The 57,671-nt window shown below is 40.7% G+C and carries 48 protein-coding genes and 1 tRNA gene (2 of these 49 cut by a window edge); 35 read left to right on the plus strand and 14 right to left on the minus strand.

Annotated elements, in window-relative coordinates; genetic code table 11:
• The 5 genes from J4N24_RS15525 to J4N24_RS15545 form a co-directional block, all read left to right on the plus strand.
• On the plus strand, positions 1-3,072 hold the 3' portion of the coding sequence (locus J4N24_RS15525) for a SusC/RagA family TonB-linked outer membrane protein (protein ID WP_207534612.1). The gene continues 168 nt to the left of window position 1, outside the view; only the last 3,072 of its 3,240 coding nucleotides appear in the window; its start codon lies beyond the left edge, outside the window; the stop codon is at positions 3,070-3,072.
• Between the two features lie 12 nt (positions 3,073-3,084).
• The gene (locus J4N24_RS15530; RefSeq protein ID WP_207534613.1) at positions 3,085-5,007 is read left to right on the plus strand and encodes a RagB/SusD family nutrient uptake outer membrane protein; all 1,923 of its coding nucleotides are present in this window, start codon (positions 3,085-3,087) and stop codon (positions 5,005-5,007) included.
• Positions 5,008-5,030: 23 nt separating this feature from the next.
• Positions 5,031-6,305 (plus strand): DUF5000 domain-containing lipoprotein, encoded by a 1,275-nt coding sequence (locus J4N24_RS15535; RefSeq protein ID WP_242691654.1) that lies wholly within the window; start codon positions 5,031-5,033, stop codon positions 6,303-6,305.
• Positions 6,306-6,326: 21 nt separating this feature from the next.
• Complete coding sequence (locus J4N24_RS15540; RefSeq protein WP_207534614.1) at positions 6,327-7,532, plus strand: DUF4998 domain-containing protein; 1,206 nt, start codon at positions 6,327-6,329, stop codon at positions 7,530-7,532.
• Between the two features lie 70 nt (positions 7,533-7,602).
• Positions 7,603-9,024 carry an alpha-L-fucosidase gene (locus J4N24_RS15545; RefSeq protein WP_207534615.1) on the plus strand — a complete coding sequence of 474 codons (1,422 nt, stop codon included), beginning with the start codon at positions 7,603-7,605 and terminating at the stop codon, positions 9,022-9,024.
• Between the two features lie 82 nt (positions 9,025-9,106).
• Here J4N24_RS15545 and J4N24_RS15550 read toward each other — a convergent pair whose 3' ends face one another.
• On the minus strand, positions 9,107-11,347 hold the full coding sequence (locus J4N24_RS15550) for a GH92 family glycosyl hydrolase (protein ID WP_207534616.1): 2,241 nt from the start codon (positions 11,345-11,347) through the stop codon (positions 9,107-9,109).
• Positions 11,348-11,462: 115 nt separating this feature from the next.
• Here J4N24_RS15550 and J4N24_RS15555 point away from each other — a divergent pair, with 115 nt between their 5' ends.
• The 5 genes from J4N24_RS15555 to rplI all read left to right on the plus strand — a co-directional run bounded on the left by J4N24_RS15555 (position 11,463) and on the right by rplI (position 14,852).
• A complete protein-coding gene (locus J4N24_RS15555; RefSeq protein WP_207534617.1) occupies positions 11,463-12,941 on the plus strand; it encodes a sensor histidine kinase in 1,479 nt (492 codons plus the stop codon).
• Positions 12,931-13,653 (plus strand): response regulator transcription factor, encoded by a 723-nt coding sequence (locus tag J4N24_RS15560; RefSeq protein WP_207534618.1) that lies wholly within the window; start codon positions 12,931-12,933, stop codon positions 13,651-13,653. The genes J4N24_RS15555 and J4N24_RS15560 overlap by 11 nt, the downstream gene beginning before the upstream one ends.
• 110 nt (positions 13,654-13,763) lie before the next feature.
• Positions 13,764-14,129, plus strand: a complete 366-nt coding sequence (gene rpsF, locus J4N24_RS15565; protein ID WP_207424421.1) for a 30S ribosomal protein S6 — start codon at positions 13,764-13,766, stop codon at positions 14,127-14,129.
• The gene (gene rpsR / locus J4N24_RS15570; RefSeq protein WP_207424422.1) at positions 14,129-14,392 is read left to right on the plus strand and encodes a 30S ribosomal protein S18; all 264 of its coding nucleotides are present in this window, start codon (positions 14,129-14,131) and stop codon (positions 14,390-14,392) included. Before rpsF ends, rpsR begins: the two co-directional genes overlap by 1 nt.
• Positions 14,393-14,408: 16 nt before the next feature.
• The gene (gene rplI / locus J4N24_RS15575) at positions 14,409-14,852 is read left to right on the plus strand and encodes a 50S ribosomal protein L9 (protein ID WP_207534619.1); all 444 of its coding nucleotides are present in this window, start codon (positions 14,409-14,411) and stop codon (positions 14,850-14,852) included.
• Positions 14,853-14,876: 24 nt separating this feature from the next.
• Here rplI and J4N24_RS25590 read toward each other — a convergent pair whose 3' ends face one another.
• Positions 14,877-15,023 carry a hypothetical protein gene (locus tag J4N24_RS25590; RefSeq protein ID WP_242691663.1) on the minus strand — a complete coding sequence of 49 codons (147 nt, stop codon included), beginning with the start codon at positions 15,021-15,023 and terminating at the stop codon, positions 14,877-14,879.
• Between J4N24_RS25590 and mtgA the strand changes: the two genes are divergently transcribed.
• Positions 14,986-15,651 carry a monofunctional biosynthetic peptidoglycan transglycosylase gene (mtgA, locus tag J4N24_RS15580; protein ID WP_242691661.1) on the plus strand — a complete coding sequence of 222 codons (666 nt, stop codon included), beginning with the start codon at positions 14,986-14,988 and terminating at the stop codon, positions 15,649-15,651. The two genes, J4N24_RS25590 and mtgA, sit on opposite strands and share 38 nt — an antisense overlap.
• A gap of 34 nt (positions 15,652-15,685) precedes the next feature.
• On the opposite strand, the gene J4N24_RS15585 is transcribed toward mtgA, so the two are convergent.
• Positions 15,686-16,171: an ABC transporter ATPase gene (locus J4N24_RS15585; protein WP_207534621.1), complete on the minus strand. Its 486-nt coding sequence runs from the start codon at positions 16,169-16,171 to the stop codon at positions 15,686-15,688.
• A 100-nt stretch (positions 16,172-16,271) separates the two neighbouring features.
• Here J4N24_RS15585 and J4N24_RS15590 point away from each other — a divergent pair, with 100 nt between their 5' ends.
• A complete protein-coding gene (locus J4N24_RS15590) occupies positions 16,272-16,691 on the plus strand; it encodes a hypothetical protein (protein ID WP_207534622.1) in 420 nt (139 codons plus the stop codon).
• Between the two features lie 340 nt (positions 16,692-17,031).
• Positions 17,032-17,104: transfer RNA gene (locus J4N24_RS15595), tRNA-Phe, on the plus strand.
• Positions 17,105-17,201: 97 nt separating this feature from the next.
• Here the strand turns inward: J4N24_RS15595 and J4N24_RS15600 are convergent.
• Both J4N24_RS15600 and J4N24_RS15605 read right to left on the minus strand, forming a co-directional pair.
• A complete protein-coding gene (locus J4N24_RS15600) occupies positions 17,202-17,609 on the minus strand; it encodes a hypothetical protein (protein WP_207534623.1) in 408 nt (135 codons plus the stop codon).
• A gap of 53 nt (positions 17,610-17,662) precedes the next feature.
• Positions 17,663-18,775 (minus strand): response regulator, encoded by a 1,113-nt coding sequence (locus J4N24_RS15605; RefSeq protein ID WP_207534624.1) that lies wholly within the window; start codon positions 18,773-18,775, stop codon positions 17,663-17,665.
• Positions 18,776-19,025: 250 nt separating this feature from the next.
• On the opposite strand from J4N24_RS15605, the gene J4N24_RS15610 reads away from it, so the two are divergent.
• The 18 genes from J4N24_RS15610 (at position 19,026) to J4N24_RS15695 (ending at position 40,531) form a co-directional block, all read left to right on the plus strand.
• Complete coding sequence (locus J4N24_RS15610; RefSeq protein ID WP_207534625.1) at positions 19,026-19,892, plus strand: universal stress protein; 867 nt, start codon at positions 19,026-19,028, stop codon at positions 19,890-19,892.
• Between the two features lie 123 nt (positions 19,893-20,015).
• Positions 20,016-21,014: a type I glyceraldehyde-3-phosphate dehydrogenase gene (gene gap, locus J4N24_RS15615; RefSeq protein ID WP_207534626.1), complete on the plus strand. Its 999-nt coding sequence runs from the start codon at positions 20,016-20,018 to the stop codon at positions 21,012-21,014.
• A gap of 137 nt (positions 21,015-21,151) precedes the next feature.
• The gene (locus J4N24_RS15620; RefSeq protein WP_242691655.1) at positions 21,152-22,342 is read left to right on the plus strand and encodes a phosphoglycerate kinase; all 1,191 of its coding nucleotides are present in this window, start codon (positions 21,152-21,154) and stop codon (positions 22,340-22,342) included.
• Between the two features lie 276 nt (positions 22,343-22,618).
• On the plus strand, positions 22,619-23,086 hold the full coding sequence (mraZ, locus tag J4N24_RS15625; protein ID WP_207534627.1) for a division/cell wall cluster transcriptional repressor MraZ: 468 nt from the start codon (positions 22,619-22,621) through the stop codon (positions 23,084-23,086).
• Entirely contained in the window at positions 23,079-23,981 is a 903-nt protein-coding gene (rsmH, locus tag J4N24_RS15630) for a 16S rRNA (cytosine(1402)-N(4))-methyltransferase RsmH (protein ID WP_207534628.1), read from the plus strand. The genes mraZ and rsmH overlap by 8 nt, the downstream gene beginning before the upstream one ends.
• A gap of 86 nt (positions 23,982-24,067) precedes the next feature.
• Positions 24,068-24,475, plus strand: a complete 408-nt coding sequence (locus J4N24_RS15635; RefSeq protein ID WP_207534629.1) for an FtsL-like putative cell division protein — start codon at positions 24,068-24,070, stop codon at positions 24,473-24,475.
• Between the two features lie 35 nt (positions 24,476-24,510).
• Complete coding sequence (locus J4N24_RS15640) at positions 24,511-26,634, plus strand: PASTA domain-containing penicillin-binding protein (RefSeq protein WP_207534630.1); 2,124 nt, start codon at positions 24,511-24,513, stop codon at positions 26,632-26,634.
• Positions 26,634-28,094 (plus strand): UDP-N-acetylmuramoyl-L-alanyl-D-glutamate--2,6-diaminopimelate ligase, encoded by a 1,461-nt coding sequence (locus tag J4N24_RS15645; RefSeq protein WP_207534631.1) that lies wholly within the window; start codon positions 26,634-26,636, stop codon positions 28,092-28,094. The genes J4N24_RS15640 and J4N24_RS15645 overlap by 1 nt, the downstream gene beginning before the upstream one ends.
• A complete protein-coding gene (gene mraY, locus J4N24_RS15650; protein WP_207534632.1) occupies positions 28,094-29,335 on the plus strand; it encodes a phospho-N-acetylmuramoyl-pentapeptide-transferase in 1,242 nt (413 codons plus the stop codon). Before J4N24_RS15645 ends, mraY begins: the two co-directional genes overlap by 1 nt.
• A gap of 8 nt (positions 29,336-29,343) precedes the next feature.
• Entirely contained in the window at positions 29,344-30,729 is a 1,386-nt protein-coding gene (gene murD / locus J4N24_RS15655) for a UDP-N-acetylmuramoyl-L-alanine--D-glutamate ligase (RefSeq protein ID WP_242691657.1), read from the plus strand.
• Positions 30,730-30,822: 93 nt separating this feature from the next.
• Positions 30,823-32,019, plus strand: a complete 1,197-nt coding sequence (locus tag J4N24_RS15660) for an FtsW/RodA/SpoVE family cell cycle protein (protein WP_207534633.1) — start codon at positions 30,823-30,825, stop codon at positions 32,017-32,019.
• 86 nt (positions 32,020-32,105) lie between these two features.
• The gene (murG, locus tag J4N24_RS15665) at positions 32,106-33,212 is read left to right on the plus strand and encodes an undecaprenyldiphospho-muramoylpentapeptide beta-N-acetylglucosaminyltransferase (protein ID WP_207534634.1); all 1,107 of its coding nucleotides are present in this window, start codon (positions 32,106-32,108) and stop codon (positions 33,210-33,212) included.
• Positions 33,213-33,303: 91 nt separating this feature from the next.
• Entirely contained in the window at positions 33,304-34,659 is a 1,356-nt protein-coding gene (gene murC / locus J4N24_RS15670) for a UDP-N-acetylmuramate--L-alanine ligase (protein WP_207534635.1), read from the plus strand.
• On the plus strand, positions 34,652-35,527 hold the full coding sequence (locus J4N24_RS15675; protein ID WP_207534636.1) for a cell division protein FtsQ/DivIB: 876 nt from the start codon (positions 34,652-34,654) through the stop codon (positions 35,525-35,527). The genes murC and J4N24_RS15675 overlap by 8 nt, the downstream gene beginning before the upstream one ends.
• A 4-nt stretch (positions 35,528-35,531) precedes the next feature.
• Positions 35,532-36,881 (plus strand): cell division protein FtsA, encoded by a 1,350-nt coding sequence (gene ftsA, locus J4N24_RS15680; RefSeq protein ID WP_207534637.1) that lies wholly within the window; start codon positions 35,532-35,534, stop codon positions 36,879-36,881.
• A 126-nt stretch (positions 36,882-37,007) separates the two neighbouring features.
• The gene (ftsZ, locus tag J4N24_RS15685) at positions 37,008-38,663 is read left to right on the plus strand and encodes a cell division protein FtsZ (protein WP_207534638.1); all 1,656 of its coding nucleotides are present in this window, start codon (positions 37,008-37,010) and stop codon (positions 38,661-38,663) included.
• A 151-nt stretch (positions 38,664-38,814) separates the two neighbouring features.
• On the plus strand, positions 38,815-40,056 hold the full coding sequence (locus J4N24_RS15690; protein WP_207534639.1) for an aminotransferase class I/II-fold pyridoxal phosphate-dependent enzyme: 1,242 nt from the start codon (positions 38,815-38,817) through the stop codon (positions 40,054-40,056).
• Positions 40,057-40,339: 283 nt separating this feature from the next.
• Positions 40,340-40,531: a BF3379 family histone-like protein gene (locus J4N24_RS15695; RefSeq protein ID WP_207424884.1), complete on the plus strand. Its 192-nt coding sequence runs from the start codon at positions 40,340-40,342 to the stop codon at positions 40,529-40,531.
• Positions 40,532-40,609: 78 nt separating this feature from the next.
• Here the strand turns inward: J4N24_RS15695 and dapA are convergent, their stop codons facing one another.
• A complete protein-coding gene (gene dapA / locus J4N24_RS15700; protein ID WP_207534640.1) occupies positions 40,610-41,488 on the minus strand; it encodes a 4-hydroxy-tetrahydrodipicolinate synthase in 879 nt (292 codons plus the stop codon).
• 157 nt (positions 41,489-41,645) lie between these two features.
• The gene (gene ligA / locus J4N24_RS15705; protein ID WP_207534680.1) at positions 41,646-43,658 is read right to left on the minus strand and encodes an NAD-dependent DNA ligase LigA; all 2,013 of its coding nucleotides are present in this window, start codon (positions 43,656-43,658) and stop codon (positions 41,646-41,648) included.
• A 104-nt stretch (positions 43,659-43,762) separates the two neighbouring features.
• Here ligA and J4N24_RS15710 point away from each other — a divergent pair, with 104 nt between their 5' ends.
• Complete coding sequence (locus J4N24_RS15710) at positions 43,763-44,353, plus strand: NanQ anomerase/TabA/YiaL family protein (RefSeq protein WP_207534641.1); 591 nt, start codon at positions 43,763-43,765, stop codon at positions 44,351-44,353.
• A gap of 64 nt (positions 44,354-44,417) precedes the next feature.
• Here J4N24_RS15710 and J4N24_RS15715 read toward each other — a convergent pair whose 3' ends face one another.
• The 4 genes from J4N24_RS15715 to J4N24_RS15730 are packed head-to-tail and all read right to left on the minus strand — an operon-like array spanning position 44,418 to position 47,839.
• Positions 44,418-45,425: an MBL fold metallo-hydrolase gene (locus tag J4N24_RS15715; protein ID WP_207534642.1), complete on the minus strand. Its 1,008-nt coding sequence runs from the start codon at positions 45,423-45,425 to the stop codon at positions 44,418-44,420.
• The gene (locus J4N24_RS15720; RefSeq protein WP_207534643.1) at positions 45,422-46,549 is read right to left on the minus strand and encodes a putative type IX sorting system protein PorV2; all 1,128 of its coding nucleotides are present in this window, start codon (positions 46,547-46,549) and stop codon (positions 45,422-45,424) included. Before J4N24_RS15720 ends, J4N24_RS15715 begins: the two co-directional genes overlap by 4 nt.
• The gene (locus J4N24_RS15725; protein WP_207534644.1) at positions 46,533-47,219 is read right to left on the minus strand and encodes an ACP phosphodiesterase; all 687 of its coding nucleotides are present in this window, start codon (positions 47,217-47,219) and stop codon (positions 46,533-46,535) included. Before J4N24_RS15725 ends, J4N24_RS15720 begins: the two co-directional genes overlap by 17 nt.
• 50 nt (positions 47,220-47,269) lie before the next feature.
• Positions 47,270-47,839, minus strand: a complete 570-nt coding sequence (locus tag J4N24_RS15730) for an NUDIX domain-containing protein (RefSeq protein ID WP_207534645.1) — start codon at positions 47,837-47,839, stop codon at positions 47,270-47,272.
• Positions 47,840-47,920: 81 nt separating this feature from the next.
• Between J4N24_RS15730 and tyrS the strand changes: the two genes are divergently transcribed.
• Positions 47,921-49,207, plus strand: coding sequence for a tyrosine--tRNA ligase (gene tyrS / locus J4N24_RS15735; protein ID WP_207534681.1), 1,287 nt, complete (start codon positions 47,921-47,923; stop codon positions 49,205-49,207).
• A 258-nt stretch (positions 49,208-49,465) separates the two neighbouring features.
• Here the strand turns inward: tyrS and J4N24_RS15740 are convergent, their stop codons facing one another.
• Complete coding sequence (locus tag J4N24_RS15740) at positions 49,466-50,497, minus strand: LuxE/PaaK family acyltransferase (RefSeq protein WP_207534646.1); 1,032 nt, start codon at positions 50,495-50,497, stop codon at positions 49,466-49,468.
• 293 nt (positions 50,498-50,790) lie between these two features.
• Here J4N24_RS15740 and J4N24_RS15745 point away from each other — a divergent pair, with 293 nt between their 5' ends.
• The gene (locus J4N24_RS15745; protein WP_207534647.1) at positions 50,791-53,250 is read left to right on the plus strand and encodes a glycoside hydrolase family 31 protein; all 2,460 of its coding nucleotides are present in this window, start codon (positions 50,791-50,793) and stop codon (positions 53,248-53,250) included.
• 13 nt (positions 53,251-53,263) lie between these two features.
• Positions 53,264-55,261 carry a 1,4-alpha-glucan branching protein GlgB gene (gene glgB / locus J4N24_RS15750; RefSeq protein ID WP_207534648.1) on the plus strand — a complete coding sequence of 666 codons (1,998 nt, stop codon included), beginning with the start codon at positions 53,264-53,266 and terminating at the stop codon, positions 55,259-55,261.
• A gap of 49 nt (positions 55,262-55,310) precedes the next feature.
• On the opposite strand, the gene J4N24_RS15755 is transcribed toward glgB, so the two are convergent.
• On the minus strand, positions 55,311-56,411 hold the full coding sequence (locus J4N24_RS15755; RefSeq protein WP_207534649.1) for an Ldh family oxidoreductase: 1,101 nt from the start codon (positions 56,409-56,411) through the stop codon (positions 55,311-55,313).
• Positions 56,412-56,413: 2 nt separating this feature from the next.
• A protein-coding gene (bshC, locus tag J4N24_RS15760) for a bacillithiol biosynthesis cysteine-adding enzyme BshC (RefSeq protein ID WP_207534650.1) crosses the window boundary here: on the minus strand, positions 56,414-57,671 show its 3' portion. The gene runs 335 nt beyond the window's last position; 1,258 of the gene's 1,593 nt are visible here — the last part of the coding sequence; its start codon lies off the right edge, out of view; it ends in the stop codon at positions 56,414-56,416.

The following is a 57,671-nucleotide window of genomic DNA, read 5'->3' on the forward strand; positions in this document are numbered from 1 at the left end:
CCGGGTGTTAACTTATCTTTTGCCAATGGAAGATCCAGAGGTACGGTTTCAGATCTGAATGGAAAGTTTAAGCTTGTTGCCAGGGAGGGTGATGTTGTTTCTTTAAGCTACATCGGATTTCAAACAACAAGTTTCACTGTAAGTGCTGCAAAACCTTTTGTAGAAATCCTGATGCAACCTGATGCTGCAGGTTTAAAAGAAGTAGTGATCACTGCATTTGGTAAAAAAGAGCGCAAAGAAGCAGTAGTGGGATCTGTGACAACAATTAATCCCGGACAACTAAAAATTCCATCGAGTAATTTAACAAATGCCCTTGCTGGCCAGGTAGCAGGTGTTGTAGCATATCAACGTAGCGGACAACCTGGGTTAGATAATTCCACTTTCTTCATCCGGGGGGTAACTACGTTTGGATATAAGCAGGACCCTCTTATCCTGGTGGATAATATCGAGCTCAGTGCTACTGATATGGCGCGCCTCCAGGTGGACGATATCGCCAGCTTCTCTATTTTAAAGGATGCAAGTGCGACATCTTTATATGGAGCCCGTGGAGCGAATGGGGTCATCCTGATCACAACGAAGGAGGGCGCTGAAGGAAAGGCAAAGGTAAATTTAAGGTACGAGAATTCTATTTCTGCCCCAACTCAGACACTTCAGATTGCGGATCCTATAACATACATGAAGATGTATAATGAAGCAATAGTAACAAGAAGTCCGCTAGCTCAACCGATGTTTTCTCAGAATGACATCTTTAACAGGCAGCAAACCATGGCGAATGCTGCGGGCAGCAACAAGTATATGTATCCTGCGGTAAACTGGCTGGATGAATTATTTAAAGACAGGACAAACAACCAGCGTTTAAACGCCAGTGTTAGTGGTGGAGGAAAGATTGCGAGGTATTTTATCTCATCCAGCTACAATCTGGATAATGGTATTCTGAAAGTAAGTTCTGTAAATGACTTTAATAACAACGTTAAGCTTGAGAACTTTCAGTTACGCTCAAACGTCAATATAAATCTTACTCCTACCACTGAAGCAGTAGTACGGCTTTCAGGAAATTTTGATGAATATAACGGACCCTTAACCTCTGATGGCTCATTTGCCTCGGATCTATATTATAAGGCCCTTCATACAAGTCCCGTTCTCTTTCCTGCTTATTTTCCCGACGATCCTTCAACTGCTCAGGAAACTCATATACTTTTTGGAAACAGAGCGGAAGGCAGTACTGGCACTCAGGTTGCCTATACCAATCCTTATGCAGATATGATGAAAGGGTATCAATCCTTTTCCCGATCAAGGATGTCTGCGCAGCTTGAATTTCACCAAAAGCTCGACTTTTTTACGAAGGGTTTAAGCTTCCGTGGATTATTTAATACCAATCGCTATTCATACTTCGACCTCACCCGACAGTACAAGCCTTTCTTTTACAACGCCATCAATTATGACAGGCTGGCAAATTCCTATTCACTTAACTGGATCAACAATGGTAACGGACAGGCAGCGGAATACCTGAATTATATACCGGGATCTAAGGATATTAATACTGATATCTACCTGCAGGGCATTCTTGATTATAACAGGGATTTGGGCAAGAGTCACAACATAAGCGGAACTCTAATTGCGACCAGGCAACAACGCCTGTATGCAAATGCTGCCGACCCTTTTAATCCCGCCGAGCCAAGCATCCAGTATTCACTTCCTTACCGGAATCTGGGCTTATCAGGAAGGGCGAGTTATTCGTATGCAAGCCGCTACTTTCTTGAATTCAACTTTGGCTACAATGGTTCCGAGCGTTTTGCAGAAAAAAACCGGTTCGGATTTTTTCCTACAATCGGAGGGGCATGGATAATTTCGAAGGAGAATTTCTGGACAGGCATGATAGCAGATGTTTTCAACAGAGTAAAACTGCGGGCAAGTCATGGGCTGGTTGGTAATGATGCAATTGGAGCTCAAAGGTTCTTCTACCTCTCCGAAGTTAAGCTTGATGGGGGTAACCCGGCATGGTTTGGCCAAAATAATGGGACGGTAAGACCGGGAGTAAGCATATCGAATTATCCAAACGAGGATGTAAGCTGGGAGACTTCCAGACAAACTAACCTCGGCTTAGAAATGACGGTATTGAATAGCCTGAATATAATAGCAGAAGTATATAAGCAGCACCGTTATAACATTCTTATGTCAAGGGCTTATACTCCAGCCTCTCTTGGCCTTGAAGCACCGATAAGTGCTAATATTGGTACTGCCGATTCGAAAGGGATAGATCTTTCAGCTGATTATAATAAAAATTTCAGCAATGGTTTTCGCCTGGGAGGACGAGCAAACTTCACTTTTACTCAAAACCGGTACGGAGATTATGAACAGCCCGCCTACGAAGAGCCCTGGAGAATATTATCAGGACAGAAAATAGGAGTGCGGTGGGGTTATATTGCTGAACGCCTTTTTGTGGATGATAAAGAAGCTGCTGCTTCTCCAAGTCAACTATTCGGCGCAGGATCAGTCGGGCCTAAAGGTGGTGATATAAAATACCGCGATATGAATGGTGATGGAAAGATCACAAATGCCGATCAGGTATTCCTTGGACTTCCTTCTACACCTGAGATCGTTTACGGAATGGGGCTTTCGATGGGCTTTAAACAATTTGACCTTTCTGCATTCTTCCAAGGTTTAGGTCGGACTAATTTCTTTATTGATCCATCACAAGTAAGTCCCTTTTTAGAAGACCGGCAGGTGTTACAATCTATTGCCAAGGATTACTGGTCTGAAGATAATCCTAATTTCTATGCGAAGTACCCTCGTCTTGGTACCACCTCAGCTGAGTTAAGCAATAATTTTCAAACCAGCAGCTGGTGGATGAGAGATGGTGCTTTCCTTCGCTTAAAGTCACTAGAAATAGGATATACCCTGCCAAAAAAGCTAGCCAGAAAATTATTCCTTGCGAACTGCCGCCTCTATATGAATGGCCTGAATCTGGCCACGTTTAGCCGGTTCAAAGAATGGGATCCCGAGCTGGCAGCAAACGGCTTCAGTTATCCCGTGCAGAAAGTATACAACTTTGGTATTAACGTCAATCTTTAAGAAGAACCTGATATGAGATTTTCAAAAATAGTATGCACGATCATAGTGTGTTGTGCTGCTTTACTAAATGGTTGTAAAGAGTATTTAGATGTCACACCCGATAATATAGCGACTATAGATTATGCTTTTAGGAACAGGAACGAAGCGGAAAATTATTTGTTCACCTGCTACTCGACATTGCAAAAGTTGAACAATGTTATCGCTAATCCCTCTTTCACAACTTCTGGAGAGATTTATTTTCCAAATGACCTTACTGAACCAACTTTGGGCAGCAGGCAGAACGAAATAGGCTTTCACCTGATAAGAGGTTCGCAAACCACTGATGATCCGGCTTTAAATTACTGGAATGGAACTCAACTTGGAGAACCTTTGTATAAGGCAATCAGACGATGTAATATTTTTCTGGATAATATAAATAAACCAACTGATCTTCCTGAGTTTGAGAGGAACAGGTGGATTGCGGAGGTGAAGTTTTTGAAAGCCTACTACCATTATTATCTCCTGAGAATGTATGGTCCCATCCACCTTATTAAGGAGAACCTTTCTATAAATGCAGAAACCGATGAAGTTCGTTTAAAAAGAGTACCAGTGGATGAGGCCTTCAGCTATATTATAGAGCTTATAAACGAAGCTACGCCGAATTTGCCACCTACTATTCAAGATCAGGCGCGGAGCCTTGGAAGGATCACTCAACTGATAGCCCTTTCGTTGAAGGCTGAGATCCTGACTACCCAGGCTAGCCCCTTTTTTAACGGAAACCCTGACTATGCTAATTTCAGGGATAAAGAAGGAGTTCGACTTTTTCCAGATTACGACGCTAATAAATGGAAATTGGCCATGGAGGCTTGCAATGCCGCTGTAGAAGCTTGTGAGGGACAAAATATGCGTTTGTATGAATTTATTCCACCAGGTAACCTTCCAGCATTGCCTGCAGAATTGAGAAAGGTAATGGATATCCGTCAGAGTGTTACAGAGAACTGGAACATTAATCCCGAAATTATTTGGGCCCTGAATACAACTTTTGATTATCAGGGAATGGCAATGCCTCGAGTAAGTACAGGCATGGTTCAGAATATGGGCGCTGCACCGGGAAATTTTGCCGTTCCGATAGGTGTAGCGGAACTCTTCTATACTAGAAATGGTGTTCCAATAAATGAGGATAAAACTTATGATTACCGGGGGCGGTTCACTATTCTAAATGTACCTGAAGAAGAGAAAAATTATCTGAGGGAGGGCTATGAAACTGTTAAGTTACATACAGGCAGGGAGCCCCGCTTTTATGCAGATCTATCTTTTGATGGCAGCAATTACTTTGGCAACGGTATTACTAATCCGGGTAGCATGGCTTTTGTACAAGCAAGAGGATCGGCCTCTCTGGCAGGACCTAAAGACAATATCCGGGTTAACGTGACGGGTTATTGGCCCACCAAGCTTGTGCACTACCAGTCTGCATTTGGTACTGAGGTCTCTCAGGTACCTTTCCGTCTGCCTTTAATACGTCTTGCAGGTTTGTATCTCCTGTATGCAGAAACGATCAATGAAGTGAACGGACCAACTGCAGATGCTTATAAATATATCGACAAAGTTAGACAGAGAGCCGCCTTAAAAGGAGTTGAGGAGTCTTGGTCCTTGTATTCCAACAATCCTGGAAAAGCAACAACTAAGGACGGATTGAGACAGATAATACAGCAGGAAAGGCGAATTGAACTTTGCTTTGAAGGTGGGATTGGTTGGGATCTTCGCAGATGGAAAACGATGCAACAAGTATTAAGCAAGCCCATTCAGGGATGGAATATTCGCGAATCAGACCCTCTTGGTTATTATAGGCAAAGGACTCTGCTGATTCCCGTTTTTGGCCTTCGGGACTACCTCTGGCCAATAGATTATGATGAATTGATAATTAACCCAAATCTGGTTCAAAACCCGTACTGGTAATAGTATCACTTAATTAAGATCAGATGATGAATACAAATGGAACGATGCTGTTGACCCGCATCCTTAAATACTTGCCTGTTGCTTTTTTTGTTGTACAGGTGTTCTTCCTGCAGTCGTGTAAAGAGAGTGAAGATTTTAATGAGGTTGTTAGCAAGGATCAATCCAAGCCCGGAGTTGTAACTTCTATAAAGGTTAGCAATTACTCGGGCGGGGCCTTGATCAATTACACTCTTCCGAATACTAAAAACCTTCTGTATATAATGGCTGAATATCAGATTAATGATAAGGTGGTTAGAAAATCAGTTTCGAGCTATTATAGCGATACTATAAGAGTAGAAGGTTTTGCAAAAAGTGGAGAGTATGATGTAAAACTTTACTCTGTTTCAAGAGCTAATGTTCAATCCGACCCTGTGATTGTCAAGGTTCATCCGGAAACACCTTCATATCTCGTTTCCTATCCCACGGTAGCTATTCAAACTGATTTTGGTGGGGTTAACGTTACTGCCCGCAATCCACACAAAAAAGCAATTGGAGTGATCGTAATTTCTGATGACAAGGAATCAGGTAAAATGCTTCCTGTTGAACAGTATTACACAGAGGCAGAAAATATAAACTTTAGTGTCAGGGGATTTGATACGCTTCAAAGAAATTTTGGAGTGTATATTACTGATCGCTGGGGTAATGTTTCGGATACACTGGTGCAAAAGATCACGCCATTATATGAAACCCTGCTTCCTAAAGACAGGTTTAGCGAATATCGGCTTCCTAGTGATTCGCAACTGGGAGCAACAGGACTAGGTTGGAATACTACGCGGCTTTGGGATAATAATACGAACGATCCGGGATGGCATACAGAAGCAGGTTTGGGTAAACCACTTCAAATATGCACTTTCGATATGGGAGTTAAAGCAAAGCTAAGCCGGTACAAATTATGGGAGCGCGGCTCCGCCTATGGCAATGACTATTCCTACGGTCATGGAAATCCTAAATCATGGACCCTTTGGGGATCTGCTGTTGCTAATCCCCGGGATACAGAACTACCCGTAAATTCTGTGGTGGGGCAGGTGGTTGGTGACTGGATCAACTTGGGCAACTTTGACTGTCCTCCTCCTCCTTCAGGAAACCCACCGGGACAAACAACTCCACAAGATCTTGCGGCGGTTCAGGCTGGATTTGAGTTTAATTTTCCAATCTCAGCTCCAAAAGTAAGGTATATACGCCTGGCAGTGCGGAGTACCTGGGGTAATACAGACTTTGCCCATGTAACCGAAGTGGCCTTCTTTGGTAATACCAAGTAAAATTCATTAATCAGCATTCCAATGAAAGTAAAAATATATCTATTAGCCGCTTTCCTACTACTATTGTTAGGTATTAGTTGCAGTAAGGATGCCTTAGACTATCAGAATTATTTAAACGATACCGAGAAGGTATATCCTGGTTTCCCGGCCAATATAAAGGCCTTGTCTGGAAATTACCGTGTTAAGCTGGAGTGGAACCCTAGTCCGGATCCTACGGTTGTTAAATACAAAATCTTCTGGAACTCACGGGCAGATTCGATGGAGTTTTCTTCTAACAATCATAATCCTGCGGAAACGGTGTCAGTAATCATTCCAAACCTAACAGAGTATACCTACTCTTTCACCATTTATTCTTATGATTCCGAAGGAAACCGGTCTGTTCCAGTTAACGTTAATAATGTTAAAGTTTATGGAGATAGTTACAAGTCGGGGTTGACAAATCGCTTCCTAAGCACTACTCAACCTTATACGCTTACCGGAAACAGTATTATACTTAACTTCCTTGAGCCTGATACCATCAATACAGGAACGCTTATTAACTATACATTGATTAATGGTACAGAAGCAAGTGCTACCCTGGCGCCTGATCAAAGTTCCATCAGATTGGATAACTATAAGGCAGGAACTAAGATTTATTACCAGTCTGGTTATATTCCGGTGCGTGGCTCAATAGATAATTTCACACCGGCAACCCGGGATTCGATCACAAATATTCTTATTCCTCTTGACAAAAGCACTTTTACTGGTATAAAACTCCCTAATGATGTGGGAACTTATAGCAGTGAAACTAGTTTAAGTAAATTGTGGAATGGTAATACATCGCCTACCGGTTATCCCAATATTTTCCATAGTGATGGAAGTCATCCTTTACCACATCATTTCACCTTTGATCTTGGAAAACCTTATGCAAATCTCTCTCAATTTGAAATAATAGGAAGGGACTGTTGCAATAATCCGACAAAGTTTGAGATCTGGGGGATTGCCGATTTAACAGGCGCAATTACCACTCTGTCTGGAAATGATGAGGGATGGAAACAAGAGTCGCAGCAGAAGGGATGGGTGCTTCTGAAAGAAGTGAGCCGTTCGGATGATGGAATTGGACCTTATAAAGTAGCTCTTGGGCCAAACCTCCCTCCTGTGAGCTACATTAGAATTCGTGTGCTGGAGAACGCAAGTGGAGACCCTAACTATAGTAATATCAGCGAAATAACCTTCTGGCAAAAATAACACGCACAATTCCTTCGGGGATCTCTTCCCCGGGGGAATATTTTAGATAAAATACCTCTTAATACAAATAATGAAAACACACAAAATCAAAAATTATCTGATTGCACAGGCTGCAGTCTTTCTAAGCCTCAGCTCAACACCTTCAACCGCCCTTGCACAAGCCAGTTCTGTTTCTAAAAGGCCATTAACGGAACTCCAGCAAGAATTTGTAGATCTTGGATTTGGCATGTTTATCCACTACAATATCCCTACTTATATGGATGATGACTGGGCCGATCCTGACGCTTCTCCTCAAATCTTTGCTCCAAAAAAGGTGGATACAGACCAGTGGGCAAAAGCAGCAAAAACTGCTAATATGACCTATGGCTGCCTTACTACTAAACACCATAGCGGCTTTGCAATCTGGGATACGAAAACAACTGATTACAATGTAATGAACAGTCCGTACAAACGAGACGTGGTAAAGGATTATGTAAATTCATTCAGGAAGCAGGGTTTGAAGGTGATGCTCTATTATTCTATCCTTGATACGCATCATAAACTACGTCCGGGGCAGATCACTCCCTCGCATATAAAGATGATCAAAGATCAGTTGACCGAACTGTTAAGCAATTATGGTGAGATCTCTGCTATGATCATTGACGGCTGGGATGCGCCATGGTCGCGCATATCTTATGACGACGTACCGTTTGAGGAAATTTACAATCTTATTAAGTCCATTCAGCCTAACTGTCTTGTAATGGATTTGAACGCTGCGAAGTATCCTTCAGAAGCTCTATTCTACACCGATATTAAATCTTATGAGCAAGGGGCAGGGCAGCATATTTCCAATAGGAACAGACTTCCGGCTTTGGCATGTCTTCCCTTACAACAGAACTGGTTCTGGAAAACCTCGTTTCCTACTACTCCGGTAAAGTCGGCGAATGAGATGGTAAATAAAAATGCGATGCCCTATAATCAGATCTATTGTAATTTTATTCTGAACGTAGCACCGAACAGGGAAGGAGGCATTGATGATAATGCTTTAACCGCGCTAAAGGAAATAGGAAGCCTTTATAAGAAGCCTGTCAATGCACCGAAGCTGGAAAAAATTGATGCTCCTATTATTTCTTCTAACATCGCGAAACGCTGTCCGGCTACTGCAAGTTGGAGCAATGATATGGCTATCATGGATTTTGCTACCGATGATAATTTTGGCTCTAGCTGGTTTTCTAACCCTAACGTTAAAAATCCCTGGTTTGAAGTGAACCTGCGTAAAGAAGTTCCGTTCAATATGATTGTTCTATCAAGGGAACACCCGAGCGTAACTACCTATTCATTAGAATACTTCGTAAATAATAAATGGTTTCCTTTGACACAGGTAGAAGACGGTTCTAAGATTAAAGTTCACCGCTTCGACCGGATTTGGGCGGAGAAAGTACGGGTGAAGTTTTTGAACTACAAGGACACTCCTTCGATTGCCGAATTAGGCGTATTTAACGAAAGACGTTAATACAAAATAAGCAAAAAGAAAGGGGTTGCGATGTTGTCGCAACCCCTTTCTTTTTGACTGGAGACCAGTTAATTTCTATTAATTAGCCATTTCCCCATTTTTTATTTGGTTTGCTTCCCATCACAAATTCTAGTGTTCCACCGCTTGTGATCTGCTGATGTGTGATGAATGTTTTAGTATAAGGCTTCCCGTTGAATTTAACGGACTGGACATATACATTGAGAGGAGATGCATTTGAAGTGGTCATGGTAAATTTTCGTCCCCCGCTTAATTGTATCACTGCTTTTTTGAGAATTGGAGACCCAATTTCATAGATCCCATTCGCTGGATTTACAGGATAAAATCCCATGGAGCTAAAAATGTACCAGGCAGACATTTGACCACAATCCTCATTTCCTGAATAACCTGAAGAGGAATTATTGTACAAGGTATTCAGAACTTTAGCTACGTAATTTTGTGTTTTCCAGGGTTCACCAGCGTAGTTATAAAGATAAGCTGCGTGGTGACTTGGCTCATTTCCGTGCGCATACTGGCCTATAAATCCAGATGCGTTACCATTTACTTCTTCGGGAAGCGAATTTAATGTGAAGAACTTGTCGAGCTTTTCTGTAAATGCTTTGTTGCCGCCAACCAGAGAAATTAGTCCTTTTACATCTTGTGGTACATACCAGAAGTATTGCCAGGCATTACCTTCGGTGTAAGGGTTTCCACCGTTGCCGCCATATTGAAGAGGGTTGAATGGACTTAGCCATGTCCCATCACTGTTTTTTGCTCTGAAGAAGCCGGTGGTATTGTCGTAAAGATTGCGATAGCGTTGAGACCTTTCCATGAAATACTTATAATCATCTTCTTTACCGAGCAGCTTGGCAAATTGGGCCACACACCAGTCATCGTAGGCCATCTCCAGCGTAATTGAAACAGATTGGGACTGAATGTTTTCGGGGATGTATTTGTATTTGTCCCAGGAAGAAAAAGGAGAACCCTGATGGTCTGTAACAGAAGAACCTTTTACGGCTGCATATGCCTTATTCAGGTCGAACCCCTTAATCCCCTTTAGTGCCGCATCGACAATTACTGGGATGGCGTGATTTCCTATCATACAGTAATTCTCTTCTCCCCACAACTGCCATATTGGTAAATAGCCGTAGGTATCGAACTGACGGATCATGCTATTGATAAACCCAGCTGTTCTTTCCTCCTGAAGTAAAGTATACAGTGGGTGTGCTGCCCTATAAGTGTCCCAAAGAGAAAAAGTCGAGTAATGAGCTTTATCATCTGCTTTTTTTATACTGAGATCTGTTGCCTGGTACTCTCCGTTAACATCCGCCAGATTATTAGGTTGAATAAATGCGTGATACAGGCCAGTATAATATATTTCTTTTTGTTCCTGCGTACCCTCAACCACTACTTTGGCAAGTTCTTTTTCCCATTTGCGATCCGCTTCCTGAACTATTTCATCAAAATTCCAATTGGGATTTTCCTGTTGTAAATTGATGCGGGCATTTTCAATGCTAACAGGAGAAAGACCCACTTTTACAAGTAAGGGCTTTTGAGAGTTTGGTTTGAAACTGGCAAGGGCTTTTATGTTGGTTCCATTTACAACCGCGGCATCTTTGCGTAGGGTAGAGCCTTCATATAGTTCCATATCGGTAATAGGCTCTGAAAATTCTGCTCTGAAGAAGACTTTTCGTAGTCGCGCCCAACCTGTCAGGATCCTATACCCCTCGATTGTATTATTATTTACTAATCTGATGCTCGATTCAATTATTTTGCACTCCCAGTAGTTTCGCTTTTTGCTTAGGGAATGATCCAGATCGATAAGCAGCTTGGCGGTTTGATTTTGGGGGAAAGTATACCGATGAAAACCAGTGTGCTCAGTAGCTGTTAGCTCTGCATTTACATTATAGTCCTTTAGTTTCACTTGATAATATCCTGCTCTTGCCTGTTCCTGATCATGGGAGAAACTAGATTCATAATGCTTACCCTTGTCGCCTGTTGCCGGCATGAAAAGGATATCAAAAAGATCTGCCACACCAGTTCCACTAAGGTGGGTATGGCTAAACCCTATTATTTTATTATCATTATAATCGTATCCTGATGCCGGCTCTTCTGGATCACGCCTGGTATCAGGACTTAGTTGTACGAATCCAAATGGCAAAGTAGCTCCAGGGAAATTGCTACCGGATAAGCTATTCTTATCAACAGCACCTGTACCAATAAAGGGTTTAACAAACTTTGTAAGGTTTTTCTCCTGGGATCTGGAGGTGAAAGGGGCCGTCAGCATAATTGCAGCTGAAAGAATCCTGACCGTGTATCTATTCATGAATATAAGAGTATTAACTGGTAAAATTATGAGCAGGGCACTTGCAATATTGTTAATAAAGTGCGAATGAATTGTTAATGAAAATATAACGGAGCTATAATAATTCAGTGATTAGATGAAATTACATTATTTTTCAGCTTCACAAGTTTCTATGAACGTCTCGGGAAAGTTCTATACTGCTATTGCTGTTCTCTGTTTTATTGTTTTGCTGTATATACATTATATATTAATATTCAATACCTACGAATTAAAGAATAAGCAGTATAATCTGGAAGAGAAGGTGATTTTGAACGAAGCTTATGGAGGCTCAATTCCTAATGATAAGGTTTATCCTGGGGGCCAGCGCGTCCTGGATAAGTATATTAACCAGAACATTCGCCGGTTCGAATTACTGCATAAAACCCGGCCAACTGCTTTTGATCAATTGGCCCGGCGTGTTTGCGATAGTGTTTTCGCAGAATTAAGAGCGAAAAGCGTAATGGACTCCCTCTTTAGGGAGATCATCAAAAAGTACAATCTTAGTAAAGAACTTAGGTATTTGCTTACTATCGAAAAGCTTTCTGTTACCTTCGATGGTAATAATTACCACACTCTTTATCCTTTTAGTAAGGGAGCACCTAATAACCCTTATAAATATACCTCGGCAGAAGGGGTGATTATTGACGGTAGCCTGGCTGCACCAGATAAGCAGAATGAGGTTTCAACAGTATCTGTAACTACTCCGGAAGCTTACAGCTATCAGATCACTTTCAGTCTTTTTGCCGACTATGACAATAGAACAATGAAGATCATCCGCGATATGAGTCCGACTTTTCTTTTGTCCTTATCATCCATCCTTTTTGTTGTAGGGATTTACTTTTTTACATACAGGAATTGGCAGCGCCAAAAGAAACTTTCGGAGATGAAGACAGACTTTCTGAATAGCATTACTCATGAATTCAATACCCCCTTAAGCACTATTCTTGTTGCAAATAAGAGCCTTCAGAATCCAGAGATCATCGAGAACAGGGATAATGTTTACAACCTTGCCGAAGTTATTCAGAGGCAAGCTACCCGTTTGCAGGCTCTTATTAACCTGGCCCTTGATATAACAGCTATGCCTTCACGTAATCTTCAAAAGGAAATTTATGATTTCAACAGCCTGATATCGGAAATTATCGAAGATTATAAGATAAAATGCCAGAATAAAGTTCAAATCAGTTTTAATAAAGAAATTGCCAGAGAGAATGTCCTTTTGGATCGTTTTCTTTTTACCACCACCCTTTACAATCTTTTTGATAATGCGGTGAAGTATAACAGGGCGCAGAACAAGCAAATCCAAATAGAAACTAAATATGAGGGGGATTTTGTTGTTCTTTCCATAGAAGACAATGGAATTGGTATTCCAACTATGATAAAAAACCAGGTATTTGATAAATTTTACCGGGGAAAGAATGAAATCGGAGCTGGAGGTCTTGGATTAGGCCTCTTTTATGTCCGGCAATCCATAGATGCACATGGATGGTCAATAAAAATTAATAGTGAACACGAAAATGGGAGTAAATTTTCTATTTTTATTCCTAGGATGAGAGAAATAAAGCCAAATGAGGTATAAACTACTATTTGTAGAGGATGAAGCGGATCTTGGCAATGTAACCGCACAATATCTTGGGTTTATGAATTTCGATGTTGTGTGGCGTTCTTCTGCAGAGGAGGCTTTTCAAACGTATCGGGAATCACCCGAAGCGTTTGATCTACTGCTTCTTGACGTTCAATTGCCGGATTTCAGTGGCTTCGACCTTGCTGAGCGCATCATCAGAATTAACAGCAAGCAACCGTTTCTTTTCCTTACAGCAAAGAATGATAAGAAAGATCGTTTACAGGGTTTGAACATTGGCGCTGATGATTACATAATAAAGCCTTTTGATATTGACGAACTTGTTCTTCGTATCCGTAATATCCTGCGCCGGCAATCGAAGACTGAGGAAAAGGGAGGAAATTCCAATTCAGACGAAATTGTGATAGGTGATATTCTATTCCAGAAAAACCTTCTTCAACTAAACTTTACCAACAATCATACTCTTACATTAACGGTAAGAGAGGCCGAGCTTCTGGAATATTTGAGTAAGAACCCGGACCGTGTGCTTAAAAGAGAAGATATTCTTCTGCAATTATGGGGAGATAATGATTATTTTATGGGTAGGAGTCTGGATGTGTTTATCTCCAGGTTACGAAAAGCATTAATCCATTCCGCTACAATAAGTATAGATAATGTTTACGGTATGGGCTTTATTTTTAATACCAGGAAAGGAGATAACGCTCGGTAGCACTTATTGTGGCTCAGATTTTCTCATTATGCGTTTTGATTTTAATTCCTTTATTTCTACATTTGCACTCCCTTTGTTAAAGGGTTAATTAATTGATAAACAAACAGAAAATGCAACAGTACGAAACAGTGATCGTTCTTACCCCGTTGTTATCTGATGAAGCTGCGAAAGAGGTTATTGCCAAATTCCGCGGTGTTTTAACTGATAACGGAGCCGAAATTATCCATGAGGATAATTGGGGTTTGAAAAAACTAGCGTATCCAATCCAAAAGAAAACAACTGGATACTATCACCTAATTGAATTTAAGGCTCCGGGTGAATTAATCAATAAACTGGAGGTTGAATACAAGCGTGATGAGCGTGTGATGCGTTTCTTAACGATTGCTCTTGACAAGCATGCACGTGCTTATAGCGAGAAAAAACGTAGTGGCGCTTTCAATCAGAAAAAACAACAAACTGAGGAGGTAGCTGGATAATGGCAAGAGAACAAATTCAATACGTAACTGCTCCTAAAGTAGAGGACAACCGTAAAAAGTATTGCCGTTTCAAAAAGAACGGTATTAAATATATCGATTACAAAGACGCTAACTTCCTTTTGAAGTTTGTTAACGATCAAGGTAAAGTATTACCACGTCGTTTAACCGGTACTTCTTTGAAGTTTCAGCGTAAGGTGGCTCAGGCGGTTAAGCGTGCTCGTCACATCGGTATTTTACCATATGTTACTGATTCATTAAAATAATTGGAGGTATTACGACATGGAAATTATTTTAAAACAGGATGTTAAAAACCTTGGCGAGAAAGACGACGTAGTTAAAGTAAAGCCAGGTTACGGACGTAACTACTTAATTCCACAAGGATTTGCTACTTTAGCTACTCCTTCTGCAAAGAAAGTACTTGCTGAAAACTTGAAACAAGCTCAATTCAAACAAGAGAAGATTAAAAATGATGCTCTTGCAATTGCAGCTCGTTTAGAGAATGTTAAACTTACTATCGGCGCTAAAGCTGGTGAAAGTGGTAAAATCTTTGGTGCTGTTAACACTATTCAGGTAGCAGATGCATTGAAGAAAGAAGGATTCGATGTTGATCGTCGCCGTATTACTTTCGAAACTGAACCTAAGTTTGTAGGTGAATATATTGCTAACTTAAACTTACATAAAGAAGTTAAAGTTAAAGTTGCTTTTGAAGTTGTAGCTGAATAAGCTTTCTTTCGAAAGAAAATAAAATTAAAGTGCTTCTGGTAATTTATCAGAAGCACTTTTTATTTTTGCCCCGATGCCTCCTGCAAAGAAAAAGTCCCCAAAGAAAAGCTCTACCAGATTCTCCAGATTTCTTTTGATAGCCAAGAAAGTACTTCTATGGTTTTTTATCATTTCTATATCCTGGGTTATACTCTACCGTTTTATTAATCCTCCTGTTACGCTATTAATGCTCCAAAGAGGAATAGGAGGTGTTGTTTCCGGAGATGGGTGGAAACTGGAGAAAGAATGGCGTAGTGCGGATGAATTGTCCAATAATCTTAAGCTTGCCGCTGTAGCTGGTGAAGACGCTAATTTCCTGCATCATTTTGGGTTTGATTTTAAATCAATTCAAAAGGCGTATGCGAAAAATAAAGCAGGAAAGCCAATAAGAGGCGGGAGTACTATTAGTCAGCAAACAGCGAAAAACGTTTTTTTATGGCCTGGTCGCTCTTATATAAGAAAGGCTTTTGAAGCATATTTTACGCTGCTTATCGAGATCTTTTGGAGTAAAGAAAGGATTCTTGAGGTATACTTGAACGTTGCTGAAATGGGAGACGGCATTTATGGTGCCGAGGCTGCAACAAGAGAGTACTATCACAAGTCGTCACACCGATTAACGAAAGGGCAAGCTGCATTGCTTATTGCAGTGCTGCCTAATCCCAGAAAATGGTCGCCCGCTCATCCAACCAAGTATATTTACTATAAGCAGTATTTGATATTGAGAAATATGAGGAGAATTGGTAAGCTTCGATTTGACTAGTCTGTTCTAATCAAATCAAAAGCTTTCCTGTACTTTATCCGACAGGGTTTAGGTTGAAGACTCTTTTATGCCAGCTTTGCTTAAAGGGAGTCTCCCAATTCTCGTCTAATTCTTTCCTGGTCTGGACTAGATTGTTAAATACTATGGTATCCTCAGTTATTTTTCCATCCCGAATTAGTCCTTCAAATTCAATTCTGTTACATGATAATACCTGTTCTTGCTGCTTATAGGCAATGTTAAACCGGTCAAAAAGATTTACCTTATATTCCGCCTCAATCTGCTGCATAAGTTTAACTGATTTATCAATAGAGCAGCCTGTAGCTCCGGCCTGACTTTCATCAACCATTAATATAAGGAAGCGATCAAACCTTATTTCTGCAAATGCTGACAGTTGGTGGCCATGAGCTTGCCATTGACCGGTAAAAGCCGTTAATAATGCTTCTATTTCTGTTTTCTCCGTATCTGTAAAGGGTCGGTCAGACTGATAAATCCATACCCTTGAATTTTCTGAAATTTGCATAATGTAAAGGTACTTAATTCTTAAATTAGTGGAGGTTTAGCTTTTCCAAATCATGTTTTATAATTGTCAAAAAGGACCTATCCTGATTTTGTTTTTTACCATGTGTTTTCTTTTTTCGGCATATTCAGATGATACTATTCCACAGAACTTTAGATGGGCTGAAAGTTACGTTAAGAGTTGTTTTGATGCAACTGCTGGTAATCAAAAGCTAAAGAAATGGGAGCTGTCAATCACGGACAAGGGCTTCTTTAGATTCAGGAAATATTATATAAACGGAAAACAAGAGTATTTTTCATTCAATCTAAAGAGGTTTGATCATCTTACCTACCTGGGGACAGAAGAGTTTGGCCAAATTGTTTTGAGGACAAAGCAGGATGACATTATTGTTCAAACTTATAACGATCCGAAAGGTAATATAGACTCTATGGCACATGAATTAAAAATTCCAGTGATTAATGTGCATGTTGAATTGCTGGATAGTTTAAATATTAACCTGTCTTATTTGATGAAAGAAAACTAGCCTAAAATCATACTTTTATTTAAAAAAGGCCAAGGAATTGTTAATTTATTATTGAATAGATAAGATATATCTCTATTTTTGTTGTGGAAGTTAATGCTCTCATAGATTTAACTTCTGATTAATGATTAATGTGTTAAAATAAGATGGCTCGTTTCTCCCAAGGCAACGAGCCATACTTATTTTAAGCCCTTCCTTAACGGATAGATCAGGTCCAAGCTTACCTGTCCTATTATTGTAATTCAAACCTCATATAATAGAAGGTTGAAGAGTGGTTTTAAGTTTTTTTTAAAAAAGTTTTTTTAAATCAAAAAAGAACTTACATTTGCAGCCCCAACGGGATGGTATCATAGCTCAGTTGGTAGAGCAAAGGACTGAAAATCCTTGTGTCGCTGGTTCGATTCCAGCTGATACCACAAAAAGGTTTCTTCTAATAGAAGAGACCTTTTTTTATGCTTAAATTCTTCAGTCAATTATTCTTGTAGGTAGGCTTGCTTGAAATTAATAAGGTTATTATGGGTTTATCTTTGCAAAGATCACACCCGCTACTACAGACTGCACAAAGCCGTACAAAAACCAGCTCGCTACCATTGTTATAGTAATGTCTAAGGAGCTAAATGTGATCCACATTACTGGCAGTAAGGCAACGAGAGCATAGATAAGTCCAAATTCAATACCTCTGAGAAGAAAATGTCCGCTGAATAAACTTTTAAACCTTTCCCAAAACCAGGAAAGTGCAAAGCTGATGATAAAAGCGTGCAGATAAAAAAGAATATCTCTGCTTCCATCTGAGTTGAAAAGAGGATTATTATAGAGTAGAAAGAATTCGGGAAAGAATCTAATGGCAAGATACAGTCCGCCGTAACTAATAATGAATAAACTAACACCAGCTATTAGCCCAGAATACAGTATCTTTTTCATCTATCGTTAGCCCTTTACAACCATGCAGGCATAAGCGAAATTAATGATTTTAACTAAGGTTGGGGATGATCTGTATTTTTTTGAATGGTGACCTCCGTCATTTTTATTTCAGAGCCTGGGAAGTTTCTTAATCGTTCCTCATCTAAAATTATAATGCGCCCCTCTTGTATATCAATTAGTTTGTCGGCTTTGAATTCCTTTAGCATCCTAATCAATGATTCGTGGGCGGATCCAATAATGTGTGCCAGATCTTCCCTTGAGATCTCTATAGAGGAATATCCGCTCCGGGTGTTGCTAAACTTTTCGGCCACTTCAATGATTCCGTTTGCTATTCTTTTGCGTAAGGGATCGTAAGCCATCTTAATAAGTCTTTCTTCCTTCCGTGTTAATTCATGAGACATAATCTCCAGGAACTGTCTGGCTGTATGGGTGTCGTGGTTTAGTATTTCCAGAAAGTCTGTTTTCGGAATGAGGATCAGTTCGGCCTCTTCAATCACCTGTGCATTCTCAGTATAAAGGATCTGTTCGAGAATTTGCCTGTGTCCTAGAAAATCACCCTCTCCATAAATATTTGTAATTAACTCTTTACCTTCATGAAGTCTGTACTCCTTCAGCTTTCCCGATAGTACATAAAATACTGTCGAGGGTTTCTGGCCTACGCTATATAAAATATGTCTCTTTTTGTACCGGTATGATTCTTTATATCTGTTTTTAAGATCGATCGTGTTTGCCGGATCTGCCGGCTTTTGCTGCTCCTCAGTGGGATTGGGAGGTGTCGCAAAGGTTTTGCGAAGTTCTTCTGATTTTTTCAGGCGCAAATCGATGGTCTGGAGAAGTTCAATTTCTTTAAGGGGTTTAATAAGGTAGTCATCTGCACCCATTCCCATTCCCTTTCTCAGATCTTCAGACTCGTTTTTACCGCTTAGGAAAATAAAAGGAGTAAGTTTTGTCTGCGGATGCCTGCTCAGGATATTAAGTACACCGTAGCCGTCGATGCCCGGCATTATTACATCACATAAGATCAAGTCGGGTATTTCAAGTAGCGCTTTTTCGATTCCGCTTCTTCCATTAGCTGCTGTAATCGGAATGAATTCGCAAAGGGTAAGCATTTCAGCGAGGCTATCTCTTAAAGATTCGTCGTCATCGATTAACAAAATCTTTTTCATGTTCATTTGTGTAAAAGCGGATAACAGGAAAACGCAACATTAAGGGAGGATTGCAAGCGCTATCTTAACATTCATTTAATAATACAAAAGTGTAATGATGGCGGTCTTAATAAAATGAGGAGGGTCATATTTTGGAATTTGTTATTTTCTCATTAGAGAAGTAGTATAATCAGAGTCAAAAGTATTAGTGATGAAGATCATTGAGCCGTGTGAACTTTTGAGGCAATTTTATAAAAAAATAGAACCCGGTATGAAGAATATCTTAGTGTTGACTGATTTCTCTGAGAAATCAAAACATGCTGCAGAGGTTGCCTGGACAATAGCTAAACAAGTCAGAGCCGACTTGCTTCTTTACAATGTGTGTTACATTCCTGACTCCAAAGCGGTATTGGCGGGCCCCAATAGACTATATTACGATAACTATACTATATACAATGATGCAACAAGAATAAATCTTCAGGTTATGGCTGATAGACTAGTGCAAAGATTGTTTGTTGCTGGAGAAGAGTTTAATCCTTCCGTAAGATGTACTCATGATATTGGGCTCTTAAAGGATAACATTAAAGCTATTCAGGAAAGAGAGGATATTTGGATGATTGTAATGGGGGATAAGAGTGATGAGGGAATTATTCATCAACTGGTTTATAGCAGTGATAGTAATGAAGTGGTGAATAAGGCAAAGTGCCCCGTGTTGCTAGTTCCGGAAAAATTCACTTTCCGGTCTCTTAAGAAGATCGCGTTCACTACAGATGTTTTTTCCAATGTGGATTTTCGCGCTTTAATTTTTGTGGCCGAACTTGCAAGACCTTTCAGGGCAGAGATTTCGGTTACTCATATTAATTTAAATGAGCTTGGTGAAAATTCCGACTCGATTCATTATAAATCTGTGAAGAGAGCGAAAGATGATATAAATTATGAAAGAATAAGTTATAAAGAGATCTTGGCAGATGAGGTGCCTAAGACCTTGGTGCAATATGCTTATAATATTCATGCGGATATTATTACTCTGGTTCATAAACGTTATCCATTTTTTGAAGATCTGTTTCACATTAGTACAACCAAACGGATGATGAACTATCATCTTCTGCCAATGTTGATCTTCCCTGCGGCTTTTTAGGATTTGAACAAGCGGCCGGTCTTAGAATAACCCATGTGCAAGCTAATTCTAAATGCTAACTTTGGCCGAACAAATATAAAGGCCTCAGGTTCGGAGGAATAATAGAGCATAGCATTAGAAAGAATGAGAATTGCAATAAATGGTTTTGGAAGGATTGGTAGAACGGTATTAAGAACTTTACTTGCCACTCAAACAGGCGAGGTGGTTGCTATAAACGATTTAACAGATGCAGTTACATTAGCACACCTGGTAAAGTACGACTCAGTTCACGGAGGTTTTAAAGGAACAGTTGAAGCTGGTGATAAGGAAATTGTGATTAATGGGAAGCGAATTCCGGTATTTGCAGAAATTGACCCCGTTAATCTTCCATGGGGAGCCCTGGAGGTAGATGTGGTTATCGAGTCGACCGGGAAGTTTACCTCCGAGGAAAAAGCATCTCTTCATTTACAGGCAGGGGCCAGGCAAGTGGTAGTTTCGGCCCCGTCAGGGACAAGAGGTGTACCTACAGTGGTTCTTGGTGTAAATGATCATGAAATTGATTTTAGGGCGCCTTTGCTTTCGAATGCGTCTTGCACAACAAATAATATAGCTCCAATGATCAAGGTCCTGGAGGATAATTGGGGAATTGTGAATGGTTATATTACAACAGTCCACTCCATGACAGGAGATCAAAACCTTCACGATGCACCTCATAAAGATCTACGACGAGCCAGAGCGGCATCATCTTCAATTATACCTACTACAACCGGAGCAGCAAAGGCTATCACTAATATATTCCCCCATTTGGAAGGCAAGTTGGGAGGTGCAGGGATAAGGGTTCCTGTCTTAAATGGTTCACTGACGGATTTTACTTGTATCCTTAAGATGCAGCCTACTGTGGAAGAAATCAACGAAGCATTTCGTGAAGCAGCAGAAGGATATCTGAAAGGAGTGATGTTTTATACAGAAGATCCAATCGTATCAGTTGATATATTGGATAATTCTCACTCCTGCATTTTTGACTCTAAGCTTACTTCAGTAGTAGGTGGATTAACTAAGGTGGTAGGTTGGTACGATAATGAATATGGTTATTCAAGTCGCCTCGCAGACCTTATCCGGAAGATTGAGGAGGCAAAGGTCTGAAGGTTTGATAAGTGCTTAGTGTTTAAAATACACTTTTGTTTTTAATTAAAATCGTGTAGTTTTACCGCCCTTGGAAAGCGGTATTCAAAATGATAAGTGAATTTCTAATAACCCCATAATAAACAAATTTAATTCTGATGAAGACAATCGATAATTTGAATTTTGCAGGTAAAAAGGCGTTAATCCGAGTTGATTTTAACGTTCCTCTTGATAAAGAATTTAACATCACTGATGATAATCGTATTCAGGGTGCCTTACCAACTATTAAAAAGATCTTAAATGATGGTGGGGCTGTGATCCTTATGTCGCATCTTGGAAGACCGAAAGAAGGTCCTACAGAGAAATATTCTTTAAAGCACCTGGTAAATCATTTATCGAAAGTTTTAGGGAAAGATGTACAGTTTGCAGATGACTGTGTTGGTGAGCAAGCAATAGAAAAGGCAGCAGCTCTTCAAACTGGGGATGTTTTACTACTTGAAAATCTTCGTTTTTACAAAGAAGAAGAAAAAGGGGATGAAGCCTTCGCTGAAAAACTAAGCAAGTTAGGGGACGTTTATGTGAACGACGCTTTTGGAACTGCTCACCGTGCTCATGCCTCAACTGCTATTATTGCTAAATTTTTTCCTGACGCAAAGTATTTTGGCTATTTGATGGCTGGCGAGTTAGCTAATGCAGAGAAGGTTTTGAATAATGCAGAAAGGCCCTTTACTGCTATTATGGGTGGTGCTAAGGTTTCTGATAAGATATTGTTAATTGAGCGTTTGTTGGAGAAGGTAGATAATCTTTTGATTGGTGGAGGTATGGCTTACACTTTTGCAAAGGCACAAGGTGGAAACATCGGTAAATCTTTGGTAGAAGATGATAAGTTAGAGTTAGCTCTTAGCTTGATTGAAAAAGCGAAATCAAAAGGTGTAAACCTGGTATTGCCTACTGATTCTATTATTGCAGATAACTTTGCGGCTGATGCTAACAGTGATGTGGCAAGTAATGATGATATCAAAGAGGGTTGGATGGGATTAGATATTGGTCCGGATTCTGTAAAAGTTTACAAAGATGTAGTAGCGAATTCAAAAACGATACTTTGGAATGGACCAATGGGGGTATTTGAAATGGAGAAGTTTGAAGCAGGAACAAAAGCTGTTGCAGAGGCTGTTGTAGAAGCGACCGAAAAAGGAGCATTCTCCTTAATCGGTGGAGGTGACTCTGCGGCTGCTGTTGCAAAATTTGGTTTTGAGGAAAAGGTGAGTTACGTTTCTACTGGAGGCGGCGCTCTTCTAGAATACATGGAGGGTAAAGAACTTCCCGGTGTTGCTGCGATTAATGCATAGAAATACATAGAAAGAATCCTTCTGGATTTCTTATATTTTTCCTTGAAGTGGGAAAATGTGGTCGAGTTCCTCCACATTCTCCCACTTTTTCTTTTTTATGTCCCCTCCGTTCCTATGCTCTCCCAGCCCTTTTTATTGTACTTTCTTAGAATTTTGCCGCTGCAATTTTAAGGGAGAGTGGGAGAAAATTCTTGTTGAAAACTTTTTTGTGGAGCAAAGTGGTAAAAAGTGGTAAAAGCTTTTTACTTTTACTCTGTTAAATAGTCTACAACCCATATGTCTCATTTCTTAGGAGAATTTGAATGCAAACTTGACGCTAAAGGCAGAATAATGCTGCCTTCAGGTCTGCGCAGGCAAATGCCCGAAGCGGAGAAGGAAGGGTTGGTGATTAACAGAGGATTTGAAAAGCACCTGGTAGTATATACCCGCAAAGAGTGGGATACAATAATGGAGGATCTTAGCAAGCTAAATCAGTACGAAAAGAAGACGAGAGAGTTTATTCGCTACTTTACTCGCGGAGCAACAGAGTTAACTCTGGATGCCGCAGGCAGGGTATTGTTACCTAAATCGTTGCTTGATTACGCTGAAATAGGATCGGATGTGGTGTTATCTTCGCAATTCAATAAAATTGAAGTTTGGGCTAAGGATGCATATGACGCTCAGATGGATGATGAGCCTGAAAACTTTGCGAATCTGGCAGAGGAAGTAATGGGTGGCCTTGGAAGGAGGGGTGGGAATGAGTAATTATCACGTCCCTGTAATGTTGAGAGAGTGTATCGAGTCGCTCGATATAAAGTCTGATGGGATTTATGTTGATGTGACATTTGGCGGGGGAGGTCATTCCAGAGAGATATTAAAAAATCTTGGTGGGGAAGGCCGATTGTTGGCTTTTGACCAGGATGTAGATGCGCAAAGAAATATTCCGCAAGATGATCGGTTAACCTTTATAGATCAGAACTTCCGCTATCTGAAAAATTATTGCCGCCTTCACAAGGCTTTGCCGGTGGATGGTATTCTGGCTGATCTCGGTGTTTCATCGCATCAGTTTGATCAGCCGGAGCGGGGTTTTTCTACTCGTTTTGATGCAGACTTAGATATGAGGATGGATCAAGGCGGGAGTTTAAATGCTAAGGAGGTTGTTAATACTTATTCTGAAGAAGACCTGCATCGCATCTTTGGAATGTATGGAGAGATTCAGAATGCGAAGTCGCTAGCAAGAGTGATTGTGACATCAAGGTTGAATAAACCTATTGATACTATCGCTGGGTTGAAAGAGGTAATAAAGAAGCTTATTCCTAAAGGGAAAGAACATAAATATTTAGCTCAGGTGTTTCAGGCTTTACGGATAGAGGTAAATCAGGAGCTCGAAGCTTTGCAAGAGTTTTTGGCTCAGTCCATTGAAGTATTGAAGCCCGGGGGAAGGCTGGTGATCATGTCCTATCACTCGCTGGAGGATAGGTTGGTGAAGAATTTCATAGCAAAGGGGAAGTTTAAAGGTGAGGTTGAAAAGGATTTCTTTGGAAATGAAATTAAGCCTTTGGAAGCTGTGACCAGAAAGGCGATTGTGGCCTCACCTGAGGAGATTTCAGAAAATAACAGGGCGAGAAGTGCGAAATTGAGGGTGGCTGTTAAGCTTTAATTATTGGCGTGTTGAAGCTTACGAATATAGATTGGCTTTAATATGACGAGGAAAGCTTTTGCAGTATTAAATTTTGAATTTTTAAAATGACAAATCGTTTCAGAGCTGAATTAGAAGAAGAAGAGTTTGAGCCGGAGGTGCAGCCTGAGGAGAAGGAAGTCAAGGCTGAGTTGCCAAAAAACTTTTTCACAGCCTTGTTAACTGAAGGTGTGGTGACAAAAGAGGCAGCTACCGAGATGCTCCCGTTTATAGTTTTTCTGGCCATGTTAGGGATGTTTTACATAGCGAACAGGCACTTTGCTGAAAGGAATATAAGAGCCATTGATAAGCTAAATAAGGAAGTAAAGGAATTGAGCTGGGATTACAAGACGTTGAAAGCAGATTTGATGCTCAAAAGTACACAGACGGAGGTGGCTAAGTTAGTGGACACATTGGGATTGCACGAGCCGGTAGAGCCACCTAAAAAAGTAATTATAAAAGAAAACGAATATTAATATTCAGTTTGAATCAGTTGTATTAGCAAATACTTATGAATATCAGGACCGACATATTGCTACGTGTGTACATCGCCTTTGGGTTGATCGTGCTTCTCGCGTTTGCTGTGTTGTTCAAGTTGTTTCATCTTCAGCTTGTTGAGGGGAGTAAGTGGAAGGCAATGGCTGATAGCCTTTCGACAAAGTATGTTAATGTTGAGGCTGTAAGAGGGAACATTTATTCTGTAGACGGAAGCCTTCTCGCTACTTCTGTTCCTGAATATGAACTAAGAATGGACATGTTAGCTGCAGGAATTGAGAAGGATGAAGTATTTTACGAGAAGGTGGATTCTTTGGCCGAAAAGTTATCGAGCTATTTTGGAGATAAAAGCCAAAGATATTACTCTCGAATGCTGCGCGAGGGCAGAAGGGATAAGGCCAGGTATATGCTTATCAAAAGGAATGTTACGCATCAGGAGTTAAATGTGATACGGACCTTTCCGGTGTTTAATTTGGGGAGGTATAAAGGCGGGCTTATTACTATTCAAAAAAATAAAAGGATCTTGCCATTTAGGACTCTCGCTGCCAGGACAATAGGGTACAAGAATGAAAATGTCCAGCCGGTGGGCCTTGAAGGGGCGTACTCCAGCTATATTGATGGCGAAAGTGGCAGGCAATTAATGCAACGTATTGCAGGAGGGGTTTGGATGCCTGTTAATAAGGAAGTGGAGATCGCACCCAAAGATGGTGCAGATATAATTTCAACTATTGATATTAATATGCAGGACGTGGCGCAGAATGCGCTGAGAAAGCAGTTGATCAAGAGCGATGCGGATCATGGATGTGTAGTGTTGATGGAAGTAGCCACAGGGGAAGTTAGGGCAATAGCTAATTTCACCAAGGTGACTGAGGGGCAGTATGAAGAAAAGTTCAATTATGCGATTGCTCAAAGTGCAGAGCCGGGGTCTACTTTTAAGCTTGCTTCCTATTTAAGCTTACTGGAGGATCATAAAGTAGACACGAGTACGCGGGTAGATTGTGGAGGGGGATTGTTTAAGGTTTACAATCACCGGAACAAGCTGGTTAAGACTGTGAAGGACTCACACCTTGGTCTTAAGGTAGTTTCGGTAAAAAGGGCTTTTGAAGAATCATCAAATGCTGCTATCGCTAAGCTGATCTACACCCATTATAAAAATGAACCTGAACGCTTTACTGATCGGTTGCGTGAGTTGCATTTGCACGAGAAAGCTGGTTTGGAAATTCCGGGGGAGGGTATTCCCTACATTAAGACTCCGGAAAGTAAAGCTTGGTATAAGGGTTTAAGTTTAGCGCAGATGGCTTACGGGTATGAGTCTAAAATGACTCCTTTGCAGATGCTCACCTTCTATAATGCAATTGCAAATAATGGGAAAATGGTGGCTCCAAAGTTTGTGCGTGAGATCAAAAGATTGGGTAAACCTGTTGAGGTTTTTGAAATAAAGGTGATTGATGAAAAGATCTGTTCTGAGGAGACTTTATCGAAACTGAGAGGGATGCTTGAAGGTGTAGTTGAAGAGGGTTCAGGAAAGACAACAGTTAAAAGCGCATTATACAAGGCTGCTGGTAAAACAGGTACAGCTCAAATTGCAGACGGTGCGAGAGGTTATCGAGGTAAGCGCTCTTATCAAGCTTCCTTTTGCGGGTATTTCCCGGCCGACAAGCCAAAGTACGCTATGATTGTTGTTATTACGAATCCTCAGGGAGCCTATTATGGAGCTTTGGTAAGTGGACCTGTTTTTCGGGAAGTTGCTGATAAAATTTATTCTCAGGATGTAGAGATGTATAATCCGGTGAATAAAGTTAAGTATGTGGGGAACACTACGCCACCGCCAACGAAAGCCGGGAGTAATGTTGCTGTTAAAAAAGTCTATAGGGCCTTAGGTGTAAAATCGTACCTGGCTGCTAATAATGATATTGCTACTGAGATCGATACTAATAATAGTGTCGATTTAAAAGAAGTGAAAGTTAGACCAAGAGTGGTTCCTGATGTAACAGGGATGGGTCTGAAGGATGCTATGTTCCTACTAACCAGTTCCGGGCTTAGGGCTGTGGTAAAGGGAAGTGGTAAAGTTGTTAAACAATCCATTGTGCCAGGTGTACGTACTGTTGCAGGATATCCTGTAATGATTGAACTACAATAATGAAAGAATTAAGAGAACTACTGGAAGGCGTTAAGGTACTTGAGCAAAAAGGCTCGGGTAGCACCGGTGTGGATTCTGTTTGCTTCGATTCAAGGCAGGCAGTAGCAGGTTCATTATTTGTTGCTGTTCGAGGTACCGTAACTGATGGTCACCATTATATTGACAAAGCAGTTGTCTTGGGTACTTCAATTATAGTTTGTGAAGAAATTCCTGCCAACGCCAAGAGTGATATAATTTTCATCAGAGTAGAAAACTCTGCAGTGGCTTTAGGAAAAATTGCAGCAAACTTTTACGATAACCCTTCTACTGATCTGAGACTTGTAGGGGTAACAGGGACAAATGGAAAGACTACAGTTGCCACACTTCTTTACAAGTTATTTGAAGAACTAGGCTATAAGACGGGACTGATATCTACTGTTCAGAATCATATTCACACTGCAGTAGTTCCTTCTACTCATACTACACCAGATCCAATTGCACTAAATAAGCTTTTGGCCGAGATGGTTGCTACCGGTTGTGATTATTGCTTCATGGAGGTTAGCTCTCATGCAGTTGCACAGCATCGTATCGAGGGACTCAGTTTTACCGGAGGTGTTTTCACCAATATTACCCACGATCACCTGGATTTTCATAAAACTTTTGACGCTTATATAAAGGCTAAAAAGGCATTTTTTGATGGCTTGCCAAAGACAGCCTTCGCACTTACAAATGCTGATGACAAAAATGGTAAAGTAATGCTCCAGAATACGAAGGCTCACGAAAAGACCTACGGATTAAAGGGGCTGGCCGACTTTAAAGGAAAGATCATCGAAAATCAGTTCTCGGGATTGCTTCTGGAGGTTAATCACCAGGAAGTTTGGTTTAGGCTGGTGGGAAGCTTTAATGCCTATAACCTGTTAGCAGTTTACGGAACTGCTATGCTTCTTGAGCAGGACGGTACAAAAGTCCTTACCATATTAAGTCGTTTGTCGGGAGCTGAAGGAAGATTTGACTACATAACTTCTCCAGATGGAGTAATAGGAATTATAGATTATGCGCATACTCCGGATGCTGTGCAGAACGTACTTAGTACCATTCAAAACATCCGTAAGGGAACCGAACAGGTAATTACTATTATAGGTTGTGGCGGAGACCGGGATAGAACAAAACGACCGGTGATGGCTCAGGTAGCATCGGAATGGAGCGATAAGGTTATCCTAACATCTGACAATCCACGTTCTGAGGAGCCAGAAGCAATTCTGGAAGAAATGGAAGCAGGACTTACCCTGACCAACAGAAAGAAGGTTTTGACTATAGCAGACCGCAGGGAAGCAATCCGTACCGCTTGCCATTTGGCTAAAGCAGGGGATATTATTCTATTAGCGGGTAAAGGACATGAGAAATATCAGGAAATTAAAGGGGTAAAGTATCCTTTTGACGATAAAGCGATTTTAACAGAACAATTTAACTTATTAAGCTAATGCTGTATTACTTATTCACCTGGTTAGACAGAGAATATGACGTGCCTGGAGCCGGAGTGTTTTATTACATCTCCTTCCGTACAGCTATGTCTATTATCGTGTCTCTGTTATTCACAACCATTTATGGTAATAGGCTGATTAAGATTTTAAGGGCGAAGCAGGTGGGTGAAACTGTTCGTAACCTTGGTTTGGAAGGGCAGATGCAGAAGCAGGGTACACCTACCATGGGTGGTATTATTATTCTTCTAGGTATTTTGATCCCCACACTGCTATTTGCCAAGCTTGAAAATATTTATGTTATCCTGATGATAGTGACCACTGTTTGGATGGGGACCATTGGGTTTATTGACGATTATATTAAGGTATTCAAAAAGGATAAAGAGGGACTAGCTGGCCGATTTAAGATTATGGGACAGGTTGGCCTGGCTTTAATCATTGGATGGACAATGTATTTTCATCCTGACATTGTTGTAAGGCAGTCGGTAACTTTGCCCACCACGAATACTGCTCCTTTGGAAGTACATCAACGTGGAAATGAGTATTATTTCACGCAGAACCTCAAATCAACAAAAACTAATATTCCTTTCTACAAGAACAATGAATTTGATTATTCGAAAGTTCTTAAGTTCCTGGGAAAGGGGTACGAAAAGTACGCTCTGGTTGTTTTCTTGTTTTTTGTGATCCTGATTATTACAGCTGTCTCAAATGGTGCAAATATTACAGATGGGATTGATGGTTTGGCAACAGGAACGTCTGCTGTCATAGGAGCCACACTCGGCATTTTAGCTTATGTGTCTGGTAATACGATTATATCAGAATATCTCAATATTATTTACATACCAAACTCAGGGGAGCTTGTGATTTTTGCCGGTGCCTTTGTTGGGGCTTGTGTAGGGTTTCTATGGTATAATTCCTTTCCTGCCCAGGTTTTTATGGGAGATACAGGAAGTTTGGCAATCGGTGGAATTATTGCAGCTTTTGCGATCATGATCAGGAAGGAGATGCTTATCCCAATTCTCTGTGGAATTTTTCTGGTTGAGAATATGTCGGTGATCATGCAGGTATCCTATTTCAAATACACCAAAAAGAAATTCGGAGAGGGACGCAGGATTTTCCTGATGTCTCCGCTACACCACCATTATCAGAAAAAGGGCTATCACGAAGCGAAGATCGTAACCCGGTTTTGGATCATAGGGATTATTCTGGCAGTATTAACTATTGTAACCCTTAAACTACGCTAATGGCAGAAATGGGAAATATAGTAATGCTGACAAACGAGCTTCCTTCTGCGGACGCGAAAGGACTTATTGTCATCCTTGGAGCCGGAGAGAGTGGGACAGGGGCTGCTGTATTAGCACGAAAGGAAGGTTTTGAGGTATTTGTTTCAGATCTGGGGGAAATAGGCGAATCTTATAAAGCAGAGTTAGAGTCTTACGGAATCCCCTACGAAGAGAAACAACATACAGAGGATAAAGTATTATCGGCAATTGAGGTAATCAAGAGTCCTGGTATTCCTGAAAAGGCACCTTTAATAAAAAAGCTGAGGGAGAAAGGTATTCCTGTAATTTCTGAGATAGAATTTGCAGGAAGGTATACTAATGCAAAAATGATCTGCATTACGGGTTCAAACGGAAAATCAACCACTACCATGCTTTCTTATCATATTCTTAAGAATGCGGGTTTAAACGTTGGTCTTGCCGGTAATATCGGAAAGAGCTTTGCCCGTCAGGTGGCAACAAAAAACTTTGATTATTATGTTCTGGAGATCAGTAGTTTTATGTTGGATGATATGTATGAGTTTAAAGCAGATATAGCTGTTTTGCTCAATATCACTCCTGACCATTTAGATCGATACGATTATAAGATGGATAATTATGCAGACTCTAAGTTCAGGATTCTGCAGAACCAGACAGAGAACGACATTTTTATATACTGTGAAGACGATGAGGAAACCTTTAAAGGCCTTGGGCGACATTCAGTTAATGCAAAAGCCTTTCCCTTTTCTATAAAGAGGGAATTGCCCATAGGCGCCTATTTAGCAAACGGAAGTATTTATATAAACCTGGGAAACCAACAAACATTCAACATGTCAATTAACGATCTTGCTTTGCAAGGGAAACACAACATCTACAATTCTATGGCTTCAGGAATCCTTGCCAAAGCACTTGAACTGCGTAACGAAAGCATCCGCGAAAGCATGGGTAATTTCCAAAATATTGAGCATCGATTGGAGCATGTTGCAAGGATTGCGGGTATCGATTTCATTAACGATTCGAAAGCAACTAATGTTAATTCAACGTGGTATGCTTTGGAAAGTATGAATACAGACGTCGTTTTGATCCTTGGCGGTGTAGACAAAGGCAATGATTACTCTATGCTTTTAGACCTGGTAAAGACTAAGGTAAAGGCAATTGTTTGTTTGGGTAAAGACAATAAACGAATTCATGATGCCTTCGAGGATGAGGTAGAAGTGATCGTTAATACATTTTCAGCAGAAGAAGCTGTGCAAATAGCGTATCATCTCGCAAAGAAGGGAGATACAGTATTACTTTCTCCGGCATGTGCAAGCTTCGATCTGTTCAGAAACTATGAGGATCGCGGCAACCAGTTCAAGGATGCAGTAAGGGAGCTGTAGTATTAATTGTCAGCTAGCCCTTGAAGGGTTCTCATATTCAGTAAATAGTCAAAAGTTAGAAGTAGCAGGATAGTTAAGGCAAACCTGGAAACAATGTTCAACGCAATTTTAAATAAGACGAAAGGAGATCGCTGGATCTGGCTGATTGTGATTGTACTCTCAATCTGGTCGCTTCTGGCTGTGTATAGTGCTACGGGAACGCTTGCTTATAAAAAAGGTGTAGGAACAGAAGCTTTCCTGATGAAGCATTTGATATTTATTGTAGGAGGGGTGGCCCTGATGTATTTCTCGCATCTTCTGGATTACCGGTATTATGCTGGAATTTCTAAGATTTTGATGATCATCACGATTCCATTGCTGCTATATACCCTGGTTTTTGGAGCTTCTGTAAATCAGGCAAGTCGCTGGGTGACCATCCCTGTTATTAATCAGACCTTTCAGACGTCGGATATGGCGAAACTGGCGCTGATAACGTTTTTAGCAAGGATGCTGACTCGGAAGCAGGAAAACATTAAGGATGTTAAGGACGCTTTTCTTCCAATCATGGGCTCGGTTTGTTTAGTGTTTATCCTGATTGCCCTGGCTAACTTGTCTACGGCAATGATGCTTTTCGGTGTGAGCATATTATTGTTGATCATCGGGCGTATTAGCATCAAACAGATCCTGATCGTATGCTTAGGCGGTCTTATTTTATTGATGGGTGTTATCTTTCTGGGGCCCAGAAGAGAGACGTATAAATCTCGTATTAACACTTATCTGCATCCTGAGCTGGCCGATAAGGATAAGGCATTTCAGGGAAATCAATCAAAAATAGCAATAGCAACGGGAGGGATTTTTGGTAAAGGTCCAGGTAATAGTACACAGCGCAATTTCCTTCCACACCCCTATTCGGATTTTGTATTTGCTTTAATTATTGAAGAATACGGACTGGTAGGAGGAGTTGGCTTAATTGTAATATATCTTGTATTTCTTTATCGATGTATTTTGATAGTGACTGCTAGTCCTAAGGCCTTTGGTGCCTTACTGGCGGCAGGACTTAGCTTTAGTCTGACCATACAAGCCTTTGCAAATATGGCAGTAGCTGTGGGGTTGGGACCTGTAACGGGGGTTCCTTTGCCTTTGGTAAGTATGGGAGGTACTTCTATTTTATTCACAAGCGTTGCTTTCGGAATTATCTTAAGTGTAAGTCGAGATGTCGAGGAAAAGAAGAAAACTGGTGGCATTGCTGATACAACAGAAGAAAAGACAAAGAATAAGAGAGACAATAAAATAATAGTTGGAGAGATATAAATGAATGAAGGATAGAAGGATTGAATAATAGAATTAGTTATGGAATCATTCATTCTTTCATTCACTCATTCTATCATTTTTAAAATATGACAAAAGTAATCATTAGCGGAGGTGGAACCGGAGGACATATCTTCCCTGCAGTTGCAATTGCAAATGCATTGAAGCGTATTGATCCTGCTATTGAAATTCTTTTCGTTGGTGCAAACGGGAGAATGGAAATGGAAAAGGTACCTGCGGCTGGTTACACTATTATTGGCCTCGATATTCAGGGATTCCAGCGGAAAGCTTTATGGAAGAACATCATGCTTCCAATTAAGATGTTAAAAAGTTTGTTGAAAGCCCGGTCTATTATAAAAGAGTTTAAACCAAATGTCGCAGTTGGAGTTGGTGGTTATGCTTCTGGTCCCTTATTATACGCTGCTGGGCAGATGGGAATTCCCTATTTAATACAGGAACAAAACTCCTACGCTGGCATCACAAATAAGAAATTAGGTACAAAGGCAAAGAAGGTGTGCGTTGCCTTTGATGGGATGGATAAATTTTTTCCCTCAACCAGCCTGATGTTAACCGGAAATCCTATAAGAAAGCAATCCGTGGAAATAGAAGGAAAGCGGGAAGAGGCTTTAGCATCTTTTGGGCTTTCTGCTGGTAAAAAGACAATCCTGGTTACCGGAGGAAGTCTTGGTGCCGGAACGTTAAACAAAAGCATGGTAGCTGGTCTTCAAAAGCTGATTGATCAGAATATACAGCTTATCTGGCAAACAGGTAAATATTACTATTCATCAATCATTAATCAGGTAGGAGAACGACCTGACAAGAACATAGTTGTTCTGGAGTTTTTGAATCGAATGGACTATGCTTACGCTGCCGCAGACTTAATTATTTCCAGGGCAGGAGCAGGAACAATAGCTGAATTGTATGTGGTAAAGAAACCTGTGATTCTTGTTCCTTCGCCGAACGTTGCTGAAGACCATCAAACTAAGAATGCAATGGCTCTGGTTAATGTCAATGCTGCAGTTTTGGTAAAGGATGTTGTTGCTGAAGAGGAGCTTGTTGAAAAGGCGATAGAGTTGATCAATGATTCTGCAAAGTGCACAGAGTTGAGTAATAACATTAGCAAGTTAGCTCTGCCGGATGCAGATGAAGTAATTGCAAGAGAAGTTTTGAAGATAGCTTTTGAAGGGTATAGGTAAAAGGTTAAAGCCTCTTTTAAAACCTATTTAAAGAAATATAAGATTAGTAAAGCTTTGAGTTTTTAGCTCTTAGCTTTCAGCTTTAAAACAAATGGAATTAGACAATATAGAACAAGTTTATCTGGTTGGTATCGGTGGAATCGGTATGAGTGGCCTTGCTCGTTACTTCCATAAAAGGGGATGCGAAGTTATTGGTTACGACCGTACACAAACAACCTTGACCGATAGTCTTGCAGAGGAGGGAATGGTAATTACATACGTAGATGGTGTAGATCAGATCCCGGCTAATTTCAAGGCAGCTTCGGATAATTTGCTTGTTATTTATACTCCGGCAATTCCTAAAGATTCTGCTATCCTTAACTATTTTCAGGAGAACAACTTTGATCTGAAGAAGCGCTCCGAAGTACTTGGGATTATCAGCAAAGGAATGTTTACCATCGCAGTTGCAGGAACTCACGGAAAAACAACAACTTCCACGCTGGTTGCTCATATCCTTAAGCATTCTGGTTTTGATTGCACAGCCTTTCTTGGAGGAATTTCTTCTAATTACGATACAAATGTTCTTTTTGGGGATAATGATGTAGTGGTTGTCGAAGCTGATGAGTATGACAGGTCGTTCCTTCGTCTTCATCCTGATATTGCTATTATCACCTCTATGGATGCTGATCATTTGGATATCTATGGTGATGATTCTCATGTAAAAGAATCGTTCAGGCTTTTCGCATCACAATTAAAGGAGGGTGGCAAGCTTATCCGTAAGAGCGGATTACCACTTGAAGGAGGAACCAATTACTCCGCGAAAGAAGTCGCAGAAGTTTGTGCAACGAATGTGCGGATAGAAGCAGGGACTTTCTTCTTCGATTTCAAAGGCCAGGATCTTGAGATCAATGATATTGAATTGGGTTTACCTGGTTTGCACAACGTAGAAAATGCAACGGCAGCAATCCAGGCGTCTTTATTACTAAATATTGAAGCAGAAAAGATTAAAGCGGCGCTGAAGGATTTCAGAGGTGTTAAAAGACGTTTCGAATATGTGATTAGAACAGATGAGAAGGTCTTTATCGATGATTATGCTCATCATCCTGAGGAGCTGAGAGCATGTCTTTCTGCGGTTAAACAACTTTACCCGGGTAGAAAGTTAACCGTAGTGTTTCAGCCCCATCTCTATTCTCGTACAAGGGACTTTGTAGATGGATTTGCTGAAGTTTTAGATATGGCTGACGAACTGGTGCTTCTGGATATATATCCAGCACGGGAACTTCCTATTCCGGGAGTTACGTCTGAGATCATTTATAACAAGATGAAATTAGAAAATAAACAGATTTCATCTAAAGAAAGTGCCGAAGCGATTATTGCAAAATTGCAGCCAGAGCTTCTTTTAACAGTGGGAGCTGGAGATATAGACACGTTGGTATTGCCTTTTAAGGAGATTTTAGAAAATGCTTAAACGAATAAACTGGAAAGCGGTATTTATTGCATTCACCTGGGTGTTAAGCCTGGCTGGAGTAGTTGTGCTTATGAGTTTTATTGAAGTTAAGAAGAACGAGGCTGTCTGTAAGGACATAAAGGTGATTATTCCCGGTATTGAGAGCTTTATCGACAGGCAGGAAGTTGATCTGATCATTGAGCGAGTAACGGGAAAGATCATAGGCAAGCCATTGAATGAAATAGATATTCATAAAATTGAAGAGGCATTAATAGCAAACCCATATATCCAGACAGCGAAAGTATATGCAGAAATGGATGGGGTGATCAATGTTGCCATTGACCAGCGGGAACCTGTACTTCGTATTATAAACATCGCAGGGCAAGACTTTTATGTTGATAAAGAAGGTTTCAAACTTCCCCTTTCAAGCAGTTTTACTCCCAACGTAGTAGTTGCGAATGGGTTTATTGTAGAACACTTCTCCGGTAAAGTGGATACTTTAAAAACGGATATTGCTAAAGGCCTTTATAATGCCTCCCTATTCATAAGGAAAGATACGCTTTGGAATGACCAGATAGAGCAATTATATGTGAACGAGAAACGCGAGATAGAAATGATACCCCGTGTTGGCGATCACAGGATAGTACTTGGTGAAGCAGATTCTTTAGAAACCAAGTTTAGGAATCTCCTTGTATTTTATAAAAGGGCATTGCCCAATGTTGGCTGGGATGCTTATAAGACAATAAATATTAAATATGCCAACCAGATTGTATGTGTGAAAAGGATCACAGACAGTACTGCGGTAATAACGAAATCTCCGGTTGTTGCAAATGCCACAACTGACACGATAAAAACAATTCAGGATACTTTAATAACAGCAACGCATTAAATTTATGGAAAAAGGTACTTCTACATCATCGAAAAGCTCTCCTATAGTCGTAGGACTGGACATCGGTACAACAAAAATCTGTGTAATTGTTGGCCGTAGGAGCACGCATGGAAAAATAGAGATACTGGGCATTGGGAGGGCAGAATCTGCAGGGGTAACACGCGGTGTGGTATCAAACATTCAAAAAACTGTTCAGGGAATACTTCAGGCAGTTGACGAGGCAAGTTCACAATCAAATGTGGATGTTAAGATCGTTAATGTGGGTATTGCCGGTCAACATATAAAAAGCCTTCAACATAGGGGCATTTTGACGCGTAAGGATCTTAATAATGAGATTCAGCGGAAGGATATCGAAAAGCTTATCGAAGATATGTATAAGCTGGTGATGCCTCCGGGTGAGGAGATCATCCATGTGCTGCCTCAAGAATTCACTGTTGATAACGAGCCTGGAATTAAAGATCCTATCGGGATGGCTGGTGTGCGTTTAGAGGCTAATTTCCATATCATTTCAGGACATGTGAGTGCTGTTAAAAATATCTTGAAATGTGTTACTAATGCCGGACTTGAAACACAGGAGCTGATCCTTGAGCCTCTTGCTTCATCTGAGTCGGTTTTATCCGAAGAAGAAAAAGAGGCTGGGGTGGTTTTAGTGGATATTGGTGGCGGTACTACCGACATTGCTATTTTCCATGAGGGTATTATCCGTCACACAGCTGTAATACCTTTCGGGGGTAACAGTATCACTGAAGATATCAGGGAGGGTTGTGCAGTTATGCGCAATCAGGCGGAGCTGTTAAAGACACGTTTTGGATCTGCATTAGCAGATGAAAATAAAGAGAATGAAATCATTTGTGTTCCTGGGCTGAGAGGTCGCGAGCCAAAGGAAATTTCAGTTAAAAACCTTGCTTATGTTATTCAGGCAAGAATGGAAGAGATTTTGGAGCATGTTTACTATGAGATCAAGGCTTCCGGATATGAAAAGAGACTGATTGCTGGTATTGTGATTACGGGGGGTGGCGCTCAGTTGAAACATCTTCCTCAATTGGTGGAATATGTAACAGGTTTAGATTGCCGTGTAGGTTATCCAAACGAGCACCTGGCTAAGAACGAGGTGTTACCAAAGAATATATACGATGATTTAAAGAGCCCGACTTTTGCAACGGGTATAGGTTTATTAATTAAGGGAATTCAGAAAGCAGAGGAAATGGTGGAGATGATTAAGCAACCAGGTGTATTTGTGGAAAAACCGCAAGCAGAGAAACCGAAAAAATCTTTCGGATTATTTGATAAGCTTCTTCAAACAGGAGCAAAATTTATTAAAGACGATATTAAAGACGAAGACTATATTAAATAATTTTCCACATTAGCTAAGTTTTCCACATTGCTAACAGTTGTGGAAAACGTTTGTGTAAAAAATATTAATATTACGACTAGGTATAGGTAAAAGAAACGGAAATCTACTAAGCTGAGAATTAACGATATGCAGTTTGAAATGCTAAAAGAAAAATCATCAATTATCAAAGTAGTTGGTGTAGGTGGTGGCGGTGGCAATGCTGTCAACCATATGTTTAGACAGGGAATTACAGGTGTTGACTTCATTATCTGCAATACTGATGCGCAGGCGTTGGAGTTAAGTCCTATTCCAAATAAAGTACAGTTAGGTGCGAGCCTCACTGAAGGAATGGGAGCTGGATCAATACCTGAAGTGGGAAAGAACTCTGCTATCGAAAATATAGAAGATATTAAACGCATGATCGGCGCCAATACCAAGATGCTATTTATTACGGCAGGAATGGGTGGTGGAACCGGTACTGGCGCAAGTCCCATCATTGCAAAGGCCGCAAAAGAAATGGATATCCTTACAGTAGCAATTATTACTACTCCATTCTCTTTTGAGGGTAAACGACGTAAGATGCAGGCAGAGGAGGGACTTGACGAGTTAAAGAAATATGTCGACTCATACCTGGTCATCTCGAATGATCGCTTACGTGAGATTTTCGGAAACCTTACTTTAAGTGCAGCTTTTGCTCAGGCGGATAATATTTTAACAACCGCAGCCAAAGGTATTGCCGAGATCATTACTATACCCGGTTATATCAACGTCGATTTCAAAGACGTACGTACTGTGATGAGCAACAGTGGTGTGGCTATTATGGGTAGCTATGCAGCTGAAGGTGAAAACCGGGCTCACCGAGCAGTGGAAGGTGCCTTGGCTTCTCCATTATTGAAAGATAGTGAAATACAGGGTGCTCGTTACATCCTTTTAAATATCAGTTCAGGGTCAAGAGAGGTTTCTATGGATGAAGTAAGTGTTATTACTGACTATATCCAGGATGAAGCAGGCTTAGCTGCAGATCTTATCTGGGGTAACTGCGTTGATGAATCGTTGGGTGAGAAGATCCTGGTGACTATTATCGCTACTGGTTTCCAAACTAAGGAAGAACGTGAAGTAGAAAAGAGCCAGCAAAAGAAGGTTTCTTTGCTAACGCCTGAAAATGCTCCTATGGTTAAGCCGGTAAACGCAGTGAATTCGTTTATTCAGGTAGAGCCAAAAATTGAACAACAAATTGTAGAGGCTAAAGCAGAGGAGGATATGCAATCTGACCTGTTTGGTGGGTTCTTCTCTCCAAAAAGTAATCCTGAAGAGCGTGTTCCAGCTGTTCCATCAGAGCCAAGGATCGTCCGTCATACCCTACATGATGAAGAGCCGGCTGCAAAGCCAGCGGAGCCTTCTCCATTTGAATTTGGTGTGAAGACGGTTGAATCCGAATTTCAATTCGGTGGTGCTAAGTCTGAGGATTTAAGATCCCCTGAGACCTATGGAACTCCTGAACCTCAACCTGTAGCACCACAACCGGTTGCTCTTAATCCTGATGATAATAAAACGGATGAGTCTATTGAAGAGCAATTGCGTAAATCAAGGGAGCGTATCCTTCGTCTTAAAGACTTAAGCATGAAGTTGCGTACAGCAAATGGTTTGCAGGAATTAGAAAATGAGCCTGCTTACAAACGTAAGCAAATGGCACTTCAGCAAACTCCGCACTCTTCAGAGTCTCAAGTTTCAAGATTTACTATTTCTAATGACACAGGAGAAATTCGGCCTAATAATTCCTTCCTGCACGACAATGTAGATTAATCCACAGGAAAATATAAAAAGCCTTTATCTAACAGATAAGGGCTTTTTGCTTTATGTATCCTCTATAATAGCTGTAAATTAATTGTTTATCTATCATTAAACTTTAACTTTGCGCCTATTATCCTAATAATAACTTTTAAAAATTAACACATTGGATTTATTTGATAAAATAGCGAAACACATGGGGCCGATCGGGCAGCATCAGAAATGGTCTCATGGGTATTTTTCATTTCCAAAACTTGAGGGAGAGATTGCTCCTCATATGAAATTTCGCGGGAAAGAGCATTTAGTGTGGAGTCTAAACAATTACCTTGGATTAGCAAATCACCCGGAGGTTCGGGAAGCAGATGCTAAAGGGGCGGAAGAATTTGGTATGGCTTACCCTATGGGAGCCAGGATGATGTCGGGTAATTCCAATCATCACGAGGCTTTAGAAAAAGAGCTTGCTGAATTTACAGGATTTGATGACGCATTCCTTTTGAACTATGGGTATCAGGGAATGGTGTCTATTATTGATACCCTGGTTGATCGTAACGACGTTATCGTTTATGACGCAGAGTCGCACGCTTGTATTATTGATGGTGTCCGACTACATATGGGGAAACGTTTTGTTTACCAGCATAACGATATTGACAGCTGCCGCAAGCAGTTGGAGAGAGCAACTAAATTAGTAGAGCAAACAGGCGGGGCAATTCTTTTAATTACTGAAGGTGTTTTCGGAATGTCAGGAGCCCAAGGTAAGTTAAAAGAACTGGTTGACCTTAAGAAAGATTTCAAATTCCGTCTTCTTATTGACGATGCTCATGGATTTGGAACAATGGGCCCAACGGGTGCTGGCACGCATGAGGCTCAGGATGTTATTGAAGGAGTTGATGTCTACTTTGGTACGTTTGCTAAATCAATGGCAGGTATTGGTGCTTTTGTCGCATCTAAAGAAGAGGTAGTGAATTTCCTTCGTTATAATATGCGTTCTCAGACTTTTGCTAAGGCTTTGCCAATGCCTATGGTTGTAGGTTTGCGTAAGCGCCTGGAACTGCTTAGAACAAAACCTGAATTACGTGAGAAGTTATGGCAAATCGCAACAGCGTTACAAACAGGTTTACGTGAGCGTGGATTTGACCTTGGAGTTACCAATACGATGGTAACCCCGGTTTTCCTTAAGGGAGAGCTGCATGAAGCTACAGCTATTACAATGGATCTTCGTGAAAATTATAGTATATTCTGCTCTATCGTGGTTTACCCTGTTATTCCTAAAGGACTTATGGAACTGCGTATCATTCCTACTGCAGCTCATACCCTGGAGGATGTTCAAAGAACTCTTGATGCTTTCTCTGAGGTTCAGGAGAAGCTTCAGAAGGGGTATTACAAAGAAGCTAAAGCAATGCCTGCATAAGGAAAGCTTTTGATTTCTAAACAAAAAAGGTGCAATATTGCACCTTTTTTGTTTTTGGGAACTTAGGGGTCTCCACGGTTTAAAGAAATGTATTTTTCATATACTTAAATCAGTTAAATATTCTGCATTATAGCAATTGTAGAAAATAAGCCTAATTGTGGAAAAAAAGCCTCTATGGGCATATATGAATATTTTGAAAATATTTTTTTTTTTGAAAAAAGCCGTTACATTCGCTTAGCTTATTAAAATTATTAACTTATTAAAAACTAAACTAAGCACTACAATGGCAAATTACGAAAGATTTACGGAGCTAAAAGACCTGATCGTAGGTTTGGAGGCCGATGCAGACAAGTTCTATAACAAAGGAAACAATGCTGCTGGTACACGTGTAAGAAAAGGTTTACAAGATGTAAAGAACCTGGCTCAGGCTATTCGTCTTGAAATTCAGGAGTCTAAAAATGCAGCTGCAAAATAAACCCTGTTAAACAAAGAAATTAAAAAGCCCGGATGATCATCGCCCGGGCTTTTCTTTTTATTTAATCTTAGCAAATAATTACAATAATGCTTGATAAGCTGCTTTGATCTTCTGCGAAGTAGCTTCACTAACACTTACCAGAGGGAGTCTGAGGGTATCAGAACATATTCCGATGTGTTTTAGTGCAGATTTAACTCCTGCTGGATTGCCCTCTGCAAACATTAAATTTGTGAAATCGATCAATTTATAATGAAGTGGCTGTGCTTCTTTAAACTTCCCTTCCAAACATAAACGAATCATATCGGAGAACTGTCTCGGGATGGCATTTGCAACAACTGAGATAATTCCCGCTCCTCCCATAGCTATCATTGGTAAAGTTACAGAATCATCACCTGAAATAAATAGAAAGTCTGCAGGTTTATCTTTCAGGATCTGATTAAATTGATCAAAATTACCTGAGGCTTCTTTTACTCCAAAGATGTTTTTGAAATCAGAAGCCAGGCGTAAAGTAGTTTCTGGTGCCAGATTACTTCCAGTACGACCCGGAACATTATAAAGAAGAATAGGAAGCTGGGAAGCTTCTGCTATTGCTTTATAGTGTTGATAGATCCCTTCTTGAACAGGCTTATTGTAATAAGGACTAACAGAGAGAATAGCTTCGTAACCAGGAACCTTAAATTCTTGAACAGCTTTTACGATTTCTCTGGTGTCGTTGCCGCCAATTCCTGCCATTAAGGGCAAGCGTCCAGCAACTTTTTCAGCAATAAATTCCCAGATTGCCTTCTTCTCATCCTTATCGAGTGTTGCTGATTCACCTGTAGTTCCTAAAGCTACCAGGTATTCAACTCCACCATCTATCTGATGTTCAATAAGTCTTTCTAAACCGCTGAAGTCAACTTCTCCGTCTGATCTGAAAGGAGTTACAAGCGCTACCCCTGTTCCGTAAAATTTGTTCATTATTTTTCTTAAACCTGACCCCTTAATAGTTGCTGATTAATTACGACATCTTCGGGGGCTGTAAAATAGGCCGCTAATTTAGCAAAGAGATATGAGAAATAAGATATGAGTTATCAGAAATACGTCAACCACTGAACCCCCATCATCCGATAAAGAGTTACTGGATCAGTTCCAGTAACTCTTTATCGGTGATGATGGGGATATTCAGTTTATTCGCTTTTTCCAATTTTGAAGGTCCCATATTATCACCAGCTACCAGATAGTTCAGCTTACCTGAAATGCTACTTAAGATCTTGCCACCATTTGATTCGATTAGTTGAGCAAGCTCCTCCCTGCTATATTCAGCGAACACTCCGGAAATTATAAAAGTTTTACCGGTGAGTTTATTACTGGCGAGAGAAATCTCTCTTTCTTCTGTTATAAATTGGAGACCAGCTAACTGTAATTTTTGTATCTGATCAATATGTTTCTGACTCTTGAAATATTCTACAAGGCTTTCAGCTATCCTTCCACCTATCTCATCTACCGATGTTAGTTCCTCGTATGAGGCATTGATCAGACTATCTATGTTTTTAAAATGTGTTGCCAGCTTGCGTGCTACTGTTTCTCCAACATAACGTATTCCCAAACCGAATAACACTTTCTCGAAAGGCATTTGTTTTGATTTCTCGATACCTCCCAGCATATTGTTGATAGACTTTTCTCCAAACCGTTCCATTTGCTTGAGGTCATCCATCTTCTCATGAAGAACATAAAGGTCACTGATATGCTCTATTAGTCCCTTTCGATATAAAGCCTCGATCGTTTCATCTCCCAGGCCGTCTATATTCATCGCTTTACGTCCTATGAAGTGCTGCATCTTTCCTACGATCTGAGGTGGGCATTCTTCATCATTCGGACAGTAATGAACAGCCTCACCTTCTTTTCTGATAAGATTACTGCCACATTCCGGGCACATTTCAGGATAATTAACCTTTTTGGCATCTTCGGGACGTTTCAAAGTGTTCACTGAAATTATTTTCGGAATTATTTCACCTCCTTTTTCAACAAATACCGTATCGCCTTCGTACAGATCCAAACGTTCAATCTCATTGGCGTTATGAAGTGTTGCACGTTTAACAGTGGTTCCTGCAAGCAGAACTGGCTTTAAATTAGCAACTGGGGTAACAGCGCCGGTTCTTCCAACCTGATAGGTAACTGCCTGTAACACCGTTTCCGCCTGCTCGGCCTTATACTTGTAGGAAATTGCCCAGCGGGGGGATTTAGCCGTAAAACCAAGCTCATGCTGCTGAGCATAGTTGTTAACTTTTATTACAATACCATCTATATCGTAACTAAGATCAAAGCGGTTTTTATCCCAGTAATGGATAAATTCTAAAACTTCATCAATGTTCCTCGTAAGTTTGTTATGTTCACAAACTTGGAATCCCCATTCTTTCACAGCCTGAAGACTCTCCCAATGGGTTCTAAATAACTGTTTGTCAGAATATAAAAAGTATAGAAAGCAATCTAAAGGGCGTCTGGCTACCTCTGATGAGTCTTGTAATTTCATGGTTCCCGATGCAAAATTTCTGGGGTTCGCGTACGGTACTTCCCCTTTTTCGATACGCTCAGTGTTCAGACGATCAAAAGCAGCCCGGTGCATAAATACTTCCCCCCTGATTTCGAAGTTGTCTGGAAAGCCTGATGCCCGTAAATGTTTTGGAATTTTATTAATGGTTTTTACGTTTGTTGTGACGTCGTCTCCCTGAGTACCATCGCCCCGGGTAACAGCTCTTGATAATTTCCCATTTTCATAGGTCAAGCTCATAGACAAGCCATCAAATTTTAGTTCACAAACATATTCAAAGTTATCTCCGATCGCTTTCCTGATTCGCTCGTCAAAATCTCTCAGATCCTGCTCGTTATACGTATTGCCCAGGGAAAGCATTGGCCAGCGATGTTTAACCGTCCTGAATTCTTTAGTGATCTCCCCACCAACTTTTTGAGTAGGAGATTCAGGGTCCTGCAATTCGGGATGTTGCTTTTCCAGCTGCTCCAACTCTTTTAATTTTTGATCAAATTCAAAGTCAGATATAGTAGGTTGAGCAAGAACATAGTAGTTATAGTTATGCAGATTAAGCTCTCTTACAAGAGCCTCCATAGTAGCTTTAACATCCGGTTTTGACATGGAACGAAGATAGTATTTTTGCATTTTAAAATAGCTGTGACAATAATTCCTGTTTTTAAAATGCTGTTAAAAAAGGCTTATATTGGCAGGCCAAACAATAATCAATGAATTCTAAAATAAAAGTACTTCAACTTGTTGCAATTTGTTCGTTGCTGATTTTTAGCTCTTGTTCGTCTACAAAAAAAACGACCAGCTGGTTTAGAAAAGGGGACTGGTATAATGGTTTGCCTTTGATTCCCTACGGAGATATTGATAAAAAGGAATTCGAATCGCAATATCAAAAAAACAGAGCATGGTGGGATTTGGCCTTTAAATATCTTAAGGAGACTAATTTGGAAACGGTAGCTCCCGGAAAATATCCCTTAGATGGAGATAATGTTTACGTTTCTGTAACAGAAGGACCTGGTAAGAAATTTGAAGCGGCTAATTGGGAGTCGCACAAAAAGGTTATAGATATACAGTACATAGCGCGCGGGAAAGAAAAGATGGGGATGGCACCTGTTGCAAAAGCGACTGTAACTAAGCCTTATGATGAGAAGAGGGACGTTGCGAATTACGCTACAGAAGGTAAATTTTATATAGCAGAGCCAGGCACTATGTATATCTTCTTTCCAGGGGATGCTCACAAGCCAAGTATTGATGTGGATGGAAAACCAATAAAGAAGGTGGTTGTGAAGATCAGATATACGGAATAGGAATTAAAGCAACTTTGAATAGGGATTGGGACATCAGGCAAGGTGTCCCATTTTTGTTTGTAGATTAAAGATATTGCATCCACCAAAGGTTTTGGTATTCCTTTGCTAGTACAGTTTCACCAGGTTCGGGAAGAAGTAGTTTGATATCTTTTTCTTTCGCAGCAATAAGCAGATCTTCCACAGGTTCTTCCCAGGGTTGGGGGGCAAGGTTGAAGGTAGCCCAGTGAATTGGAAGCATTAGTTTTCCTTTCAGCATAAGATGGGCTTCTGTCGCCTTAACTGGTCCCATATGTATATCTTCCCAATCGTCATTTGCGGCTCCTATCTCTAAAGCTGTAAGGTCGAATGGTCCGTATCTTTCTCCTATATCAGAAAAGCCGGGGAACATTCCTGAATCGCCCCCAAAGAAGAAACTATGTTGGGGACCCTGAATGACCCATGAGGCCCAAAGAGTCTTATACCGATCTCTAATCCACCGACCTGAAAAATGGCGGGCAGGAGTTGCTGCAATCTTAAATCCCTTCTCAAGTTCATATTCATCCCACCAATCAAATTCATGAATATTATCAGGATAAGCACCAAAGGTTTTAAGCCATTTACTTACTCCCAGTGGGCAAAAAAACTGCATTCCCGGGCGAATATTAATGATTTGCCTGATGGTCTTTTCATCAAGATGATCATAATGGTCATGAGAAATAATTATTCCTTCCAGTGGAGGTAGCTCTTCAAGCTTTAATGCCGGGGTGAAAAAACGCTTAGGGCCAATAAAACTAAAGGGAGAAACTACTCCAGACCATACAGGATCAGTAAGGAAACGCTTGCCGTCTACTTCCACTATAAGAGTTGAATGACCAAGCCAGGTAACCCTTACTCCTTCATGCGGCGCTTGGTCTAGTAATTCAATTTTGGAACGAAATGGGCCAAGAGGGATTTTGGGCTCGCGTAAATGCTTCCTCTTGTCCAGGAAGTTCTCCCGAACTATTTTTAAAAAAGTCCCTTGCTTAGTAACGACAGTAGGGAGTGTATTAAGAAAGATTTTTCCATTGAAGTTTGGCGATTTGTAAGCCGTCATCTAGTAGGATTATTGAAAATTAGCCTTACTGAAAACACGTTACTGTACAGCGCGTCAGAAACGTTTCCTAAGTCTGTTAACGCGTAATCAATGCTAAAGTTCTTGATCCTGATTCCGATTCCTGCGTTGGGCTGGAACTCGTAGCTTTCCTTTCCTTCAAAATCTTTCGACTTTTGAATATTGCCAATCCCTGCTCTCAAAAAGGCTATCTTTTTGAAATTTCCTTCGAGGCCAAACGTTGGATCGGCACTTATGGGATCGGCAGAGACCAGGACATTCCTTCTCCCGTCGGTTGTTAAATTGAGATTAGTCTCTGCAGAAATGCCAAAATTTTCATTGATTGGAGTGGAGTAGGCCGCACCGAGAATAATTCGAGGATAGGTTATTTCAGTTGAGTTTTTGGGGATATTATTCCCTGTAGAAGCATACACGGTTGAAAGTTTTTCTGCGTTATAGCTCCAGGAATTATAGGTGGTAGTTATATCCCTTCCCATAACTCCAAAAGACCAATGTCGTTTTAAGTACTGAATTCCAAAGTCAAGTCCAAATCCGAAGGATTTACCATATTCTCCAACCTTCCGGTGAATCACTTTAACGTTTCCTCCATAACTCAGTCCCTGGCTTTCCCCATCAATGTTTTCACTATCTCCTATTGAAGCAGGACCTACTCTTCGTTTTCTTGCGTTCCTTGCGTAAGATAGGATAAAGGCATAGTCGGCAGCAGAAAAGGATTTAACACGGTCATAATTAATATTGCCATCGGCATCAATCAATTCCGAAGTATCAGGGATATCATCAACAGCAAAACGGACTATGGAAAATGAAACTACGGCCGTATGATCTGATACAGCAGAAGCCAAACCTGCATAATCATACCGGGCAAGGCCTGCAAAGTATTCCGAGTGCATAACACTTGCTTGCACAGGACCTTCCATTCGGGTTAAGCCAGCTGGGTTCCAATAGGCAGCAGTAACGTCGTTGGCAGAGGCTATTACAGATTGGGACATACCGAACGCCCTTGACCCAACCCCAATGTTTAAAAACTCATTGCTGTACTTCTCCTGAGAGAGGGAAATTGCAGGTAGTAATAAGGCTAGAAAAGGAACTTTAACGCGGAATGTCATTATTCAGAATGCTTTCGATCTCCTCAAAGATAAGCATAAAATCTCGCTGAAGCTTTTGCTGATAGTCAATCAGCACTGCCGTCAACTGCAGCTTTTGCGTTTCAGAAAATGGATCTTCCCAAATACGCATGCAGATTCTGTTTAAGGCGTACATAATGTTGCTTGCTTCGCGATAGCTGTTCAAATAAGAAGCTTCTATAAACTCGTCAAGGAACTTGAAGAATTTATCGGTGTCAAAAACAGAGTTTAGTTCCAGGAAGCACTCTAAAGCCTCTCGATCAACTTCAGCAAGGATAGAGTAAAAGTTTTCAGCTTCTACTTTAGACTCAGTAAGGAGCAAACCATCAAGCATTAGCTCCAAAGCGATATGAGCTACGAAAGAAGGGCGCGCAGGAGAACTTTCCAGAATAGGGGAGATAAGCGCCTTGATCTCATGGGTGTGCTGACAGAAGAAATCTGAGGAGTGAAAGTAATTGTCGACGGCGATGTGCCTTTTCCAACCCCAGAAAATATTACTTACATTTTCGTCATCATAAAAGGCTTCCTGTTTTTCAGGGCGAAGGCTCCATTCCTTCTTCGCATTTTTTACAAGATCAGGCAATACCACTCCAATAACCCTTTCCGGATCCCGGTTGTACCTGTCAAAATAAAAATGAGATAAAAAATTCATGCAGCTCCCTTCGCTAGTGCGACTTGTTACAATATACGAAATATTTATGATTAAATCAGGTTGTTTAGTAAGGCATGCTGGAGTAAAAGGATCGTTTTTACGTCTTTTATCTCGTTAGTCCGTAACTTATGCCTGATTTCCTCTGCGGTATATTCCAGTACATCGATATATTCGCCTTCCTCCTTCAAACCTCCGCCCTGAGCTATTCTCATGTCAGGAGTGTATCTGCCTACGAAAAAGTGAACATATTCAGTAAATGAAGATGGCGAACTATAGCCTTCCGCTATTTTTTCTATTTCCGAAATACGGTAGCCCGTTTCCTCTTCAACTTCACGCACGATAGCATGTTCCGGCAGTTCCCCTTCGTCTAATAAACCTGCACATGCTTCCAGAAGTTGCTGGTTATTATCGAGGTAAACTGGCAGGCGAAACTGTTTGGTAAGGATCACGGTTTTTCTCTCCTGGTCATATAATAATATTGTGGCTGCCGGGGGACGATTGAAAACAACTCTTTCTATGGTTTGCGTTTCTCCGTTTTGTGTCTTTTCTACGCTTATCGACTCGAGCTTGCCGTGATGTTCTGATAAAGTTCGTCTTTCTAGGATTCTGATGTCTGGCATGTCCTACTAACAATGTGAAGTATGGGTGAGTTTTTAATTTCTCAATTCTTCTATCTTTGCTGCCTTAATAAGATCCCTAAGATGAATTTTGTAGAAGAATTACGTTGGAGAGGCATGCTTCATGATATTATGCCAGGAACTGAAGAAGAACTGAATAAAGGAATGGTTTCCGGCTATATAGGTTTTGATCCGACTGCCGATTCTCTTCATGTGGGCCATCTTACCCAGATAATGACGCTTATTCATTTCCAAAGGGCAGGGCATAAGCCCGTTGCCTTAGTAGGTGGTGCTACCGGCATGGTGGGCGACCCTTCAGGGAAGTCTGCAGAACGAAATCTGTTATCGGAGGATGTTCTTACAAGAAATGTTGATGCGCTTAAGTCGCAATTGAAGAAGTTCCTCGACTTTGATAGTAATGCTGCGAATGCTGCCGAGATGGTGAACAATTACGATTGGTTTAAGAGCTTTAATTTTCTTGATTTTATTCGTGATGTTGGTAAACATATCACGGTGAATTATATGATGGCGAAGGATTCGGTGAGAAAGCGATTGGAAGGAGAAACCGGGATGTCTTTTACTGAATTTACCTACCAATTAGTTCAGGGCTACGACTTCTACTGGCTTTGGAAAAATAAGAATTGTATTGTGCAGATGGGAGGATCGGACCAGTGGGGCAATATTGTTACCGGTACTGAGTTGATTCGTCGTAAAGATGCAGGAACTGCTTTCGCAATAACTACACAGCTTATCAAAAAGTCTGACGGAACCAAATTTGGAAAGACCGAAAGCGGAGCGGTGTGGCTCGATCCGAAGAAAACCTCCCCATATAAATTCTATCAGTTTTGGCTAAATGCAGCTGATGAAGATGCCAAGAACTGGATAAGGATCTTCTCCTTAAAAGGAAAAGAAGAGATAGAAGCGATTGAACAAGAACACGATGCAGCACCGCATTTAAGGGTGCTTCAAAAAGCTCTAGCTGCAGAAATCACAGTCCGGACCCATTCGGAAGAAGCCTTGCAAACTGCATTAAAGACCTCTGGCTTTCTTTTTGGTAACGAGTCTGTAGATTTTCTTGAGAGCTTATCTGAGGATGAGGTTTTAGAGGTATTTGAAGGAATCCCAAAGTTCCCTGTTTCAAAAGAGGAGTTAGCGGGAGGCATCTCTGCAACCGATCTTTTAGCTGAAAAAACAAAGGTGTTCCCGTCAAAAGGAGAGGCACGTAAGATGATTCAGGGTGGAGGAGTTTCGATAAACAGACAAAAGGTAGGTGATGCTTCTGAGAATGTTACTGCAGCGAGCCTCGTGAAAGGCAAATATTTGATCGCTCAGAAGGGAAAGAAGAATTACTTCCTTTTGATAGCTGAATAAAAATAATAAACACGAATTACACGAATTACACTTCCTAGACGCCGTTTTGAACTATACTTGTGTATTTCGCTTGCATTGTGCTTTTCGCTTCTTGAACTATGCTTAGTGAAATTAGTGTAATTCGTGCTTTTCACTACTTGAACTTAGCTTCGTTAAATCTGAGTAATTAGCACTTTTCAATCACTCGTTATGCATTCCTGAGAATTCGTGTAAATTCCCCAAATTCGTGCTCATATAAATTCGTGCTCATAAATATCATTACTGTACCAACAAATTACAGCCCCTGATATCACTGTTATCAAACCTTCCTAAAACCTCAAAACTGCCATCGGCATACACCTTTCCCAAGTCCTGGGTTGCAATAAAGGAACAAGAGTATACGTTGGCAAGATCAATTACATTAATTCCTCCCGTTTGCCCTGGAATCAGGTAAGATAGTGGATCATTAGTATCTCTGATCAATACCCTCATCCAGGCAGGGCACTCAAATATTCCATCTCCCCTGGAGTAAGCCTGAGATAATAGTTCCGTCATGCCGTATTCTGAATAGATCTTTGCAACCCCAAAACCTGCAGTAAGTAAGGAATGTAATTCTTCCCGTATCATCTCTTTTCGCTTACCTTTCATTCCTCCGGTTTCCATAACGATCAAGTCAGGGAAATCTACTCTATAAGTTTCAATAAAGTCTAACAGTGCATAGGTAACGCCGATTAATAACACCTTCCTGTTTTGCTGCTTCAAAACCTGTAGCTTTTGATAGAGCTCGGAATGGTTATATAGATAATACCCACTATCGGTATTTTGAGTGGAATTAATAAGCGAATCGATCATGTAAATAAGAGAAGAGCCATCTCTTTCAAGATAGCTGGGTAGAAGTGCAAGAATTGTAATATCTGTAATATTATCACATAATAATTCAAAACCTTTTTGAAAGCTACGATCGTATAATCCGATGTCTTTAACGAAATGTTTACTTTGGGAGATGCCCGTGGTGCCGGAGCTTGAAAATACGGTTTCAGTACCCTCAACATCACCGGTAATTACAGAATGACTTTTAAAAAATTCAATAGGAAGGAATGGAATTTGTTCAATAGATTCAACTTTGTTTACATCAATGTTTAATGCATCGACAAATGCTGAATATACTTTATTCTCTTTTGCCTGGTATCTAAAGACATCAAGCGCTTGACTTTCGAAAGCTTTAGAGGATTGAATTGAAAATATTTTGTCTATTGGAAAATTAGTCACTTTATTAAGATAAGTCCCAAAATTAACAAGATTAAAAAGCATATTAAGCTTGTAGAGGCTTAATAATTACGAGGCAAATGCGATATTTTTAAAAAATAGTAGAAAAGTATAATAACATTTCATTTTGCGCTTCTATTGATTGGGATTTCATTAATATTGCTAAGCGATTGTTCTATAGTTTTTTGTAGTTTTAATTATATTTAGCCCTTTATTAAAACTGTTCTAAATTGTACAGTTTTATGAACAATTAGCGACTATAGCCGTTACTAGGGCGTCTTTAGTTTATTAGCTGGTAATTTGTAGCTATAGATTACAAGCGAAGTTATATAACTTTAATGGTAGAAAAAGAAAACAAAGAATCTCTGCCCGAGTTCAGCATCGAGCAGTTAGAGGAAGGTGTGCAGCACGTTAATAATCCAATTATTGGATTGACACCAATTGAAAAGCGATATCTGAAAGCCGTAAAGGAATACGTTCAGAACGGTAACAATTTTTATTTTTCTGACGGTGAAGCCCGTGTAGAAGTAAGGGTTGTAAGTGATGAAATAATTCGGGTTAGGTTAGCACCGCACGGGACTTTTTTGGAAGAGTTCTCTTATGCAGTTAATAACCTCGACCAGCGGGTAACTGTCTTTTCGTTTGATGAGGATGAAGTATTCTACAAGGTAAAAACGAATACCGTAATCTGTAAAATAAATAAGGCAGATTTTCATATTTCTTTTGAAGATAATCTTGGTTTAATTACCAACGAAGATCAGATCCCAATGCACTGGGAGGAGAATGTTGATTTTGGAGGTTATTATGTATTCTGTACCAAGAAATGCCCTGCAAACGAGAATTTTTACGGACTAGGAGATAAACCTTCTGCTTTCAATATAAAAGGCAGGCGGTTTCAGAACTGGAACACTGATACTTATTCTTTTGCCCGGGATCAAGATCCATTATATCGGTCAATTCCTTTCTATATCGGCCTAAATGAAGGTGTAGCTTACGGAATATTTTTCGATAATACCTATAAAACACATTTCGACTTCGCGCATCAGGAACATGATAAAACAAGTTTCTGGGCAGACGGAGGCGAATTGCAATATTATTACATCCATGGTCCTCACATGATGGATGTGGTGAAGCGTTATCATACCCTGACAGGAACTCATCCAATGCCGGCTCAGTGGACCCTCGGTTATCACCAGTGTCGCTGGAGCTATTATCCAGAGAGCAAGGTGAAGAACCTGGCCAAGAATTTCCGTGAACGTAAGATCCCTTGCGACGCAATCTATCTTGATATTGATTACATGGATGGATACCGTTGTTTTACCTGGAACAAGAAATACTTCCCAGATCCTAAAAGAATGGTTAAGGAACTATCTGACGATGGTTTTAAGACTGTAGTAATTATTGACCCAGGAATCAAAGTGGATGATAACTACTGGGTGTTCCGTGAAGGAAAAGAAAATAAATACTTCTGCCGCCGCAGTGATGATTACTTCATGGAAGGGCACGTTTGGCCTGGCCGATGCCAGTTCCCTGACTTTACTAATCCAGATGTACGAACCTGGTGGGGTGGTTTGTTCAAAGAGCTGGTAGAAGTTGGTGTAGCAGGAGTGTGGAATGATATGAACGAACCTGCTGTGTTTGGTTCAGGAACATTCCCTAATGATGTGCGTCACCAATACGATGGTCATCGCGGATCTCACCGTAAGGCCCATAATGTTTACGGAATGCAGATGGTGAGGGCTACTTACGAAGGCCTGAAGAAACTTCAGAAAAATAAGCGTCCGTTTACCATAACCAGAGCGGGTTACTCTGGAGTACAGCGTTATTCTTCGGTATGGACAGGAGATAACTTGGCATCCTGGGATCACTTGAAGCTCGCAGCATTACAATGTCAGCGCCTTTCAGTTTCCGGTATCTCGTTTTGTGGAACTGATATTGGTGGATTTACAGGAGAGCCCGATGGGGAATTGTTCACTCGTTGGATCCAATTAGGAGTATTTACTCCTTTCATGCGCGCCCACTCTGCTGGTGATACCCGTGAGCGTGAGCCATGGAGCTTTGGCAAGGACTATGAGGACATTAACCGTAAGTTCATCGAACTTCGTTATAGACTTCTACCATACATCTATTCGGCATTCTGGGAACAACACCGCTATGGATTCCCTATTCTTCGCCCTGTTGTGATGATAGAACAGGATGTAAAATTGAACCTTCATCGTGAAGATGAATTCACCTTTGGTGATAAAATACTTATTTCGCCAGTTATGCAGCCGGGACAAAAGTCCAAAGTTGTATACTTGCCAAAAGGAAAGTGGTATGACTACTGGAGCCATGATGAGCTTGAGGGAGGAATGGAACACACAATTCAAACCCCTCTTGACAGCATGCCGATCTTCGTTAAGGCGGGCGCTGTTATTCCCGAGTGGCCACTAATGCAGTATGTAGGAGAAATAGAGCCTGACGAGATAAAGTTCCAGATCTATTACTCCGACTATGAAGTGAACTCATTCTATTATGAGGACCACGGAGATACCTTTGCTTACGAGCAAGACATCTATACAGAAAAGAAATTTGTAGTAAAAGGAGACGCCGCAAGTCTCAATATCAAACAGTTTTCTGAGGGATTATATACCCCTCGTTACGAGACTTATGAATTGAAATTGATAGGATTGCCGTTTTTACCAAGCAAGGTTTACATTGACGGGAAGGAACAGCAGCAGGAATTAGGCTTTGATGAATTAAAACGTGTAATTATAAAGGCTAATAAAAATTTCAGAAATATCGAGATCTTAAAATAAATGGTAAATAAGCATGAGTAAGTCGAAAAAGAAACCTGCGGCCACAGAAATACTTTTGGCAGAGCCAGAAGTAAAACCAACCGAAAACCATGTAAGGCCTTTTACTAGGTTTACAGACTTCGACATACATTTATTCAGAGCGGGAAAACACTACAAGCTTTACGAAAAATTAGGTTCTCATGTAATGGAACTTGAGGGCCGGGTAGGTACTTATTTCGCTGTATGGGCACCCAATGCCAGTTCTGTTTCAGTTATTGGTAACTTCAATGGCTGGAATAAAACAGCTCACCAGTTATTTGTACGGTGGGATAGCTCAGGGATTTGGGAAGGCTTTATTCCGGAAGTTGGAAACGGCGAAGTATATAAATACTTTATAAAGTCAAATCAGGGAGAAGATCTTGAAAAGTCTGATCCTTTTGCGCTAAGATGGGAGCAACCCCCAAGAACAGCTTCAATTGTTTGGGATACCTGGTACGAGTGGAAAGATGCTGAATGGATGCAGCATCGCTACGAACATAACAGCTTGAATAAACCTTATTCGGTTTACGAGGTGCACCTGGGTTCATGGCTACGTAGTCCTGAAGATCCTGAGAAGTATCTAGGATACCGGTTAATGGCGGATAAACTTGTTCCTTATGTAAAGGAAATGGGCTTTACTCATGTCGAGTTTATGCCATTAATGGAACATCCATATTATCCTTCATGGGGCTATCAGATAACAGGTTATTTCGCAGCTTCATCTATTTACGGAACGCCCCAGGACTTGATGTACCTGATTGAGCAATTACACATCAATGGAATCGGGGTGATTATGGACTGGGTTCCTTCTCATTTCCCCGGTGATATTCATGGGTTATTCCGCTTTGATGGCTCACATTTATATGAACATGCTGATGCTAAGGAGGGATATCATCCTGACTGGAAATCATATATCTTCAATTATGGAAGGAATGAAGTCAGGGCCTTTCTGATCAGCAATGCAATCTTCTGGCTGGAACGCTTCCATGTAGATGGGTTACGCGTAGATGCCGTTGCTTCCATGCTTTACCGGGATTATTCCCGTAGGGAGGGAGAGTGGATTCCAAACCAATATGGTGGAAGAGAGAATCTTGAGGCAATTAGTTTCCTAAAAGAATTCAACGTTGCAGTTTATAGCCATTATCCTGATGTTCAAACTATTGCTGAGGAATCAACAGCTTTTCCGGGAGTTAGCCGACCTGTGTTCAGCGGAGGTTTAGGCTTCGGTATGAAGTGGATGATGGGCTGGATGAATGATACTCTAAAGTATTTCCAGGAAGATCCTCTAAACCGGAAACACCATCACGGCCAAATCACCTTTAGTACAGTATATGCCTTTACGGAAAACTTCATGCTTCCACTTTCTCATGATGAGGTGGTTCATGGGAAGAAGTCTATGGCTTATAAGATGCCTGGGGATGAATGGCAGAAATTCGCTAATTTAAGAACATTGTATACGTACATGTTCACGCACCCTGGCGCAAAACTCCTGTTCATGGGGGATGAGTTTGGTCAGACCTCAGAATGGAATGTAAATCAGTCGCTTGACTGGCATTTACTTGACTTTGCTCCCCATAAAGGTATTCAGGAGTTGATTAAAGGTCTTAATAACCTGTATAGAACCGAGCCAGGTCTCTATGAGAAAAATTTTGAATGGGAAGGTTTTAAATGGATAGAGGTAGGGGATGCTGAAAATTCCGTTTTAGCCTACTGCCGGAAGGGAAATACCGAGAATACGAAAGTTGTTATTGTATTAAACTTAACTCCAATTCCAAGAAAAGATTACCGTGTCGGTTTGCCTCACCATGGTGATTGGGAGGTAATATTCAACTCGGACGATCCTAAATATTATGGAAGTGGTTTTGAGATAAAATCAAAAGTATCTACCGAACCAACTCATTGGCATGGAAGGTCTCAATCAGCGTTGCTGGATTTACCGCCAGTATCGGGTTTGGTTCTCAAAAGATTTAACAGGACGGCGAAGTTCTGGTAGTCCATAAAAAAAGCTCCTTAAGGAGCTTTTTTTATGGCTTTTATTCACCTTATTTTATTGCAAAATCTGACAATAGGTTAATTCCTAAGCTAGCTGCTAACTCGTCAAGGTCTTTAACAACGGGTTCTACCAAAGGTATTCCGCTCTTTTTTCGTTCTCTCTCCGCCTCCGCCTCTGGCTCTCCCGGAATTATTACCGGTTGTTCAGGATTGATTGGTTTAGCTGATTTAAAGCGTTCTATCCAATTGTCCATATGTGCTTTGAATTCATCTACCGGTCTGAATCCGTCCACTCTCATGGCCCCCAAAAAATGTCCTATCCCTTGTCCTGGTAAATTAGGTAGAGGGTCTAAAAAGGCAACAAAAGGGGGTACCCATGGTCCATAATTAGCTCCTGAGAGAACAGCAGATAATATATCAACCGTTGCACTTAGACCAAAACCTTTGTGACTGCCATGATCTCTGTCGCTACCCAAGGTTAATAAAGAGCCTCCCGTTTTTAAAGCATGCGCATCTGTTGTATTTTCCCCTGTTTGTGTTTGAACCCAACCTTCCGGAATAGCCTTGCTTGCTCTTTGGGCAATCTCCAGTTTCCCGTTAGCCGCCGCTGCTGTTGCCATATCTACTACTACAGGTTCGTACCTTCCTGCAGGAAAAGCATAGCACATCGGGTTTGTTCCCAACAGCCTTTCTGTTGTAAAAGTTGGGGCGACTAAAGGACTTGCATTTGTCATCGCAAAGCCGATCATATCTTTTCTAACAGCCTCTAAGGCATGATAACCAGCAATCCCAAAATGATTAGAATTTCTTACCGATACCCATCCCGAACCGAATTTTTCAGCCTTTTCTATTGCAAGCTTCATTGCAAATGGTGCTACTACTAGTCCCAATCCGCCATCACCATCAACCGTAGCTGTAGTGGCAGTTTCATGAGCGATAGTAATAGTAGGATTCGGATTAATTCTTCCTTTTTGGTACAATCGAACGTATCCGCTTAAACGGGCAACGCCATGGGAGTCAATCCCACGAAGGTCTGAGGCCAACAAGACATCTGCTGCCAATGCTGCATGTTCTGTGGAGCAGCCTATTTTTTCAAAAACTGCTTCTGTGAACTTTCGCAGTTTGTCTTCCGGGAAAATATTAGAGTTCATATTTAAGGTTCAAGAATTGTGAACTTGAAGTCGAGAGGTTTAAAATGACGGATCAATTCTTCAATAAAGCCATCCCCATACTTAATATAAAAACGACCAAAATTCTCAATCCGTTCCTGAAGTCCATTTCCTGGAAAGTACTTGCTTTTTAGGCTATCAATCTTGTCAAGTACTTCATCATGATTGCGAACATCAGCTTTGATCATCTTTTTTTCAAGATTGCTCAGAGCCTTTTGTAATCTAACCTTAACAGCTTCTGTGCTGGGACTTAAAGTAGGATCTATTTTATATGTACGTAGTTTTATTTTCTCGAAAATGGAATTAAGCTCTATCCATTCCGCCGATAGATTTAAGGTGTGATTAGAATGACTTAGTACCCATTCTTTTTTTAATTCTTCTGCCGGTTTAAAAATATCTTTATGACAGATCTGTAGACGGCAAAGCTTGTTACTAAACTCTTCGTGGGTGATCATCGCCGAGTTCCTTAATAGAAGTATTGGAAAATCAATCTTATAGAAATCAAAGTTCGATTTAAGCTGTAACCAATAAACTATTTCTGCCCCACCACCTATGTAAGCCAAATTGGGTAAAATTACTTCCTGGTATAAGGGCCGCATGACAACATTAGGGCTGAACCGATCTGGGTGAGCTTTTATTTCTTCCTGAAGTTCTTCCTTAGAGAATTTCAACTCTGTGTTCAGCACTTGATATTGTCCGTTCTCAAACACTATTCGTTCACGCAGCCCTTCTATCATATAAAAGAAGTTGATTTCGCGAGCATTAACCTGTGTGCTATAGCCTGCTGCTGCCAGGTCTGAACTAGTTTGATTTATGGAATTAAAGCTTCTTTGATTAAGGATATCTTCTTCGATTATTGGAGCAAACTCCTGTTTTAAAGCTGCATCATCAGCGTCAATTATCACTAAACCAAACCTTTCAAACAGGGCATTTACGAGATAGCGTGTAGCGTTAGCGAGGGTATTATGTTGGAGATAAGACTCTTCGATCAGGGAGGCTAGTTTAGAAGAATTTTCTGATACTCCCAAAGTTTGCTGGTAGTCTTTTATTGCTTGAAAAATAGAAGAGGGATCTAGTTTTCCCGTAGCCCCGAAGGCCTGATGATCCCAGTTTACTTTCTTACCCAGGATGCTCGTATGGTTAATCTCAGCAAAATCATGATCTTCTGATGCCATCCAGTAAACAGGAACGAAGTTCTTATCAGGATAGGCAGCCTTCAGATCTTTGGCCAGATTAATTGCT

The sequence above is a fragment of the Desertivirga arenae genome, assembly GCF_017355785.1.
Taxonomy (GTDB): domain Bacteria; phylum Bacteroidota; class Bacteroidia; order Sphingobacteriales; family Sphingobacteriaceae; genus Desertivirga; species Desertivirga arenae.

Excerpts from the sequence above, each read along its gene's own strand:
- rsmH (WP_207534628.1), top strand. The coding sequence starts at position 23,079 with ATGAGTAATTATCACGTCCCTGTAATGTTGAGAGAGTGTATCGAGTCG.
- J4N24_RS15745 (WP_207534647.1), top strand. The coding sequence starts at position 50,791 with ATGGTAGAAAAAGAAAACAAAGAATCTCTGCCCGAGTTCAGCATCGAG.
- J4N24_RS15695 (WP_207424884.1), top strand. The coding sequence starts at position 40,340 with ATGGCAAATTACGAAAGATTTACGGAGCTAAAAGACCTGATCGTAGGT.
- rpsR (WP_207424422.1), top strand. The coding sequence starts at position 14,129 with ATGGCAAGAGAACAAATTCAATACGTAACTGCTCCTAAAGTAGAGGAC.
- ftsZ (WP_207534638.1), top strand. The coding sequence starts at position 37,008 with ATGCAGTTTGAAATGCTAAAAGAAAAATCATCAATTATCAAAGTAGTT.
- tyrS (WP_207534681.1), top strand. The coding sequence starts at position 47,921 with ATGAATTTTGTAGAAGAATTACGTTGGAGAGGCATGCTTCATGATATT.
- mraY (WP_207534632.1), top strand. The coding sequence starts at position 28,094 with ATGCTGTATTACTTATTCACCTGGTTAGACAGAGAATATGACGTGCCT.
- mraZ (WP_207534627.1), top strand. The coding sequence starts at position 22,619 with ATGTCTCATTTCTTAGGAGAATTTGAATGCAAACTTGACGCTAAAGGC.
- J4N24_RS15755 (WP_207534649.1), bottom strand. The coding sequence starts at position 56,411 with ATGAACTCTAATATTTTCCCGGAAGACAAACTGCGAAAGTTCACAGAA.
- murG (WP_207534634.1), top strand. The coding sequence starts at position 32,106 with ATGACAAAAGTAATCATTAGCGGAGGTGGAACCGGAGGACATATCTTC.
- J4N24_RS15560 (WP_207534618.1), top strand. The coding sequence starts at position 12,931 with ATGAGGTATAAACTACTATTTGTAGAGGATGAAGCGGATCTTGGCAAT.
- J4N24_RS15740 (WP_207534646.1), bottom strand. The coding sequence starts at position 50,497 with ATGCTTTTTAATCTTGTTAATTTTGGGACTTATCTTAATAAAGTGACT.
- J4N24_RS15540 (WP_207534614.1), top strand. The coding sequence starts at position 6,327 with ATGAAAGTAAAAATATATCTATTAGCCGCTTTCCTACTACTATTGTTA.
- J4N24_RS15645 (WP_207534631.1), top strand. The coding sequence starts at position 26,634 with ATGAAAGAATTAAGAGAACTACTGGAAGGCGTTAAGGTACTTGAGCAA.
- rplI (WP_207534619.1), top strand. The coding sequence starts at position 14,409 with ATGGAAATTATTTTAAAACAGGATGTTAAAAACCTTGGCGAGAAAGAC.
- murC (WP_207534635.1), top strand. The coding sequence starts at position 33,304 with ATGGAATTAGACAATATAGAACAAGTTTATCTGGTTGGTATCGGTGGA.
- J4N24_RS15605 (WP_207534624.1), bottom strand. The coding sequence starts at position 18,775 with ATGAAAAAGATTTTGTTAATCGATGACGACGAATCTTTAAGAGATAGC.
- ftsA (WP_207534637.1), top strand. The coding sequence starts at position 35,532 with ATGGAAAAAGGTACTTCTACATCATCGAAAAGCTCTCCTATAGTCGTA.
- J4N24_RS15545 (WP_207534615.1), top strand. The coding sequence starts at position 7,603 with ATGAAAACACACAAAATCAAAAATTATCTGATTGCACAGGCTGCAGTC.
- J4N24_RS15635 (WP_207534629.1), top strand. The coding sequence starts at position 24,068 with ATGACAAATCGTTTCAGAGCTGAATTAGAAGAAGAAGAGTTTGAGCCG.
- J4N24_RS15600 (WP_207534623.1), bottom strand. The coding sequence starts at position 17,609 with ATGAAAAAGATACTGTATTCTGGGCTAATAGCTGGTGTTAGTTTATTC.
- J4N24_RS15535 (WP_242691654.1), top strand. The coding sequence starts at position 5,031 with ATGATGAATACAAATGGAACGATGCTGTTGACCCGCATCCTTAAATAC.
- J4N24_RS15555 (WP_207534617.1), top strand. The coding sequence starts at position 11,463 with ATGAAATTACATTATTTTTCAGCTTCACAAGTTTCTATGAACGTCTCG.
- J4N24_RS15720 (WP_207534643.1), bottom strand. The coding sequence starts at position 46,549 with ATGACATTCCGCGTTAAAGTTCCTTTTCTAGCCTTATTACTACCTGCA.
- J4N24_RS15725 (WP_207534644.1), bottom strand. The coding sequence starts at position 47,219 with ATGAATTTTTTATCTCATTTTTATTTTGACAGGTACAACCGGGATCCG.
- J4N24_RS15550 (WP_207534616.1), bottom strand. The coding sequence starts at position 11,347 with ATGAATAGATACACGGTCAGGATTCTTTCAGCTGCAATTATGCTGACG.
- J4N24_RS15640 (WP_207534630.1), top strand. The coding sequence starts at position 24,511 with ATGAATATCAGGACCGACATATTGCTACGTGTGTACATCGCCTTTGGG.
- J4N24_RS15610 (WP_207534625.1), top strand. The coding sequence starts at position 19,026 with ATGAAGAATATCTTAGTGTTGACTGATTTCTCTGAGAAATCAAAACAT.
- ligA (WP_207534680.1), bottom strand. The coding sequence starts at position 43,658 with ATGTCAAAACCGGATGTTAAAGCTACTATGGAGGCTCTTGTAAGAGAG.
- J4N24_RS15660 (WP_207534633.1), top strand. The coding sequence starts at position 30,823 with ATGTTCAACGCAATTTTAAATAAGACGAAAGGAGATCGCTGGATCTGG.
- gap (WP_207534626.1), top strand. The coding sequence starts at position 20,016 with ATGAGAATTGCAATAAATGGTTTTGGAAGGATTGGTAGAACGGTATTA.
- J4N24_RS15730 (WP_207534645.1), bottom strand. The coding sequence starts at position 47,839 with ATGCCAGACATCAGAATCCTAGAAAGACGAACTTTATCAGAACATCAC.
- J4N24_RS15710 (WP_207534641.1), top strand. The coding sequence starts at position 43,763 with ATGAATTCTAAAATAAAAGTACTTCAACTTGTTGCAATTTGTTCGTTG.
- J4N24_RS15590 (WP_207534622.1), top strand. The coding sequence starts at position 16,272 with ATGTGTTTTCTTTTTTCGGCATATTCAGATGATACTATTCCACAGAAC.
- J4N24_RS15620 (WP_242691655.1), top strand. The coding sequence starts at position 21,152 with ATGAAGACAATCGATAATTTGAATTTTGCAGGTAAAAAGGCGTTAATC.
- J4N24_RS15585 (WP_207534621.1), bottom strand. The coding sequence starts at position 16,171 with ATGCAAATTTCAGAAAATTCAAGGGTATGGATTTATCAGTCTGACCGA.
- murD (WP_242691657.1), top strand. The coding sequence starts at position 29,344 with ATGGGAAATATAGTAATGCTGACAAACGAGCTTCCTTCTGCGGACGCG.
- J4N24_RS15715 (WP_207534642.1), bottom strand. The coding sequence starts at position 45,425 with ATGACGGCTTACAAATCGCCAAACTTCAATGGAAAAATCTTTCTTAAT.
- glgB (WP_207534648.1), top strand. The coding sequence starts at position 53,264 with ATGAGTAAGTCGAAAAAGAAACCTGCGGCCACAGAAATACTTTTGGCA.
- J4N24_RS15530 (WP_207534613.1), top strand. The coding sequence starts at position 3,085 with ATGAGATTTTCAAAAATAGTATGCACGATCATAGTGTGTTGTGCTGCT.
- J4N24_RS25590 (WP_242691663.1), bottom strand. The coding sequence starts at position 15,023 with ATGATAAAAAACCATAGAAGTACTTTCTTGGCTATCAAAAGAAATCTG.
- rpsF (WP_207424421.1), top strand. The coding sequence starts at position 13,764 with ATGCAACAGTACGAAACAGTGATCGTTCTTACCCCGTTGTTATCTGAT.
- J4N24_RS15675 (WP_207534636.1), top strand. The coding sequence starts at position 34,652 with ATGCTTAAACGAATAAACTGGAAAGCGGTATTTATTGCATTCACCTGG.
- dapA (WP_207534640.1), bottom strand. The coding sequence starts at position 41,488 with ATGAACAAATTTTACGGAACAGGGGTAGCGCTTGTAACTCCTTTCAGA.